The 56,128-nt window shown below is 68.3% G+C and carries 51 protein-coding genes, 1 tRNA gene and 1 riboswitch; of the genes, 23 read left to right on the forward strand and 29 right to left on the reverse strand.

Annotation, left to right across the window (positions count from 1 at the left end; translation table 11 throughout):
• Window positions 1-173: 173 nt before the first annotated feature.
• The 3 genes from Aph01nite_RS15945 to Aph01nite_RS42145 all read left to right on the forward strand — a co-directional run bounded on the left by Aph01nite_RS15945 (window position 174) and on the right by Aph01nite_RS42145 (window position 4,089).
• Window positions 174-932: an SAM-dependent methyltransferase gene (locus tag Aph01nite_RS15945; RefSeq protein WP_204041660.1), complete on the forward strand. Its 759-nt coding sequence runs from the start codon at window positions 174-176 to the stop codon at window positions 930-932.
• A gap of 101 nt (window positions 933-1,033) precedes the next feature.
• Window positions 1,034-2,224 carry a DEAD/DEAH box helicase gene (locus tag Aph01nite_RS42140; protein ID WP_275419238.1) on the forward strand — a complete coding sequence of 397 codons (1,191 nt, stop codon included), beginning with the start codon at window positions 1,034-1,036 and terminating at the stop codon, window positions 2,222-2,224.
• A 29-nt stretch (window positions 2,225-2,253) separates the two neighbouring features.
• Window positions 2,254-4,089: a DUF3427 domain-containing protein gene (locus Aph01nite_RS42145; protein WP_275419239.1), complete on the forward strand. Its 1,836-nt coding sequence runs from the start codon at window positions 2,254-2,256 to the stop codon at window positions 4,087-4,089.
• Between the two features lie 807 nt (window positions 4,090-4,896).
• Here Aph01nite_RS42145 and Aph01nite_RS15955 read toward each other — a convergent pair.
• Window positions 4,897-8,109 carry an NACHT domain-containing protein gene (locus Aph01nite_RS15955; protein WP_204041661.1) on the reverse strand — a complete coding sequence of 1,071 codons (3,213 nt, stop codon included), beginning with the start codon at window positions 8,107-8,109 and terminating at the stop codon, window positions 4,897-4,899.
• Window positions 8,110-9,293: 1,184 nt separating this feature from the next.
• Here Aph01nite_RS15955 and Aph01nite_RS15960 point away from each other — a divergent pair.
• Window positions 9,294-10,097: a PIN domain-containing protein gene (locus Aph01nite_RS15960; RefSeq protein ID WP_204041662.1), complete on the forward strand. Its 804-nt coding sequence runs from the start codon at window positions 9,294-9,296 to the stop codon at window positions 10,095-10,097.
• Between the two features lie 373 nt (window positions 10,098-10,470).
• Here Aph01nite_RS15960 and Aph01nite_RS15965 read toward each other — a convergent pair.
• Both Aph01nite_RS15965 and Aph01nite_RS15970 read right to left on the reverse strand, forming a co-directional pair.
• Window positions 10,471-10,559 (reverse strand) — tRNA-Ser (locus Aph01nite_RS15965).
• Between the two features lie 97 nt (window positions 10,560-10,656).
• The gene (locus tag Aph01nite_RS15970) at window positions 10,657-13,065 is read right to left on the reverse strand and encodes a MinD/ParA family ATP-binding protein (RefSeq protein ID WP_239161729.1); all 2,409 of its coding nucleotides are present in this window, start codon (window positions 13,063-13,065) and stop codon (window positions 10,657-10,659) included.
• Window positions 13,066-13,179: 114 nt separating this feature from the next.
• Here Aph01nite_RS15970 and Aph01nite_RS15975 point away from each other — a divergent pair, with 114 nt between their 5' ends.
• Window positions 13,180-14,127: an NAD(P)H-quinone oxidoreductase gene (locus tag Aph01nite_RS15975; RefSeq protein WP_204041663.1), complete on the forward strand. Its 948-nt coding sequence runs from the start codon at window positions 13,180-13,182 to the stop codon at window positions 14,125-14,127.
• Between the two features lie 5 nt (window positions 14,128-14,132).
• Window positions 14,133-14,660 (forward strand): bacterial proteasome activator family protein, encoded by a 528-nt coding sequence (locus Aph01nite_RS15980; RefSeq protein ID WP_204041664.1) that lies wholly within the window; start codon window positions 14,133-14,135, stop codon window positions 14,658-14,660.
• Window positions 14,661-14,774: 114 nt separating this feature from the next.
• Here the strand turns inward: Aph01nite_RS15980 and Aph01nite_RS15985 are convergent, their stop codons facing one another.
• A complete protein-coding gene (locus Aph01nite_RS15985; RefSeq protein ID WP_204041665.1) occupies window positions 14,775-15,605 on the reverse strand; it encodes a Cof-type HAD-IIB family hydrolase in 831 nt (276 codons plus the stop codon).
• Window positions 15,606-15,845: 240 nt separating this feature from the next.
• On the opposite strand from Aph01nite_RS15985, the gene Aph01nite_RS15990 reads away from it, so the two are divergent.
• Window positions 15,846-16,049, forward strand: coding sequence for a cold-shock protein (locus Aph01nite_RS15990; protein ID WP_204041666.1), 204 nt, complete (start codon window positions 15,846-15,848; stop codon window positions 16,047-16,049).
• Window positions 16,050-16,126: 77 nt separating this feature from the next.
• Here Aph01nite_RS15990 and serS read toward each other — a convergent pair whose 3' ends face one another.
• From serS to Aph01nite_RS16035, 8 genes are all read right to left on the reverse strand, one after another.
• Window positions 16,127-17,389, reverse strand: a complete 1,263-nt coding sequence (serS, locus tag Aph01nite_RS15995; RefSeq protein WP_204041667.1) for a serine--tRNA ligase — start codon at window positions 17,387-17,389, stop codon at window positions 16,127-16,129.
• A 69-nt stretch (window positions 17,390-17,458) separates the two neighbouring features.
• Window positions 17,459-19,063 carry a peroxidase family protein gene (locus Aph01nite_RS16000; protein ID WP_204041668.1) on the reverse strand — a complete coding sequence of 535 codons (1,605 nt, stop codon included), beginning with the start codon at window positions 19,061-19,063 and terminating at the stop codon, window positions 17,459-17,461.
• A gap of 196 nt (window positions 19,064-19,259) precedes the next feature.
• Window positions 19,260-20,180, reverse strand: a complete 921-nt coding sequence (pheA, locus tag Aph01nite_RS16005) for a prephenate dehydratase (RefSeq protein WP_204041669.1) — start codon at window positions 20,178-20,180, stop codon at window positions 19,260-19,262.
• 42 nt (window positions 20,181-20,222) lie between these two features.
• Window positions 20,223-20,720: a DUF4446 family protein gene (locus Aph01nite_RS16010; RefSeq protein ID WP_204041670.1), complete on the reverse strand. Its 498-nt coding sequence runs from the start codon at window positions 20,718-20,720 to the stop codon at window positions 20,223-20,225.
• 22 nt (window positions 20,721-20,742) lie between these two features.
• Window positions 20,743-22,371 (reverse strand): glycosyltransferase 87 family protein, encoded by a 1,629-nt coding sequence (locus tag Aph01nite_RS41445; RefSeq protein WP_239161730.1) that lies wholly within the window; start codon window positions 22,369-22,371, stop codon window positions 20,743-20,745.
• A 2,082-nt stretch (window positions 22,372-24,453) separates the two neighbouring features.
• Complete coding sequence (locus Aph01nite_RS16025; protein WP_239161731.1) at window positions 24,454-25,872, reverse strand: MptA/MptB family glycosyltransferase; 1,419 nt, start codon at window positions 25,870-25,872, stop codon at window positions 24,454-24,456.
• Window positions 25,869-26,630, reverse strand: a complete 762-nt coding sequence (locus Aph01nite_RS16030; protein ID WP_204041671.1) for a glycosyltransferase family 2 protein — start codon at window positions 26,628-26,630, stop codon at window positions 25,869-25,871. Before Aph01nite_RS16030 ends, Aph01nite_RS16025 begins: the two co-directional genes overlap by 4 nt.
• Window positions 26,627-26,974: an STAS domain-containing protein gene (locus Aph01nite_RS16035; RefSeq protein ID WP_204041672.1), complete on the reverse strand. Its 348-nt coding sequence runs from the start codon at window positions 26,972-26,974 to the stop codon at window positions 26,627-26,629. Before Aph01nite_RS16035 ends, Aph01nite_RS16030 begins: the two co-directional genes overlap by 4 nt.
• A 196-nt stretch (window positions 26,975-27,170) precedes the next feature.
• Here Aph01nite_RS16035 and Aph01nite_RS16040 point away from each other — a divergent pair, with 196 nt between their 5' ends.
• A complete protein-coding gene (locus Aph01nite_RS16040) occupies window positions 27,171-27,536 on the forward strand; it encodes a hypothetical protein (RefSeq protein ID WP_204041673.1) in 366 nt (121 codons plus the stop codon).
• A gap of 1 nt (window position 27,537) precedes the next feature.
• Here the strand turns inward: Aph01nite_RS16040 and Aph01nite_RS16045 are convergent, their stop codons facing one another.
• Both Aph01nite_RS16045 and Aph01nite_RS16050 read right to left on the reverse strand, forming a co-directional pair.
• Window positions 27,538-28,626 (reverse strand): sensor histidine kinase, encoded by a 1,089-nt coding sequence (locus tag Aph01nite_RS16045; RefSeq protein ID WP_239161732.1) that lies wholly within the window; start codon window positions 28,624-28,626, stop codon window positions 27,538-27,540.
• Window positions 28,623-29,324 (reverse strand): response regulator transcription factor, encoded by a 702-nt coding sequence (locus tag Aph01nite_RS16050; RefSeq protein ID WP_204041674.1) that lies wholly within the window; start codon window positions 29,322-29,324, stop codon window positions 28,623-28,625. The genes Aph01nite_RS16045 and Aph01nite_RS16050 overlap by 4 nt, the downstream gene beginning before the upstream one ends.
• A gap of 161 nt (window positions 29,325-29,485) precedes the next feature.
• On the opposite strand from Aph01nite_RS16050, the gene Aph01nite_RS16055 reads away from it, so the two are divergent.
• Genes Aph01nite_RS16055 through yidC form a run of 3 tightly spaced genes read left to right on the forward strand, consistent with a single transcriptional unit; the run spans window position 29,486 to window position 30,601 of the window.
• Complete coding sequence (locus tag Aph01nite_RS16055) at window positions 29,486-29,653, forward strand: hypothetical protein (protein WP_204041675.1); 168 nt, start codon at window positions 29,486-29,488, stop codon at window positions 29,651-29,653.
• Window positions 29,650-29,883, forward strand: a complete 234-nt coding sequence (locus Aph01nite_RS16060; RefSeq protein ID WP_204041676.1) for a DUF6412 domain-containing protein — start codon at window positions 29,650-29,652, stop codon at window positions 29,881-29,883. The genes Aph01nite_RS16055 and Aph01nite_RS16060 overlap by 4 nt, the downstream gene beginning before the upstream one ends.
• 58 nt (window positions 29,884-29,941) lie before the next feature.
• Entirely contained in the window at window positions 29,942-30,601 is a 660-nt protein-coding gene (yidC, locus tag Aph01nite_RS16065) for a membrane protein insertase YidC (RefSeq protein WP_204041677.1), read from the forward strand.
• On the opposite strand, the gene Aph01nite_RS16070 is transcribed toward yidC, so the two are convergent.
• Complete coding sequence (locus Aph01nite_RS16070) at window positions 30,598-31,032, reverse strand: ATP-binding protein (RefSeq protein ID WP_239161733.1); 435 nt, start codon at window positions 31,030-31,032, stop codon at window positions 30,598-30,600. The two genes, yidC and Aph01nite_RS16070, sit on opposite strands and share 4 nt — an antisense overlap.
• Window positions 31,033-31,177: 145 nt before the next feature.
• Window positions 31,178-33,088: a PAS domain S-box protein gene (locus Aph01nite_RS16075; protein WP_204041678.1), complete on the reverse strand. Its 1,911-nt coding sequence runs from the start codon at window positions 33,086-33,088 to the stop codon at window positions 31,178-31,180.
• An 88-nt stretch (window positions 33,089-33,176) separates the two neighbouring features.
• Between Aph01nite_RS16075 and Aph01nite_RS16080 the strand changes: the two genes are divergently transcribed.
• The 3 genes from Aph01nite_RS16080 (at window position 33,177) to Aph01nite_RS16090 (ending at window position 35,148) form a co-directional block, all read left to right on the forward strand.
• Complete coding sequence (locus tag Aph01nite_RS16080) at window positions 33,177-33,752, forward strand: methylated-DNA--[protein]-cysteine S-methyltransferase (RefSeq protein WP_239161734.1); 576 nt, start codon at window positions 33,177-33,179, stop codon at window positions 33,750-33,752.
• 87 nt (window positions 33,753-33,839) lie between these two features.
• Window positions 33,840-34,607: a bestrophin-like domain gene (locus Aph01nite_RS16085; RefSeq protein WP_204041679.1), complete on the forward strand. Its 768-nt coding sequence runs from the start codon at window positions 33,840-33,842 to the stop codon at window positions 34,605-34,607.
• A gap of 1 nt (window position 34,608) precedes the next feature.
• Complete coding sequence (locus tag Aph01nite_RS16090; RefSeq protein WP_204041680.1) at window positions 34,609-35,148, forward strand: hypothetical protein; 540 nt, start codon at window positions 34,609-34,611, stop codon at window positions 35,146-35,148.
• A 22-nt stretch (window positions 35,149-35,170) separates the two neighbouring features.
• On the opposite strand, the gene Aph01nite_RS16095 is transcribed toward Aph01nite_RS16090, so the two are convergent.
• Both Aph01nite_RS16095 and Aph01nite_RS16100 read right to left on the reverse strand, forming a co-directional pair.
• The gene (locus Aph01nite_RS16095; protein WP_204041681.1) at window positions 35,171-36,499 is read right to left on the reverse strand and encodes a purine-cytosine permease family protein; all 1,329 of its coding nucleotides are present in this window, start codon (window positions 36,497-36,499) and stop codon (window positions 35,171-35,173) included.
• A riboswitch (TPP riboswitch) is annotated at window positions 36,489-36,600 on the reverse strand. Its footprint overlaps the gene before it by 11 nt.
• 196 nt (window positions 36,601-36,796) lie before the next feature.
• On the reverse strand, window positions 36,797-40,450 hold the full coding sequence (locus Aph01nite_RS16100) for an nSTAND1 domain-containing NTPase (protein WP_204041682.1): 3,654 nt from the start codon (window positions 40,448-40,450) through the stop codon (window positions 36,797-36,799).
• Between the two features lie 270 nt (window positions 40,451-40,720).
• On the opposite strand from Aph01nite_RS16100, the gene Aph01nite_RS16105 reads away from it, so the two are divergent.
• On the forward strand, window positions 40,721-41,206 hold the full coding sequence (locus Aph01nite_RS16105; protein ID WP_204041683.1) for a SigE family RNA polymerase sigma factor: 486 nt from the start codon (window positions 40,721-40,723) through the stop codon (window positions 41,204-41,206).
• Window positions 41,206-42,336, forward strand: coding sequence for a TolB family protein (locus tag Aph01nite_RS16110; protein ID WP_204041684.1), 1,131 nt, complete (start codon window positions 41,206-41,208; stop codon window positions 42,334-42,336). Before Aph01nite_RS16105 ends, Aph01nite_RS16110 begins: the two co-directional genes overlap by 1 nt.
• Window positions 42,337-42,353: 17 nt before the next feature.
• On the opposite strand, the gene Aph01nite_RS16115 is transcribed toward Aph01nite_RS16110, so the two are convergent.
• The 8 genes from Aph01nite_RS16115 to Aph01nite_RS16150 all read right to left on the reverse strand — a co-directional run bounded on the left by Aph01nite_RS16115 (window position 42,354) and on the right by Aph01nite_RS16150 (window position 48,880).
• Complete coding sequence (locus tag Aph01nite_RS16115; protein WP_307836779.1) at window positions 42,354-42,545, reverse strand: CDGSH iron-sulfur domain-containing protein; 192 nt, start codon at window positions 42,543-42,545, stop codon at window positions 42,354-42,356.
• A gap of 19 nt (window positions 42,546-42,564) precedes the next feature.
• Window positions 42,565-43,245 carry a HemK2/MTQ2 family protein methyltransferase gene (locus tag Aph01nite_RS16120; protein WP_204041686.1) on the reverse strand — a complete coding sequence of 227 codons (681 nt, stop codon included), beginning with the start codon at window positions 43,243-43,245 and terminating at the stop codon, window positions 42,565-42,567.
• A 9-nt stretch (window positions 43,246-43,254) separates the two neighbouring features.
• Window positions 43,255-44,226: an iron-containing redox enzyme family protein gene (locus tag Aph01nite_RS16125; RefSeq protein WP_204041687.1), complete on the reverse strand. Its 972-nt coding sequence runs from the start codon at window positions 44,224-44,226 to the stop codon at window positions 43,255-43,257.
• Window positions 44,223-45,329 (reverse strand): carboxylate-amine ligase, encoded by a 1,107-nt coding sequence (locus Aph01nite_RS16130; protein WP_204041688.1) that lies wholly within the window; start codon window positions 45,327-45,329, stop codon window positions 44,223-44,225. The genes Aph01nite_RS16125 and Aph01nite_RS16130 overlap by 4 nt, the downstream gene beginning before the upstream one ends.
• A gap of 161 nt (window positions 45,330-45,490) precedes the next feature.
• Window positions 45,491-46,618 (reverse strand): NAD(P)/FAD-dependent oxidoreductase, encoded by a 1,128-nt coding sequence (locus Aph01nite_RS16135; RefSeq protein ID WP_204041689.1) that lies wholly within the window; start codon window positions 46,616-46,618, stop codon window positions 45,491-45,493.
• Window positions 46,619-46,711: 93 nt separating this feature from the next.
• On the reverse strand, window positions 46,712-47,134 hold the full coding sequence (locus Aph01nite_RS16140; protein ID WP_204041690.1) for a hypothetical protein: 423 nt from the start codon (window positions 47,132-47,134) through the stop codon (window positions 46,712-46,714).
• Window positions 47,135-47,334: 200 nt separating this feature from the next.
• Complete coding sequence (locus Aph01nite_RS16145; RefSeq protein WP_204041691.1) at window positions 47,335-48,321, reverse strand: hypothetical protein; 987 nt, start codon at window positions 48,319-48,321, stop codon at window positions 47,335-47,337.
• Window positions 48,322-48,343: 22 nt separating this feature from the next.
• Window positions 48,344-48,880 carry a hypothetical protein gene (locus tag Aph01nite_RS16150; RefSeq protein ID WP_204041692.1) on the reverse strand — a complete coding sequence of 179 codons (537 nt, stop codon included), beginning with the start codon at window positions 48,878-48,880 and terminating at the stop codon, window positions 48,344-48,346.
• Between the two features lie 212 nt (window positions 48,881-49,092).
• Between Aph01nite_RS16150 and Aph01nite_RS16155 the strand changes: the two genes are divergently transcribed.
• Window positions 49,093-49,416 carry a PadR family transcriptional regulator gene (locus Aph01nite_RS16155; RefSeq protein WP_204041693.1) on the forward strand — a complete coding sequence of 108 codons (324 nt, stop codon included), beginning with the start codon at window positions 49,093-49,095 and terminating at the stop codon, window positions 49,414-49,416.
• 26 nt (window positions 49,417-49,442) lie between these two features.
• Complete coding sequence (locus tag Aph01nite_RS16160; RefSeq protein WP_204041694.1) at window positions 49,443-50,702, forward strand: hypothetical protein; 1,260 nt, start codon at window positions 49,443-49,445, stop codon at window positions 50,700-50,702.
• 15 nt (window positions 50,703-50,717) lie between these two features.
• Here Aph01nite_RS16160 and Aph01nite_RS16165 read toward each other — a convergent pair whose 3' ends face one another.
• Window positions 50,718-51,221, reverse strand: a complete 504-nt coding sequence (locus Aph01nite_RS16165) for a hypothetical protein (protein ID WP_204041695.1) — start codon at window positions 51,219-51,221, stop codon at window positions 50,718-50,720.
• A 157-nt stretch (window positions 51,222-51,378) separates the two neighbouring features.
• Between Aph01nite_RS16165 and Aph01nite_RS16170 the strand changes: the two genes are divergently transcribed.
• The 4 genes from Aph01nite_RS16170 to Aph01nite_RS16185 all read left to right on the forward strand — a co-directional run bounded on the left by Aph01nite_RS16170 (window position 51,379) and on the right by Aph01nite_RS16185 (window position 54,159).
• Window positions 51,379-52,017: a TetR/AcrR family transcriptional regulator gene (locus Aph01nite_RS16170; RefSeq protein WP_204041696.1), complete on the forward strand. Its 639-nt coding sequence runs from the start codon at window positions 51,379-51,381 to the stop codon at window positions 52,015-52,017.
• A gap of 92 nt (window positions 52,018-52,109) precedes the next feature.
• Window positions 52,110-52,655 carry a hypothetical protein gene (locus Aph01nite_RS16175; RefSeq protein WP_204041697.1) on the forward strand — a complete coding sequence of 182 codons (546 nt, stop codon included), beginning with the start codon at window positions 52,110-52,112 and terminating at the stop codon, window positions 52,653-52,655.
• 65 nt (window positions 52,656-52,720) lie between these two features.
• The gene (locus Aph01nite_RS16180) at window positions 52,721-53,893 is read left to right on the forward strand and encodes a sensor histidine kinase (RefSeq protein ID WP_204041698.1); all 1,173 of its coding nucleotides are present in this window, start codon (window positions 52,721-52,723) and stop codon (window positions 53,891-53,893) included.
• 107 nt (window positions 53,894-54,000) lie between these two features.
• Complete coding sequence (locus Aph01nite_RS16185; RefSeq protein ID WP_204041699.1) at window positions 54,001-54,159, forward strand: hypothetical protein; 159 nt, start codon at window positions 54,001-54,003, stop codon at window positions 54,157-54,159.
• Here Aph01nite_RS16185 and Aph01nite_RS16190 read toward each other — a convergent pair.
• A complete protein-coding gene (locus tag Aph01nite_RS16190; protein ID WP_204041700.1) occupies window positions 54,147-54,470 on the reverse strand; it encodes a rhodanese-like domain-containing protein in 324 nt (107 codons plus the stop codon). The two genes, Aph01nite_RS16185 and Aph01nite_RS16190, sit on opposite strands and share 13 nt — an antisense overlap.
• A gap of 59 nt (window positions 54,471-54,529) precedes the next feature.
• Window positions 54,530-55,408, reverse strand: coding sequence for an Fpg/Nei family DNA glycosylase (locus Aph01nite_RS16195; protein WP_204041701.1), 879 nt, complete (start codon window positions 55,406-55,408; stop codon window positions 54,530-54,532).
• 78 nt (window positions 55,409-55,486) lie between these two features.
• Between Aph01nite_RS16195 and Aph01nite_RS16200 the strand changes: the two genes are divergently transcribed.
• Window positions 55,487-56,089, forward strand: coding sequence for a TenA family protein (locus Aph01nite_RS16200; RefSeq protein WP_204041702.1), 603 nt, complete (start codon window positions 55,487-55,489; stop codon window positions 56,087-56,089).
• The last annotated feature ends 39 nt before the right edge of the window (window positions 56,090-56,128 follow it).

Consider the following 56,128-nt stretch of genomic DNA (forward strand, 5'->3'; position numbering starts at 1 on the left):
CGGATAGCGATCATCTTGTGGTGAAGGGGAGTCAGGTGGTGTGCTGGGGGTCAGGTCCATCAGGTGCTGACGGAACTGGCCACCGCGCTTGGTGAACCCGGCACCGCCTGGTCGTACGCGATCCGGGCGGTGACCACACAGCTTTGACCAGCCCTCGCCCCTTGGGAGCCCCCGTGGATCGGTTCGACGACGGAATTCCGCATGCCGCCCGGATCTGGAACTACTGGATGGGCGGCACCGACAACTACGAAGCCGACCGAGCGGCAGGAAAGGCCGTCGCCGACGTTTACCCAGACATCGTCACGATGGCCCTTGAATCCCGCCAGTTCCTCATCCGGGCGGTACGGTTCCTCGCCGCCGAAACCGGAATCCGGCAATTCCTGGACATCGGCACGGGATTACCCACCATGTCCAACACCCACGAAGTGGCCCAGGAGATCGCCCCCGACTCCCGGGTCGTGTACGTCGACAACGACCCCCTGGTCATCGAACAGAGCCGCGCCCTGCTCGGAGACAACACCGGATTGGTCACCTATTTGGAGGCCGACTACCACGACCCCGAGGCCATCATCGGAGCCTCCGGGCTCGACCTCACCCGCCCTGTCGCCGTCATGTTCATGGGCGTACTCGGCTACGTCGCCGACTTCGCCGTCCTGCGCTCCATCGTCTCGCGCACCCTGGCACCCATGCCCTCCGGTAGCCATCTGGTGCTCTGGGACGGCACCAACACCAGCGCCGCGGTCAACGAGGGCGGCACCGCCCTCATCGAGGCCGGCGCGGCCCCCTACCACCTGCGCAGCCCCGCACAACTGACCCGCTGCTTCGAGGGCCTGGACCTCGTCCCACCCGGCCTCACCGAAATCACCCGCTGGGGCACCGACTCCTCGGCTCCTTCCCTCGACACCCATGGCGGCGTGGGCCGGAAACCCTAGAACGTCCCAGCGAAATGACAGGCGCGCTCCCGCAGTGCTCCGAACGGTATCTCAGGACATTTGTCCACCGGATATAGGAATCCTTCGGTACGGTGCCGGCCATGAGCGAGCTTGCGCCAGGGCTGTACGAGCGACTCGTTACCGAAGGGCTGGCTCGGGAGTTGGTCGGGCACGGGGAGTGGGCGCAGATGCGGGCGCTTGAGCAGGTCGAGGCGGCGGATGTGCTCACCGCGCATCTGGCGGCGCTCACGCGTCGGGCGTTACGGGCGTTTCGGGGTACTGACGCCGAACGACTGGCGGGGCAGGTGGAGTTGGCCAATCGACTGGCGGCCGTACTGGGGGAAGATACGCAGGACGATCTTGTGGCGGGGTCGCGGGAGTTGTTGCTGGCAGTGACGCGGAGTCGTACGCCGGAAGGAAGGCCGGTTTTTCCGCGGCGGCCGGAGACGCCGTTGAGCGCCAGTGCGCTGCTGGTCAACGGGCATGGGCAGCCGAGTGTCGGACACGAGCTCAAGCGGGAGCTGGCTTCGGCGGATCGGGTGGATCTCCTGTGTGCGTTCGTGCGCTGGTATGGGGTGCGGATTCTTGAGGATGAGCTGGCCGAGTTCGTACGTGGGGGCGGACAGCTGAGGGTGATCACGACCACGTATCGGGGGGCGACGGAGCGGCGGGCGTTGGATCGGCTGGTTGAGCTGGGGGCCGAAGTCAAGATCTCGTACGAGACCAGGACAACGCGGTTACATGCCAAAGCGTGGCTGTTTCGCAGGGAGACGGGATTCTCGACGGCCTATGTGGGTTCGTCGAATCTGTCCAAGTCAGCGTTGATCGATGGCCTGGAGTGGAATGTCCGGCTGTCGGCTGTGGAGCAGCCGCATCTGCTGGACACGTTCGCGGCCACGTTCGAGGAGTACTGGGGCGATCCGGCCTTCGAGGACTACGACCCGACTGCCGATCGGGGGCGTCTGGATGAGGCGCTGGCGCTGGAGGGCGCGGGGGCGCGCGAGTTGCCGTGGACGGTCGCCGCGGTGGATGTGCGGCCGTTCGGCTATCAGGGGGAGGTACTCGCCGAGCTGGCCGCCGAGCGGCAGGTCCATGATCGGTGGCGCAACCTGGTGGTAATGGCGACGGGGACCGGCAAGACGGTGGTGTCCGCGATGGACTATCGGGGGCTGCGCGCGGCAGGTGAGGTCGAATCGGTGTTGTTCATCGCGCATCGGGAGGAGATTCTCACCCAGAGCCAAGGCACTTTCCGGCAGGTGTGCGGGATGGCGCGTTTGGCGAGTTGTACGTAGGTGGGCGGAAGCCTGAGCAGTGGCGGCACGTGTTCGCGTCCATCCAGTCGTTGCATCGTCTGGACCTGGAGCTGCTCAATCCGGAAGCGTTCGACATGGTGATCGTGGACGAGTTTCACCACGCCGAGGCGGGCACCTACACCCGGCTGCTCAATCACCTCAAGCCGCGTGTGCTGCTCGGGCTGACAGCTACCCCGGAGCGTACCGACGGGCAGGACGTCAAACACTGGTTCGGTGGGCGAATCGCGGTTGAGCTGCGGCTGTGGGAGGCCATTGAGCGGCAGTTGCTGGTGCCGTTCCAGTATTTCGGCGTACACGACGGGGTGGATCTGTCAGCGGTGCCGTGGAAGCGAGGGCAGGGGTACTTCACGGCCGAGCTGAGCAAGGTTTTCACGGGTAACGACGCCCGGGTACGACTGGTGCTGGAGACCTTGCGGCGTAAGGTCGGCGACGTCGGTCGAATGCGGGCGCTGGGGTTCTGCGTCGATGTGGAGCACGCCGAATTCATGGCGCGACGTTTCAGCGATGCGGGCATTCCCGCTTTAGCCATCACCTCGCGTACGGCTCGCGCTGACCGGGAGGCGGGGTTGCGAAAACTGCGGTCGCGTGAAGTCAATGTCGTTTTCGCCGTCGACCTGTTCAACGAGGGCGTCGACATTCCGAGCATCGACACGGTGCTGTTCCTGCGGCCGACCGACAGCGCCACCGTCTTCCTGCAGCAGCTCGGGCGTGGGCTGCGCCTGGATGACGGCAAAGCGTGCCTGACGGTACTGGATTTCATCGGGAACCAGCATCGCCGGTTTCGGTTCGATCGCCGGTACCGGGCTTTGACCGGGGCCAGCCGGACAGGGGTGGCGCGAGAGGTCGAGGCGGGGTTTCCCACGTTGCCGGCCGGGTGTCACATTGATCTGGACCGTGAGGTTTCGCGGCTGGTGTTGGGCAACATCCGGCAGGCGTTGAACCTCCGCTGGCCGGATTTGACGGCGGAACTCGCCTCGTTGCCCGAGCAGACCACGTTGGGCGGCTTTCTGGAGGAGACAGGGCTGGAGCTGGAGGACCTTTATCGTCGTCGTCTCGGCTGGGCGGCGTTGCGGCGGGCTGTCGGACGGGGGCAGGTTGCCGGGGCGCTTGACGAAAGGATCGGTAAAGCGTTCGGGCGGATGTTGCATATTGACGATCCGGACCGGCTGGAGTTTCTGCGGCGGCCACGTGGCGGAAGGTCGATACGTGAGCAGCGGCTGCTCGCGATGCTGGACGCCGCGCTCTGGGGTGGTACGCAGGCCGCCTCCGCCGCCGAGGAGCGTTTGGCCGACCTGCTTACGCACTCGGACAGGGTGAGCGAACTAATCGAGATGACCGGGCTGCTCGCGGAGCGCCGTCACCGGGTGACGTACGCCCTGCCCGGTGATGTTCCGCTGCACGTTCACGCGACCTACAGCAAGAACGAGGCTCTCGCCGCCTTCGGCGTGGACAAACCCGCGAACATGCGGGAAGGCGTGAAGTGGGTGCCCGAGGCGAACGCCGATCTGTTCTTCGTCACCATCGACAAATCCGAGAGCCTGTTCTCGCCGACGACCATGTACCACGACCGTGCCGTCACGCCGGTGCTCTTCCAGTGGGAGTCCCAGTCTCCGTTGCGACGTACGAATCCCACGGCGGTGCGGTACCAATCCGGGCGTTCTGACGTGCATCTGTTCATCAGGGAGCACAAGCGGGAGGAAGGGTTGGGGGCGCCGCCGTACCTGTACGCGGGGCCGATGGCGCACGAGTCCTGCGAAGGGGATCGGCCGGTACGGTTCCGGTGGCGCCTGGAGTATGCGCTTCCGCTGGATGTGTTCCACTTCGCCAAGGTCACAGCGGGCTGAGCATGCTTCCGCTGGAACCGCAGGTCAGGTGGCGTTTCGGGAGGTTGGGCGGAGAGCGTGGTGTCCTGGTTCAGGACATAGGAAACGGGTGTCTCAAGACATGGGAAACCCCGGTGGAGAGCGTGGGATTTCGAACCCACGAGACCGGTCACCCGGCCTAGCGCTTTTCAAGACCACTAAGACCCATGAGGACGTCTGCCCATGACCTGGGCTTACTGTCGTGCGATCAGTTTCTGAGGGAAGATCATCACGTAGATAACACGCTGCCCCGACCAGCAAGCATGCCCGCGCCTGGGCGGGCGTTAACATCTCGATCACTCATACTCCAGATCCCGTCAGCAGTAGTTATTGAACTGCGTGTGGGTCGCTGTGCCGTAGGGGATCGCGGCAGCTGGACGGGGACTGGGAGATGCGTGCCGGTGGGTGGCGCCCCCTGCGGCCGTTCCTCGATCCCGTGTGCCCTCGTTGTGCCCTTGCGGCGATCAACTCGACTGATCCAGTGGCGAGCCGACCCGGAGCGCGGGGCCACCAGGCCCGAGCATCGAAAGCGGCGCAGCAGTCATTTCTCCAACCCACATCCATGATGCTGCTAAAAGCTCACCCCGGCCACCTCTTGCCGCCGGACTGGAATCTCGTCCACGTGAACGGCGAGACGTGGTGAAGGAGGAAATCGCGTGCGCGAGCGCTCCGGATTCTCTGGGGGCGGGGAAGCCCCCGCTTCGAGCTCACAGGGCCTACAGGCAGCTCATGCGCGGCTTAAATAGGCATAACGATTACCTGCATTCGCAGACCACAGCTCCGAAAAATTCAGCGTTCGCGCTTCTTTTTTTCTTCGACTGCCTGGGCGATCGGATCACCCAAGGGCCCAAGAGCCGCAGCGACCTCCTTCCACGCATCGATATGAAATATCCACCGCTCTCCTATTCTCGGAACAGCGGCATCCACAATCTCTTGAGCGGATAAGCTTCCGGTGTAATAACCCACGAACAAGGCCCCCCAGTTACGGAAAGAATTTCCATAGCCCCCGTTACCTAGCTCTGATTCTATTAGATCTCTGAGTCCATCAAAGGGAACAGCAATATCGCCAAGCGCGCCTTTGGGGCTAACCTCCAAGAACCAGGAGATCTGCCTTCTTAAATATTCCGAATCGTTCGTGTACCAGATCTCAATGAGACGCCGCTGGAGAGCAGACAAAAGAGACGGGTCTATTTTGGCTTGTCTCACACCCCAACAGAGAGACCAGACATACATATAGGTTACAGGCAGCCCGAGTTGAGAAGAAAGCAGTTCATTGATAATGAGATGCAGACCTTCGGCATGAACGAATGGCTGCCGAGCTGCACGAAACCCTCCAGATACGGGTTTACGGAACGACCTATGCTCCCCCGAATAGGACACGATCATCATAAAGGCCGCCGCTTCAAGCTTCTCTCTTTCCGATGACTCGGAACGAAGCTTCTCTTTAAGCCATTCCCTTGTGACGGCCGTAGTGTCTTCGTTCTCGTCGAGCCGGTAAGAACAGAGAACCCCGAGTACACTCCCTGCTACGGAAACGGAAGGGCTGAAAGCCTGCATCTCATCGAGACAAGCCGAGCGCAAATCTTCTTCATACTTTCCGTTGAAGAGCGCATCTGGAAAGCGTTCCTGTCCTACCATGTCTATATGGGCAAGACAACAATCGATCGCGGTCCTCACAAGAGCAGGGGTCAGAGAAACTTCGTCTTCGAGGCACGAAATTAAGCTGCCTATGTACACGGATTCCGGGAGATCCCGCTGATCATCACCCGATATGCGCGGAATAGATGACTCAATGAGCTCTACGAGCCTATTTATAATCGTAGGACCATTCCTGCGTCCAAGTACAGCAGTGAGTGAAATAACCTCCCTCCAGCTGTCAGATCCGAAGCGGTCGCCAATAATATCGACAACGGACTGATCGGCGATATCGGCCGGCAAGTAGCCAAAGGCAATCGCCGTTGCTGCAAGGTATTCCTGAAATGTAAGGTGCTTAAACTCATACATCTCGCGAATAACGCCGTCTTCGAGACTATGTCCGCTCAAGACGAGTAGGCTGCTTCTTTCCTCTACTCGTTGTATAAACTCTCCGACAGATAGGGTCGCATACGAGAGCTCTTCCGGGAGATCTCTTCTGGCTTCTTTGAAGTATACAGAGAGTTCATGCGACGAAACGCTGGTCTTTCCGGCGTCCATCATTCGGTACGCCGCATAAGCAAGTTGGGGGATAGCTTCCTCTCGTTCGATTGGCTCATGGCCCTCAACGTTCCAAGTCATGAGCAATACGTCGATTGCCTTGTCATACAAAACACTTCGCCTTCTAGGCAGGTGCCCTACCCAACGGCGAACTAGGAGTAGAGTTGTGAGCAAGAGCGGGTTTACAGCTAACCGATAAACTCTGTCAGTCGATATAATTGCCTCGGCAAGCGCGCGTGCTTCTTTCTCCACTCCTGGCATGTCTCGAAGCACTTGGCGGTGCCACAAAACAGTCAGCTGAGAGATGGAATTTGGAGAAAGATGAGCGACAGTGTAGATTTTACAAATCGAGAGGACCGAGGAGGCGACTATTCTGTACCCTGTTTCGCGAGACGTCAGCACTAGTTTGACATTTGGATATGTGGCAAGAAACGTCCTCAACTGACTTACAAATATCTGGCGTTTTGAGCTATCACGAATCTCATCTAAGCCATCCACGAGAAGTAGCAACTTGCCATCTCGAAGGGTTTTCCTTACAGCTTCAATGAAAACTGGAGCGAGCTCTGGCATCTCCGCTTTTGCGGCGAGAGCGCTGATAACTTCAATGATTGGCAGTTCCGCAGCCGCTCCTAGCTGTCGGCATTTAACCACCACCGGAAACCAGTCTTCAGTGGGAAGATCCCAGCTAGGGTCCCGACGCTCTACAGGACGCGCGTAATGGATCGCGAGTCGTTTAAGTAAAGTAGTCTTACCTGATCCCGGCGATCCTAAAATAGCGACACGGGGATGACTATCAAGGATTTGGCGAATAAACTCGTTTGTATCATTTGGGTCCGCCAATTCAAATGAGAGCCTAGGCACTTCGTTTATTTCATCATCAGGATCGATCTCAACTTCATCTTCGCTTCGAGCCCACCTCTGGGCTCTTATCCGCTCTACTCCCCGGTGACTCTTCTCTGGATCCGACAGCGAAAGATCAACATATAGATCTTCCAAATTGAAGGTCCGTGCACCCACCTCGTGGTCAGCCGGCAGGCCTTCAAGTGTGATGTATCCGTACTCCCTTAAGAGGTAGTCGCGATATCTCTGCATTGACTCTTCGCTTGTGAATGCGGCGTCGAAAGCTATCAGCTCATTCACCAAAGGAAGATTGAACCCTTCAATCTTCTGCGCGCTCGCAATCTCATATATTTCACGGCAACTACTTACGGGAAGCGGTCGACCGTCAGCATGCAGAAGGCAAGCATATGTCCGCTGGTGGTTGATTTCAGAATAGGCAAGCCATGCCCATCCTCCCGGATGACCGATAAGTTTGATGCTTACATCAATTCTGTGAGAAATCCCCGCCTTTTCGAGCATTCTGGTAACAGACTCAGTAACCCTTTCTACGGGCACAACCACCCCGCCATTCATTAGCTCTTTGGCGACCTTTTCTCCATCGATAAGCATCACTCGCTTTTCTCTCATATCGCCTTCTTGGGCGATTGCCGATCCCGTAAACCCATTTAAAGCAATAAAATATCCGACTATATTCTTTCCCGACTGCCTGCGTTCAGCATCCAACGCTCCATAGAACTTGTTAATTTCATCTCCACCCGAGGGCGACTTTTTGGCTTTGCATTCAGCAATCAAGAAGACATCTTCATGGCGATGCGTGCCGACAATGTCAATTTCCCTCCCGGACCTAGGTATGTCGTAAGTGAACTCGTCATATCCAAGGCAGTGGAAAAAGTCGCCCGCTAGCCCGGTTAGCACCGTGCCCTTTTCGTTATTGTCTCTCGCAACAAGAGTTATTTGGACCGGCTTCAACTCGGACTCCTAAAGAGTGGTGACCCGTACATTCTGCGACGCGCTTGAGTCGAGCATGCAAAAGTTACTTAGTCGATACTTTCGAAGTTTTGGGCGCGGCCAAATCATCAAATCTGACACGTCTGAAAGCATGGTCTACCGGCAGCTAAGTAACCGCTCGCCCTCCGACCATAAGCGCACCTCTGAATCATGTTGCGCGTGGGCGGTGCGGGCCGCGACCGGCCGAAGAGCCGTAGCGCGGCCCGTGACCGCCCGACGCGCCGGACCGCCGCAGGCGGTCTGGCCTTGATGCTGTAGAGAGAAGTTTCTTCGGATCATGTTCCGGGCTCTTGTTCCGGGCTCTGTCCTGCTTCGGTTGATGCTTGACGTTGCAGCCTCGGTTGATGGTTGACATGATCAATCAGTAGGCGTGCCGGGTGTGCGACTAGCCCCGTTTTCCGCACGTCACCCCGCTCGATCAGCCTTGATGACCGTCGGTGGTGAATCGCCTATAGCGGCTGACCTGCAACGAAGCGCCAAGTGCGGAAACCGGGACTAGCGGCAGAGACTGCGCCTGTCAGCAGGCTCATGCCAAGAAGCCGAGCAACCGTCTGTCGGCAGACGGACCGGCGACAGCTCAGCGTCCTCGATTGGGTGCCCGGCGGAGGCGACGGCCTTCGACGCCAGCGGGGTGGTGACGGAGGCGACCTCCGGTGGGACTGACGGGATCTGGATTCTCGATTTGAACGCCGGGATCATGGGTCTGTACGGCTCGCCGCAGATCCGCCCTGGGAGTCGATCACTTTCAAGGACGGCTTCAGCGTTGCGAGCGTTGAGGACGTTACGTACACGATCAGGCCCGCCGGGATGGCTGGCGAAACGCTGCACTTCCAGAAGTAGCGGAGTAGCCGTGGCGCTTGTTTCAGTCGCCGCCCCAGCGTCGGCAACACCCCCAACTGAGAAGAGCCCGAAACCTACTCGTCCAGACGGTGCCGCATGGCTGCGAGCCGTGGGTGCGGCTCTGGGTGGTTGGCGAACCACCGTCGCTCGAGCCGTGCCCACGGCGCGGCCTATACCACCGTCTGGCGCTTAGCCCAGATCCGCCCCGATGGGCAGAGGACAGTCATCGACCGATCTTCTCCCCATTTCGCCTCGGCGCCGAAAACCTTGGGACTATCCGACTCATACATGCCAAACTCTCCCGCATGGAGATACGAGACGGGCAAGTGGCGGCCGAAGTCGTTAAGTCATTGGATTACCTGATCCAGGAGGCTGGCAACATCCAGGTCACGGGGGGTAAGACCGGCAAGACGCGCTATCTCAACTGGATCGACGCCACCGAGAGTCGACTTCGGCAGCACTTCGCAGAAACTCGCATAGCCGACGACCTACTCACACCGCGGTTTGAGCGAATCGACCGTGACTACAGCTACCCGCCTCCTCTCGGGTTCAACATCGCGCTCCGCGGCGAGGTTGAAAAGCAGAAGAGCCGACTCATCCAGCTAAGAGATGAACTCCAACAACTGATGAAGTGGTCAACCCGTGCGGGAGTGATCGCGATCCTGGACTGCAACGTCTACATGCACTGCATCATGTTTAACGAAATCGATTGGCGCAAGGAATTCGATGAGGATGCTGTTCGGGTTGTGCTGCCAATCGCCGTGATTGACGAGCTCGATAAGATCAAGTATATGGAGCGAGGTAATCGCGGAGATCGTGCGCGAACGGTACTCAAGGTCCTTGACGGATATCTCGACGATCTCCAAACGGATGGCTTTGCACCACTCGGAGCAAAGACGACTCTCGAAATTTTCATGGATGAGCGAAGCCATCAGAGAACTCAAGACGCGGATATCGAGATCGTCAGCAGAGGCGTTCTCTTGCAACAGATCACGGGTGCGCCGGTTCTCGTCGTAAGTAGCGACCGTGGCATGCGGCTCAAGGCCCACGCCCGAGGGTTGAAGCCTTGGGCGGTTCCAGAGCGTCTATTGCTGCCGTCTGCTAAGTAGACTTATCCAGGCGGAAGGCCGGGCAGCATACTAGTACCGTAGGCGCTGAGAACCCCGCCCAAGGCACCGCTGACCACTGGGGAGTTAACAAGCGCGAGGGCGCTCGCACTCCACCTTTGAATCCTGCTCAGGTCAGGATCTTCGCTCGCGGCTTCGTCCTCGATGCGGTCAGCGGTCTCCACCAACTCCTCAGCGTCCCGATCTGTGAGTCCAAGCACTGACCTGGAGAAACACCGCCAAGATCATCCCGTGAATATCCCGTGATCAACGACATGGAGCCGCTCACGACGGCCCACAGCTACATATCCGGGAAATGATCACCAGCCCACCCGACACTCATCCGGCCAGGTCAGACCACGTTTTCCAAGCTAGGCGGAGAGCGTGGGATTCGAACCCACGAGACCGGTCACCCGGCCTAGCGGTTTTCAAGACCGCCGCCATCGTCCACTAGGCGAGCTCTCCTGGTGTGTCTGGAGTGCACTTTAGTGGGTCGGCGGGCAGGGACGCGACCGAGTAGACGATCTCTCCCGCTTCCCAGGAGGAAGCGGGAGAGTGGGAGTCACAGCTGGTCGGGGATTTCGGAGTAGCGGCGTTCGGTGAAGGCCTGGGGGCCGGCGAAGCCGTCGCCGACGGAGGCGGCGAGTTTGAGGAATGCCTGCTGGGTGGCTTCCTGCATGCGGTCGAGGTCGATCTCGGCGCCTTCTTCGAGGTGCGGGTCGTACGGCACGCGGATGACAGCCCGGCAGCGGGCCGCGAAGTGGGCTTCGAGGCGGTTGAGGTCGACGGTGGACTTGGAGCGCGGGCGGACGCTGCACAGGACGACTGAGGCCGCTTTGACCAGGTCTGCGTAGTGGTGGGCTTCGAGCCAGTCGAGGGTGGCGGAGGCGGCGCGGGCACCGTCCACGGACGGGGAGCTGACCAGGACGAGCTGGTCGGCCAGGCCGAGGACGCCGGACATGGCGGAGTGGAGGAGGCCGGTGCCGCAGTCGGTGATGCAGATGGAGTAGAAGTTCTCCAGGACCTGGGAGACCGCCTGGTAGTCGGCGGCCGAGAAGGCCTCGGAGACGGAGGGGTCGCGGTCGGAGCCGAGGATCTCCAGGCGGGACTGGGTCTGCGAGGTGAAGGCGCGGATGTCCACGTAGCGGCGGATCTGGGCGCGTTCGTTGAGCAGGTCCCGGATGGTGGCGGAGGTCTCGAGTTCGACCTTGTCGGAGAGCGTTCCACGGTCGGGGTTGGCGTCGACGGCGATCACGCGGTCGCCGCGTACCTGGGCGAGGGTGGCGCCGAGGCCGACGGTGGTGGTGGTCTTGCCGACTCCGCCCTTGAGGCTGAGTACGGCCACGCGGTGATGGCCGGCGGCGACCGGCGTACGGGCGCGGGCGATGAGGTCGCGGCGGCGCCGGACTTCGGAGGATTCGCCGGGCCTGATGATGCCGGCGGAGGCCTTGTAGATCAGGCGGCGCCAGCCGTTCTCGGGGGCGTTGCGGCGGCCCTTGAGCAGGCTGAGCGGGTCGAGGCTGTCCGCCGTGGGCTTTCCGCCCGAGCGGGACGAGGTACGGGACGGCGTGGCGAACGCGGCGTTCGGCGGCGTGGCGGCCTGGCGGCGCCGGGCCTGGTACGGCTCGCGCTCCCTCTCGGCCGTGTCGCGGTCGTAGCCCGGCCGTTCTGCGAGGTCGTCGCGGAGGGAACCGCTGAAGCGGTCGCCGAACCGGTTCTCCTCGCCGGCGGGGAGGGCGAACGGGCCGCCGGTGTCGCGTAATTCGCGAGATTCCCGGATCTCGCCGGTGTCGCGGCTCTCGTAGCCGTCGTTGCGGTCGCGAGCGTCGCGCTTGTCACGGCCGTCGCGGATATCGCGTACTTCGCCTAGATCGCGGCCCTCACGAAGGTCGCGGGCGTCGCGAAGATCGCGCGGGTCGGGGAAGTTGCCCGTGTTGCCGGAGTCGCGGCCTTCGCGAGATCCGAAAGCATCGTCCCGCGCGCCGAAGGATCCGAAGGGTCCATCCGTGGCACCGGTGTCCTTCGCTCCGAAGGCACCCTCTTTCGGCCCGAAGCCCCCGTCCTGGCCGAAGGCGCTGTCCTGACCAAACGGGCTTTCCTGGCCGAACGGGCTTTCCTGGCCGAACGATCCGCCCTTGGTCCCGAGAGCGCCCTCAGTGGTGCGGAAAGGCCCGGACGAGGTGTCACGCCCCCCGAACGGGTTGTCCTTCACGCCGAAGGGATCGTCCTTGGTGTCGAACGGCCCCTCTTGCGGCCCACCCGACGTGTCCTTCGTCCCGAAAGCGGTCTCCGAGCCGCCGAACCCCCCGGAGCCGAACGCCGAATCGGCGGTCCCATCCTTCCGGAACGGCCCATCCTCCGCCCCGAACGGATTGTCCTTGCCGAACGGCCGGTCCTGGCCGCCGTCGCGCGTGCCGAAGTGGCCGCCGAAACGCTCGGTGGTGTGTTCGTCCCGACCGGTGCCGCCGAGCCGCTCGACCGGGATCGGTCCAGTGAATCGTTCGGATTCGCCGGACTCGGGCTCGGTCACCGGCCGCGCCGGCTCCAGCCATCCGCGGACCGGCTCGTCGCTGGTCTCCTGCTCCTGAGCTCCGCCGAAAGCCCCGACGTTGTACGAATCCGTATCCACCGGCGACTCACCGAACGCCCCGCGGCCCTTGCCGAACGGCTCACCCGGCGGGTTGGTGGGGGCGTCGTCGTCCGCGGGGCTGTCGCCGCCGTACCCGGAATCGGACGAGGTGCGGAAAAGCTGCCCGGGTTCGGACGGGACCGACAGCCACGGGTCCTTCGGATAGGGCGAAGCCTCTTCCGGTGGCGCGGCCGGTGGGCCTACGGGACCTGCGGACGCCAAAGAGGACGCGGTGACCGCGCTTACCGCGATGTCCACCTCGTCCGGCATTTCTTTGATCGCGTCGAGCCAGGCCAGCTGGTCTTCGAGAGAATGGGGATCCTCACGATCGTGTCTTGCCACCGTGTTCCCCCTCGGGATGGGCTAAAGGGGCAGCAACCACATTGAAGGTTAGCGCCCCGTAACACAACCAACGTGACCAACCGTCTAGTTCGCCGCTCCGTTACTTTAGGTGACATGCGAGCCATCATGATTTCGGAGCCCGGCGGGCCGGACGTACTCACCTGGCAGGAAGTCCCCGATCCGGTGCCCGGGCGGGGCGAAGTGGTCGTTGACGTGGTCGCTTCCGCCGTGAACCGGGCCGACCTGTTGCAGCGGCAGGGCTTCTACCCGCCGCCGAAGGGCGCCTCCGAAATCCCCGGGCTGGAATGTTCCGGCGTCATCTCCGAAATCGGGCCGGGCGTGGACGGCCTGAAAGTAGGTGACGAAGTGACCGCGCTGCTGAGCGGCGGCGGGTACGCGCAGCGGGTGGCCGTCCCGTGGCAGCAGATCATGCCCGCCCCGACCGAACTGGCCGACTCGGCGTCGCTGCCGGAGGTCGCCTGCACGGTCTGGTCCAACGTCTTCATGACCGCGCGGCTGCGCAAGGGCGAGACCCTGCTCGTCCACGGCGGCGCGAGCGGCATCGGCACGCTCGCCATCCAGCTGGCGAAGGCGTACGGCTCGCGCGTGATCGTGACCGCGGGGTCGGCCGAGAAGATCGAACGCTGCCTGGCGCTCGGAGCGGATGAAGGAATCAACTACCGAGAAGAGGACTTTTCTACCAGGCGGGCAGACGTGATTCTCGACATCATCGGTGCGAAATACCTCAAACAGAACGTGGACGCGCTGGCTGTCGGGGGGCGCCTCGTGGTGATCGGGTTGCAGGGCGGGACGGTCGGAGAGCTCGATCTCGGCAAGCTGCTCGGCAAGCGGGCGTCGGTGAGCGCGGCGGGGCTGCGGGGGCGGCCGGTGGACGAGAAGGGTGTGATCTGCCGGGGGGTGGCGGAGAACGTGTGGCCGCTGGTGAGCGCCGGTGCGATCAAGCCCGTGATCCACGCCAAGATCCCGATGGAGCACGCGGCGGAGGCGCATCGCATGCTCGAAGACGGGGAGCACGTCGGGAAGATCCTGCTAGTAAGTTGAGAGCTATGAACGCTGAGGAAAGCACCCCGCACGTGGTGGTCGTGGGTCCTGAGGGACTTTCGCTCGGTGGGGACAAGGGGGAACCCGAGGAGCGCTCCATCGCCGACCTGGTCGAACAGCCGGCCAAGGTGATGCGCATCGGCAGCATGATCCGGCAGCTGCTGGAAGAGGTCCGTGCGGCTCCCCTGGACGTGCCGAGCCGCAAACGGCTCAAGGAGATCCATTCCAGCTCGATCAAGGAGCTTGAGGACGGGCTCGCGCCGGAACTCGTGGACGAGCTGGAGCGGTTGTCGCTGCCGTTCACCGAGGACGGGGGCGAGCCGCCGAGCGACGCCGAGCTGCGGGTCGCGCATGCGCAGCTGGTGGGATGGCTGGAAGGTCTGTTCCACGGCATTCAGACCACGCTGTTCGCGCAGCAGATGGCTGCTCGTGCGCAGCTTGAGCAGATGCGGCGGGCGCTGCCCGGTGGCGGCGGCCTGAGCCAGGGCCAGAACGACGAGCACGGCGGCCGCGCCTCCGGCCCTTACCTCTAGAAACCCCATCGGAGCGGACCGGACGTCGGGTTCTCGCCGCACCGGCGCCGGAACCCGGCCGGTCCGCTCTGTCCTTCGGCATGCCCAAGGCATTTGGCATGCCCAAACGCCTGCTCAGGCCCGGTACAGGCGTTCCAGGACCTCCGCTACCCCGTCGTGGTTATTGGTGGCGGTGATGTGGTCCACGGCGGCCAGGACGTCGGGGTGGGCGTTGGCCACGGCGTACGAGGTGCCTGCCCAGGTCAGCATGGGGAGGTCGTTGGGCATGTCGCCGAATGCCACCACCTCCTCGGCTTTGATCTGGTTGCGTACGGCCAGCGCCGCCAATGCCGTGGCCTTTGTCACCCCATGGGCGCTCATCTCCATCAACGCCCGCCCGCTCGAATGCGTCGCAGTTACCAAATCCCCCACAACCGCCTGAACATGTCGATAAAGCTCGTCCGGCCCCATCGTTGGATGGAGGGCGAGCAATTTCGCGCAGGGCTGAGAGATCAGGGTGGCGGGCTCCACCCGTATGCCACCGGCGGCGTCCCGGTCCCAGCCGCCCAATGGAAAGGTGGATTCGTGCGCGAATCCGCCCTCGTACTCCACTGCGTACGTTAATTCGGGTATCTCATATCGGAGGCGTTGTACCGTTTCCGCCAGCGTGGGCTGGTCGATCAGGTGGGACTCGACGATCGCCTCGGTGTGCAGGTCGTAGACCAGGGCGCCGTTCGCGCAGATGGCCAGGCCACGGTGCTGGAGCACGTTCGCGACGGTGTGCATCCAGCGGGGCGGGCGCCCCGTGACGAAGACCAGAGTGGCGCCGGATTGTTCGACAGCCGCGAAGGCGGCGGCGGTACGGGGGGAGATGGTGCCGTCGGAGCGCAGCGCGGTGCCGTCGAGGTCTGTGGCGACCAGACGGGGCGGCCGGGAAGGGCGGTGGTGGAGATGCGGACTGGCCATAACACGTTCCAGTTTGCACTGTGATGCGTCCGCGCCGGACAAGGGGATGTCGGGAGAAGAATTCTCCCCCGGACATGGAACACCCCGGGTCCGCCATAGTGTTAGATGGCATGGCGTTGTATTAGCTGTTCCCGCAAGCGCGAAACCAGTTCGACTGATATGAGCCACCCGGGGAGCTGTGCGACACACCGGGGTGCGCGAGGTGTGTACCCCAAGATTCACTTCCTAGGGAGAGCGTTAATGGCTCAGGGAACCGTCAAGTGGTTCAACGCTGAAAAGGGCTTCGGCTTCATCGCCCCGGACGGCGGCGCGCCGGACGTGTTCGTCCACTTCTCCGCGATTTCGGGTAGCGGATACCGGAACTTGGAAGACGGTCAGCGCGTGGAGTTCGAGGTCACCGAGGGCCCCAAGGGCCCGCAGGCGTCGCAGGTGCGCGCCCTCTAGACCACTCGACAACCACTGGACACACCGAAGGCGGGTCCCCACCGGGGGCCCGCCTTCGGCGTATGTCGCGACAAGTCCTACTTGAGCGGCTCCAGGACGTCGAGGCCCACAAACGGCCGTAGCGCCTTCGGCACCACGACCGAACCGTCCGCCTGCTGGTGGTTCTCCAGGATCGCCACGATCCAGCGTGTGGTCGCCAGGGTGCCGTTCAGGGTCGCCACGTGCTGGGGGCGGCCCTCATCGTCCCGGTAACGCACCTTCAGGCGGCGCGACTGGAACTGTGTGCAGTTGGAGGTCGAGGTCAGCTCCCGGTAGCGGCCCTGGCTCGGGATCCACGCCTCGCAGTCGAACTTCCTGGCCGCGGACATGCCCAGGTCGCCGGCCGCGGTGTCGATCACCCGGTACGGCAGCTCGACCTTGTCCAGCATCTCCTTCTCCCAGGCCAGCAGCCGGCGGTGCTCCTCGGCCGACTCCTCGGGGTGGCAGAAGGAGAACATCTCCACCTTGTCGAACTGGTGCACGCGGATGATGCCGCGGGTGTCCTTCCCGTACGACCCCGCTTCGCGGCGGAAGCAGGAGGACCAGCCGGCGTAGCGGGACGGCAGCGAGCTCTGGTCCAGGATCTCGTCGGCGTGGTAGGCGGCGAGCGGGACCTCGGAGGTGCCGACCAGGTAGAGGTCGTCCTCCGGGAGCTGGTAGATCTCGCTGTCGTGGGCGATCGTGAAGCCGGTACCCTGCATCGACTCCGGCTTCACCAGCACAGGCGTGATCATCGGCGTGAAGCCCGCCTCGATGGCCTGCTGCATGGCCATGTTGAGCAGGCCGAGCTGGAGCCGGGCGCCGACGCCGCGCAGGAAGAAGAAGCGCGAGCCGGAGACCTTCGCGCCGCGCTCCATGTCGATGGCGCCCAGCCGCTCGCCGAGTTCCAGGTGGTCGCGGGGGGTGAAGTCGAACGCGCGGGGCGTGCCGACCTCCTCCAGCACCACGTAGTCGTCCTCACCGCCGTGCGGGGCGCCCTCTTCGACGATGTTGGGCACCGTCATGATCAGCTCGTCGAGTTCGCCGCCGAGCTGCTCGGAGGCCGCCTCGGCGGCCTTCACCTGCGCCGCGAGGTCCTTGGCCCGATCGAGCAGCGCCTGCCGCTCGTCTCCGGACGCGCGCGACACCGACTTGCCGATGCTCTTCTGCTCGGCGCGCAGCGACTCGAACGAGGTCAGCGCGGCGCGTCGGCGTTCGTCGAGCGAGAGCAGCGCGTCGACGATGGAGTCATCCTCGCCACGGGCGCGCTGCGACGCCCGGAGCCGGTCCGGGTCATCACGGAGGGTTCGCAGGTCAATCACAAATCAAAGGCTACAGAGGTACGGCCACCGCCCGCGCACGATATCCACAGGCGCGGGCGATCTTCCGTACTACCCGATGCGGCGGCGCCGGCGCAGGGAGGCGACGGGTTCGGCGTCCACGGGGTTGAGCAGGTCGACGTCACCCTCGAAGGCGTACAGGAGGAGGTCGACCATGCGGAAGGTGTGCCGGTCAGGGCCGAGGATGGGCCGCCAGGACTGGTCGCGGACGATGGAGTGGCGGCTGCCCTCGATGCAGCGGTGGAAGACCTCGGCGACGATGCGCGCGCCCACGCCGTCGAGCAGGCCGTTGTTGAACTCGGCTTCGCGCAGGATGTAGAACCACAGCGGCGTCGCGGCGATCAGCGAAGCGCGTTCGTCGTCGGTGAGGTCGGCCAGGACGACGCCGCCGTTCCCGTCGACGATCTGGTCCGGGGTGAGCGCCCGGAAGCCGAAGAATTCGGCCATCTGCTGGCCGGAGGCCAGTTTGAGCATGTTGGCGCGGATCAGGTTGCGGAACGCCAGGTTGTGGTGGATCTCGGGGACCTGGGCGTTCGGGTCGCCGAAGGAGCCCGCCGGGAGGGCGGCCAGCGGGTCGGCCAGCAGCGTGTCAATGCGTCTGGCCAGGTTGAAGTCCCGCGGCGGGACGACCAGGTCGTCACGGCCGGCTTCGCCGAAGTCGAACAGGCGGCGGAAGTCGGCCACCCAGTTGGTGGGCAGGGGATTCTCCGCGGTCACGAAGCCGCTCGTGCCGGAGAAGGAGAACAGCAGATCGAGGGTGGCGTCGGTGATGCGGCGCGGGTCGGTGCCGTTGCTGTTGAAGACGCTGTTCCACTCGTAGCCGCTCCGGATCATGCTGTGCCCGACCCGGTAGGCGGCCACCGAGAACTCGATCGGCATCGTCGGCGAGTCCCCCGGCAGCAGCCCCTGGTACTGCCCCTCGAAGTAACGCCGCCCGTTGATGAACACCTCGTCCACCACGTCCGGGTTGACGATTCTGGGCAGATGGTCGGTGACGAGCATCCACTGGTAGTGCTTGACCACCATCTCCCGCGTCTTCTCCAGCAGGTACGCCCCCGGCACCCCCGCGTCCGCCAGGTGTTCGGCCACCCGGTTGTGGAACCGGATGAAGGCCAGGTGCAGTTGCGCGACCGCCAGGTTCTCGTCGTTGCGGTGGTCGGGGATGAGGGCGTTGCCCGGCTCGTCCGGCGACGCGGCCCGGCGCGGGAGGTCGAAGCCGTCCAGGCCGTCCAAGCCGGGTGCGGGGGCGGTCCTGCCCATCCGGAGGCGTACGCCGTCGGGTTCGAAGAAGCGGGGGCCGCGGCCGTACAGGGAGTCGAGGTCGAGAGCCGGGGAGCGGCCCTGGATGAGTTCGGGGAGCGTCACGTCGTCGCCGAGGGCGGTCGCGGTGCGGTCCATGGTGAGGTCGTGGTCGACGAACTGCCCGAGGTAGGTGAATCCCGCCCCGAACCTCGCATCCTGCTGTACGGCCTCCGGCGCGGTCATCGCCCGGGCCAGCTTGGCGCACAGGTCGGGATCGAGGACGGTGCCCACCGGGCCGAGCCGGGTGAACCGGAACCGGCGGATCTCCTCGGTGGTGGAGGGCCGCCGCAGCGCCGAGCCCTCGTGCACGCCCTCGCCGACCACGTAGAAATCATCGCGTTTGTGCCTGTGCATCGAGCCGCTCCCCAATCGCACCGATGACCAAGCGGCGAATCAGGCAATGGCCGGGTTTCCCGGGATAACCAGTGGAATCCGTGGAAATCCCAGGAAATCGAACACGCCTTATCGTCGCCTTACAGGGTGACGATAAGGATGTTCAACGGCATGTCAAGCGAGAGCACGTCCCGCGTAATTCCGAATATCGATAAATTCAGATTTGTCCGGCGCGCATCCGGGTCAGCCAGTCGGCGGCCTCGGCGAATTCGGCGTCGCTCGTGCCGGTCCTGATCTGGGTGGGGACCTGGTCGGCCCGCGGGTAGCTGCCCAGGAATCGCAGGTCTCCGCAAATGCGGTGAAGCCCGGAGAGAGCCTCGCCGACGCGGGCGTCCGCGACATGTCCTTCACAGTCGAAATGGAAGAAATATCGGCCGATGCCGTCACCGGTGGGCCGGGATTCGATCCGGCTCAGGTTGATTCCGCGCACCGAGAACTCGCTCAGCATTTCGAGCAGGGCACCGGCGTGGTCGTCCTTCAGGAAAGCCACCATGGAAGTGCGATCCGCGCCGGTCGGCTCCGGCAGCGGGCCGTGCGCGGAGACCTGCACGAACCGGGTGACCGTGTCCGTACGGTCGCCGATGCCCGAGGCGACCTCGGTCAGTCCGTAGAGTTCGCCGGCGATGGCGGGGCTGATGGCCGCGTCGTACGGAGATTCGGGGTTGGAGACCTCCTGGGCCGCGGCGGCGGTGGAGGAGGCGTGGATGACCACGGCCCCCGGGAGTTCCCGCTCGATGAAGTTGCGGCACTGGGTGTGCGCGGCCGGATGGGTGATCAGGCGCTTGATCTGCCGCATCTCGGTGTCCGGCCGGACCAGCAGCGAGAACTCCACCGGCAGCAGCAGTTCGGCGACGATCAGCAGCGGTTCGCCCCAGGCGAACTCGTCGAGGGTCTGGGTGATCGCGCCTTCCAGCGAGTTCTCCAGCGGCACGACCGCGCCGTCGGCCTCGCCACGGCGGACGGCGTCAAGTGCGGCGCCGACGTTGGCGCACGGCAGGCGCTCGGCGTCGGGCGCCAGGATGCGCAGGGCTGCCTCACAGAAGGTGCCCTCTGGGCCCAGGTACGCGAGCTTTGACATACGACCAGGTTAGCGACTCGCGCGAGTGGCGTATGTGAATACTTACCGAGTCCGGCTCGGAAAGCGCAAAGTCGGCTTCGGGAATCCCGACTGCTGGTTGCCGGGGCGTAACCAGGAGCCGCCGGACGCGAGGCTGGCTTCGATCTCCGGGCCCAGGCCCAGGCGGGCGGCCCGCACGGCCTGCTCCTCCTCGGGCGAGAGTTGCTGCTGCTGGCCTTTGCCGCCGCGCACGGGACGGACGTAGGTGCGCGTTTCGGTCCGGCCGTTGATGGAGGTCAGCACGATGCCGTCGCCGAGGCCGTTGATCAGGGCGACCGAGAACGACAGGCGGCCGGTCATCTCCTCCAGGGCGTCGTAGCGGTATACGGCCACGTCGCGGATGGCCTTCGTGTCGACGACCCCTTCGACCGCGGCTCGCCGCGCCAGCACGTCGAGGCACTCCTCGACGGCGCCGCGCGCGTTCCGCAGCGCCAGCAGGCCGATCGCCACTCCGGTGACCCCGGCGAGAAACCCGACAATGACGAGCACGGTAACCAGCACACCACTGAGAGTAACCGCATCGTCAAGACTTCGCCAAATCCCCTGAACCCGAATCCTCCGAACCCGAGGCCGCCGTTGCCGAGGTGCCCGGAGCCGAATCCTCCGGTGCCGAGGTGCCCGAGATGGAGTCCCCCGTTGCCGATCTTCCCGGGGTCGAATTCCTCGGAACCGAATCCCCTGACGCTGAATCCTCCGCAGCGGGTTTACCCGCCACCGCGCTCCCCGGTCGCCGCGCGAGCACCCAGACGAGCGCGATCGCCCCCAGGCCGAACGCGTTCTGCACGATCTTCCCCAGGGTGGGGCTGAGGACGGGGATCTCCCACAGCTTGATGTACGCCCCCCACCACGGGATCGGCAGGACGTAATACACCCAGACCCCCGCGGCCAGCAGCGGCCTGCGGACGGCCAGCGCGGCGATCACGACGACGATCCAGGCCAGGTGGTGGATCCAGGCCACCGGGGAGAGCAGCACCGCCATCAGGCCGGTCAGCGCCACCGCGGTCAGGGTGTCTCCGTCGCGATGAGCCCGGTACGCGGCGCGGAAGCCGTACCAGCCGATGAGGGCGACGGCGGCGAGCCAGAGGGCGGTGGTGAGGGCGTCCGGCCAGTACAGGCGGAGCAGCATGCCGCGGATGGACTGATTGGTGGTGGCGGTGTTGGCGCCGAGGCGTTCGGAGTCGAGCAGGGCGGAGAACCAGAAGTCGGCGGCGTCGGCGGGAATGACGGCGAACGGCAACAACGTGAGAGCGGCTGCGGTGCCGGTCGCCGTGTAGAGGGGTTTGCGCTGGGCCGGGTCACGCCAGGCGGTGACCGCGAGATAGATCAGGAAGACGCCGGGAGTGAGCTTCACCGCCGTCGCGATGCCGATCAGGAGGCCCCTGGGCCACCAGGGCCGGCGAACCACGCAGTCCAGCAGGCACAGAGCCACCAGGAAGAGATCCACCTGCCCGAACCTGATCTGATCCCGGATCGGCATCAGATAGAGGCAGGCAACGGTGACGACCCCGAACATGATCGGCACAGCCACAGCAGGCAAGGGCTTGGCGGCTCGGGCAGCCCCGAAGACCCGCGCGAAGAGCAATGCCCGCGCCTTTCCGCCACTCCCGGAAGGCAGCCCCCCAGTCGCTTCGGCATCCTTTGAAGTCCCCTCGGAAGACACTGTGGCCCGGGTATCGCCGGAACGCCTGGGAGGCGATGTCCGCTCGGCAACCGCGCTACCGAGAAGTGTCCGGCCGGTCGTCCGGACACCGCCGAGAATGTGCAGCGACCGTCCTGGCAGGCGGGTGAGGTAATCGCGGAAGGCGTACCAGACTGTGGCAGTGAGGGTGAGGATGATCGCGGCGGTCCAGGTCCACTGGGCGGTTTCCCAGGAGATCAGCGCCAGCGGGACCGCCATCATGGCCGCGATCGGCGGATAGGTGAACGGCAGCAGTTGCGGCGCCGGCGTGATCACGTCGTAGACCGGGAGGCCCTGAAGCAGCGCCCAGCCCCCGGTTCGGTACACGTCGAGGTCGACCAGGCGCTGATCGTCGGGATTGCCCAGCCAGTAGCCCACCAGGGGCCACGCGGCGACCAGAATGATCAGCAGTGTCAGCGCCCAGCCCCACCAGGGCCGCCGCCCGCTCAGCGCTACCGGTTCGCCAGTGCTCACGACCAGGCAGGTTACCGTGGACGCTGTCCGTCCGGCCCCGCCCACCAGAGGAGGACCCGGCCACCGTGCCATCGTCCCAGCTCAGACGCGTGCTCGCCCAGCTCGTCCTGGCCCTCCTCCTGCTGGGTACGGCTCCCGCCACCGCCTCGGCCACGACCGTCCCCACCGGCCGGGTGGTCCTGATCGGCGTCCCCGGGCTGCAGTGGAGCGACCTGGACCCGCAGCGCACACCACGCCTGTGGGACCTCGTGGAACGCGGCGCGTCGGCGTCCTTGTCCACCCGGACGATCCCCCCGGAAGGCCGCGGAATCACCTGCCCTGTCGCCGGATGGCTGACGATCTCCGCAGGTCAGCGCGCCGGATCGAACAATTGCGCAATGCCGGAAATTCCGGTCGCGGCGGCCGACGGCACCGCGACCATCCCGGGCTGGGCCGACCTGGTGGCCTTCCAGCAGGCCGGTTCCTTCAAAGCCGACATCGGCCTCCTCGCCCAGACGATCGTGGACGCCGGGGGAAAGGTCGCCGCGATCGGCCCCGGAGCCGCCCTCGCCGCCGCCGACAAATCCGGAAATATCCAGAAATACGCGCCGACGCCTGCCGAGCTCCCCGACCTCAAGCCCTACTCCCTCGTCACCGCCGAAGCCAACGAACTAGCCCAAGCCTGGCTGCGATCCTCAACCGCCTCCAGCCCAGAAACGTCAGGCGACCTGGCCCCCGAAGCCCGGCAAGAAGCCGCAAGAGCCGCCGACAACACCGTCGGCGCCATCCTCGACCAGGTCCCCCCGGACTCCACCGTCCTCCTCGTCGGCCAGGCGGATACGAGCACCGCCGCCCACCTCCACACCGCCATCGCCCAAGGCCCGACATTTCCCCACAACTTCCTGACCGCCACCTCCACCCGCCAGAACTCCCTCGTCACGATCACCGACACGACCGCCACCGTCCTCACCGGACTCGCGCTCCCCATCCCGGAATCCGTGGTCGGCCGCACCTGGGCCACCGGCGGCGAAACACCCGCCACCACCGCCGACACCGTGACCCAGCTCGCCGACGCCGACCTGGCCAGCCAGGTCCTCAGGGACGTCCGCGAGCCCTTCTTCCTCACCCTGGTCGCCCTCCAGCTGATCTTCTACGCCCTCGCGGCCATCGCCCTTCGCCGCCAGTCCACCTCGCACCGCCGCAGAACCCTGACCGCCACCCAGGTCGTGGCCGTCGTCAGCGGCGCCATCCCCATCTCCACCTTCCTGGCCCAGCTGGTCCCCTGGTGGAGCGTGTCCCGCCCGATGCCCGCGCTGATCGCCACGATCCTCGGCCTGGCCGGCCTGATCGCCGCCGCCGCCTTCGCGGGCCCGTGGCGCCGCTCGGTGCTCGGCCCGCTCACGACCGTGGCCGCCGTCTCCTCGCTGGCCCTGCTCATCGACGTCATGACGGGCTCGCGACTCCAGGTCAACGCCGTCACCGGCTACGAGCCCGTGACCGGCGGCCGGTTCTACGGCTTCGGCAACATGGCCTTCGCCATCTACTCCACCGGCACCATCCTGGCCCTGGCCGGCCTGGCCCACGCCCTGCGCCGCCGCCCGCGTCTGGCCTTCGCCCTCTGCCTCGGCTACGGCCTGCTGGCGATCTTCGCCGACGGCTGGCCGCGCTGGGGCGCCGACTTCGGCGGCGTGCCGTCGTTCGTGCTCGGCTTCGCGGTCTTCATGCTGATGCTCGCCGGCCGCCGCGTCTCGGTCGGCCGGCTGGCGGTCGTCGGAGCCGCCGGCGCGGCCTTGATCACCGTCATCGCGATCGTCGACTGGCGCCGCCCCGCCGACCAGCGCACCCACCTGGGCTCCTTCGTCCAGCAGGTGATCGACGGCGAGGGCGGCTCGGTGGTCGGCCGCAAGCTGGGCGCGATGCTGAGCACCCTGGGCAACCTGCCGCTGACGCTGCTCTCCCTGGTCGCGCTGGCGTTCCTGTTCCTGGTCCTGTCCCGCCCGTCCAGGCTCGGCGCGGCGGCCCTCAGCCTCGCGTACGGCCATGCCCCCGCCCTGCGCGCGGGCCTGTTCGGCGCCCTCACCGCCGCCCTGGTGGGCTTCCTGATCAACGACTCGGGGATCGCGATTCCGGCGATGGCGCTGACGGTAGCGGTGCCGCTGACCCTGGCGGCGTCGGTACGCGCCCTGCTCCTCGCCACGCCCACACCCCCAGCGCCACCGTCAGCGCCAGCAGCGTCCAGGGCACCAGCCGCGCCCTGACCACGTCCACCAGCCAGTCCAGGTCCGCCGGCTGCTGCGCCTGACGCGCCGGCAGGTACGCGAACGAGAACACCGCCAGCCGTACCGCCAGGAACCCGTCCAGGGCGGTGGCCGGAACCAGGGCCAGCAGCGCGAAGGCCAGCCCGTCGTACCACGGCAGCGCGTACGGCGTCGCGAACAGCCAGGCCGCCACGCAGGCCAGCGAGACCGCCGCCGCGTCCTGGCCGAGCCGGCGCACCAGCCCCCAGGCCAGCCCCACCAGCAGGAGCAGCGACGCGATCTGGATCCAGATCCGGTACGCGCCGGGCCCGAACAGCCCCTGCAGGCCGTACTGGACGAGCTTCCAGGGGGTGGCCCAGGAGATCGACTTGCTGGCGTTGAGGATCTGGTCGAACGCGTGCGGCCCGGCCAGCGCGTACGCGAGACCGGCGGTCGCGGTGGCCACGCCGGCGAGCAGGGCCAGTCTGGGCAGGTTGCGACGGGACTCCCAGGCGGGGCCGAGGGCGACCAGGCCGACGGTGACCTTGACCGCGACGCCGAGGCCGAGCAGGATGCCGCGCCGCACGGGCGGGGTGACGGCCAGGGCGGCGATCATGAAGACGATGGCGAGGGTGTCGACGTGCATGCCGGCCGACAGGTGGTAGACGACCAGCGGGTTGACCGTCCAGAGCAGGGCGGCGCGGCGTTGCCGTACCGGATCGTGCCGGGTGGCGCGGTGGAGCAGGCAGGCGGTGGCGATGAAGGCGGCGGCGTTGAGCAGGGCGAGCAGGAAGACCGTCATGCGGACGGAGCCGCCGAGCCAGGTGGCGAGAGCCTGGGCGGCCGTGGCGACGGGACCGTAGACGCTGGGGGTGTTCGTCCACTCTTCGACCCAGGAGAGGGGGATGTCCGCGGGGACGGTCACGTAGGGGTCGAAGCCGTGGGTGGCCAGCCAGCCGTACGCGGCGTAGTTGAGGTGGTCGGCGGAGCCGAAGGGCGGGAGGAAGGCCAGGACGGCGGCGACCGTACCGCCGGTGATCAGGAGACGGCGGGGTTCCGGGGCGGCGGCGGCCCGGGAGAGGCCGGTCAGGAGGCCGATCGCGCCGAGCGCGAGCGCGGCGGCGGCCAGGGCGATGACCAGGTGGCCGTCGGGCTGGACCCCCAGCGAGTACGGCGGCTGCCAGGACGGGCCGGGCAGCCCGGGGACCATGGCCGACGGGCCGAGCAGAGCGATGGTGATCGTCAGCAGCAGCGAGCCGGCGACGCACCACAGGGACAGTCTCACTTCGGTCTGAGGGTATCCCGTGCCCTGGTGACTGTGGGCTCCCTGGCGGCCAGGGCCCGTGAGACGTCGCGGAGCTGTTTCGCGCGGTGTAACTGGGCGCGCCAGTCGGTGCCGGTGGCCCGGTGCGCCATGTCGACCTCGACCTCGCGCACGCGAAAGCCCCGGCGCAGCAGGTCGATGGTCAGGCCGGTCTCGACCCCGAACCCGTGCGCGAGCGGCCTGGCCGCCTCGAACGCGGTCCGGGTCAGGCACCGCTGGCCGTTGATCGGCTGGGTGGCGTCCCAGCCGGTCGCCCGTTTGATGCCCTCTTTCGCGACCTTGACCACGATGCCGTGCCCGCCGAGCTTCACCCGGGTACGGAAGATCGCGATGGTCATGTCCGCCTCGCCCTCGCGCACGGGCGTGATCAGCGGGGCCGCGGCCAGCGCGGTCTCGCCGAGGTCGGCGTCCAGGAACAGCAGGTGCCGGTGGGAGGCTCTGCCCTCCGCGTCGGCCCGCCCTTCCTCCAGCAGCCGTACGGCTTCCGCGCCGGTCTCCATCGCGGCCGCCTTGCCCCGGTTGCGGCTGTGCCGGACCACGGTGGCCCCCGCCTGCCTGGCCAGCCGCCCGGTCTGGTCGGCCGAGCCGTCGTCGACGACGACGACCAGGTCCACGCCGGGCAGCTCGCGGGCGGCGGTCACCGTGGCGGCGATCCGGTCGCCCTCGTCCCGCGCTGAGATGATCACCGCGGTATCCGGACTGGGGACCACCTCGGTCATGCCGTCTTTTCCGCCAGGTCCGCCGGCACGGTCTCGTGCACGGTGAAGACCGAGTCGAGACCGGTCACCTGAAGGATCTTGCGGACCGCCGGGCGCGGCGCGGCGACTTCGAGCACGCCACCCCGCTCCTTGAGCCGTTTGAGCGCGGAGAGCAGCACGTTCATGCCGGTGGAGTCGCAGAACTCGACTCCGGACATGTCGATGACCACCCGGTCGGGATCGGTCTCCTCCAGCAGGCGGGTGAACTCCGACTGCAGGCGAGGCGCGGTATATAGGTCGATTTCACCAGCGATAGCCATGACGGCGTGGCCGGCGTGGGATCGCGTCGAGACTTTCAGCTCCACAGCGCGCACACTACTGCCGTCCCCGCCCTGGGTCACGTTTCCCGCGGATTACCGAAGAGTCGTCAGCCCTTTGTCCCCGATTTCGGCCCCGCGTAAACGCAGAGTGCGCGAAGCTTGACGCTATGACACCGGCCTGGCCGGAAGGGGGGAGGGGCCCTCGCTGTCCGGATCTTCCGACGCCGAGGCCCGTGCGCGCATGAACACTGAACTTCCGGAGGATCCACAGCGCCGCCGGCTGCGGGAACGACTGGAGCTCATCCAGGTCAGGACCGACAAGGCGACGTCGTGGCGGGAGTCCACGGCGACGCTGCGGCGCCTGGTCAACCGTGAGGGCTTCGTCCCGGTCAAGGCGAAGCTCTCGGTCGAGGACCTGGACTTCCTGGCCGGGGCGCGGGAGGACGTGCTGGGTTTCGCCGAACTCGGGCTGCGGCTGCTGGATCTGCACCAGCCACGGGACGCGGGCGGCATCACCAGCGACACCGCCCACCCGATCCTGCGCTGCCGCAGCTGCATGTGGCGCTGGCCCTGCCCGACATTTCGCGCCTTGTCGGACGCGTTCTGATCTAGCGTCTGGGGAGGCGGATCTCGAAACGGCAGCCAGGGCCCTCGTTGGCCACGCCCACCGTGCCGCCGTGCGCCTCCACCAGGCCCTTGGTGATCGCCAGGCCGAGCCCGCCGCCGTCGGGCCCCGGCGTACGCGCCTGCTCGCCGCGGAAGGCGACGTCGAACACCCGCGCCATGTCCCCCGCCGGGATGCCCCCGCAGGCGTCCAGGACCGACAGCACGATCGTCTCCCCCGCGGCCTCCGCCCGGACCGCCACCGTGCCGTCCGCCGGAGTGTGCCGGATCGCGTTGACCAGCAGATTGCGCAGCGCCCTGCCGATCGCGCCGGGATCGGCCTGCACCGGCAGCACCGGCTCCACCTCGGCCGTCAGCCGTACGCCCCGGGCCAGCGGCTCGACGCCCGCCAGCACGTCGGCGACCACGTCCCCCAGGCCCACCCGCGTCATGGCCAGCCGGAGCGAGCCGGCGTGGATGCGGGACAGCTCGAACAGGTCGTCCACCATGCCGGAGAGCCGGTCCACCTCCAGCCGGATCTGGGCGTGGTACCGCCGGACCGTGGCCGGGTCGTCGACCACGCCGTCCTCCAGGGCCTCGGCCATCGCGCGCATGCCCGCCAGGGGCGTACGCAGGTCGTGGCTGACCCAGGAGATCAGTTCCCGCTCCCGTTCCCGGCCGGCGCGGATGCGCGCGTACGCCTGGCCGAGCGCCCGGCTGACCTTCTCCAACTCGGCGGGGAGCGCGATGCGGTCGGGGGCCACGTACTCGCCGGTGTCGGTTACCGCCTCGACGGCGGCGACCAGGGCCTTGCTGGCCGCCACCAGGCGGCGCGCGGTGACCAGGGCGACGCCGACGCCGACGATCGCGCCGATGGCGACGATGGTGAGCACGATGTCGCGCGGGCGGCCGTCGATGACCATCGCCATGGTGATCGCCACGATGCCGGCCAGGGTGGCCAGCACGGTGATCACCGCGACCACGCTCAGCATCACGCCGATCGAGCGCCGCCGCAGCATGCGCAGCACGGCCACGCCGAGCAGTGCGATGACCAGCCCGAGGCCGGCGCTGACGGCGAGGATCTGGACGATCACGACAACGGCTCGTACCGGTAGCCGACGCCCCAGACGGTGACGATGCGGCGCGGGTCGGTGGGGTCGGCCTCGATCTTCTCGCGCAGCCGCCGCACGTGCACGGTCACCGTGGAGGAGTCGCCGAAGGACCAGCCCCAGACCTGGTCCAGCAGGGCGGTCCTGCTGAACGCCTGGCGGGGGTTGCGCAGCAGGTAGGCGAGCAGGTCGAACTCGCGGGCGGTGAGGGTGATCTCGGCGCCGCCGAGCCGTACCTCGTGGGCGCCCACGTCCACGACCAGGTCGCCGTCCTTGAGCACGCCGGTGCCGGTCGGGACCAGCGCGCCGCGCGCCCGCCGTAACACCGACTGGACCCGCAGGGCCAGCTCGCGAGGGCTGAACGGCTTGGTCACGTAGTCGTCGGCGCCGGTCTCCAGGCCGATCACGCGGTCGATCTCCTCGCCCAGCGCGGTCAGCATGATCACCGGGACGGGCCAGCGTTCGCGGAGTTTGCGGCAGACCTGGAGGCCGTCCATCTTCGGCAGCATCAGGTCGAGGACGAGGAGGTCGGGCGGGTTGGCCAGGGCCCGCCGGAGCGCCTCCGCGCCGTCGCCCACACACTCGACCTCGTGGCCGTCGCGCTCCAGGTACCGGGCGACCACCTCGGCCACGGTGGGGTCGTCGTCCACAACGAGGATGCGCGCGGCGGGATTAGCGGTCACTCACCCAGACTAGGCTGTGCTTATGGCCGATCCTTCGGATCGGCGGGCTTGGCCGCTCCGGCGCCAAGCCACTCCCCAGGGCCGTTAGAACCCCGTAATTGATTCACGTGAAACGTTCGATCTTCTCGCGACTGTCGGTGGCAACGCGTAGTTTGTAGGTCATGGCCCGTACCGCGCTGACTGTCGTCGGCATCATCCTCGCTATCTGGCTGGTGGTCAGCTTCCTGATCCCCGCCCTGTTCGCGACGCTGAAATTCCTGCTGATCTTCGCGCTCATCGCGCTCGCCGTGGTCGTGACCATCACGATCGTGGGCAAGAGCTCGCGATGATCCTCCAGGCCCTGCTCGGACTGCTCGCCCTGCCGGTCGGCGTGGGCGTGCTGACCGCGCTGGGCCTGCTGCTGCTCACTTGGGCGCTCGGCCGGCTGGCCGTCGCGCCCAGGGTCCCCTCCGCGCTGGCCGGTGTGGGCGTCGAAGCCACGCTGGTCCGGCTCCGCCACCCCGACACCGCAGGACGCCCCCGCCCCAGAGCTCCATCGGGAACCCCGGCGCTCGTCTGACGTCCGAGACGCAGACGTGCGCCTTCGTCATGTTCAAACTCTGACGAAAGGTTCCCCCATGTTCGACTTAGTGCTCTCCCCCGCGTACGACCTGGTCGCCGCCCTCACCGGCCTGACCGGCGGCCTGCTCGCCATCGTGCTCTTCACGGTCGGCGTACGGCTGCTGCTGCTTCCCCTGGGGCTGCGCCAGGCCCGCGCCCAGCGGATCAAGGTCCGGCTCGCTCCGGACGTGGCCGAACTCCGCAAACGGTTCGCCCGTAACCCGGAGCGTTTCCAGCGCGAACTCAGCTCGCTCTACGCCCGCGAGGGCACCTCGCTGTTCGCCGGCTTCGGCTCCGCGCTCGCGCAGCTGCCGTTCTTCCTGGTCATGTACCGTCTGTTCGTCTCCGCCACGATCGCGGGGCAGCCGAACCTGCTGCTGGCGCAGAGCGCGATCGGCGTGCCGCTCGGGGATCACTTCGGCGCGGTGCTCGCGCATTCGGGGCTGTTCGGCGCGCCCGCGCTGGTCTTCCTCGGGCTGTTCGCCCTGCTGGCCCTGGTGGCCTGGCAGGCGTCCCGGCTGACTCCGGAAACCCCGGGCATGCCGATGTCGAAACTGTTTCGCCTGTTGCCATTTGGAACGGTAATCGCCGCCGGATTCCTCCCGCTCGCTGCGGGTATCTACCTCTTGGTCAGCACGGCCTGGACGACCGCCGAACGTTCACTACGGACGGTTTAGACGACCTCGCGCAACGCGCATATTCCGGTCGTCCGGGTCTGCGTGTTTCGGGCAGGCTGCGGAGCGTGCAGGACGGCCCAGACGGTGGTCGCCTCCCCGTCGTGCCGTACGCCCCAGCGCTCGGCCAGGTACTCCACGATGCCGAGCCCCCGCCCGCCGAGGGAGGACAGCGTCGGGCGGCCCGCGCGGGGTTCCGTGGTGGCCCCGCCGTCGCTCACGGAGATCTCGACGTGGCCGTCGGCGCAGGCCCACGCGACTCTGAGCTGCCCGGATGCCAGCGGGTGCGCGTGCCGGAGCGCGTTGCTGAGCAGTTCGCTCATGACCAGGACCGTGTCGTCCACCGCCCCGGCGTACACACCGGATTCCAGGAGATCGGCGCTGAGGCGTTGTCGCGCGACGGCGACACTCGCCAGTGCATACGGCAACATCATGACGCTCGACGCACTCACCTCCCCGTATTCCCGTGCCCCCTGAGGACTGCACACCCCAGTACGACCGAAATGCCCGCTTAGTTGAGAGCGGAAACCGAACGACCATTACAGCTTGTGAACATTGGACGATAGGACACACGTCCTGTTACTCGTCCGTTACCGCGCCGGTGAGTCTCGTCCTGTAAAGGGATTCTCCGCCGTCCACCCGGAGCTCGAAGCGCATCCGGGTGCCGCCGCCGGGGCGGGCCAGCGCGGTCACCTCACCGCCCTGGGCCCTGGCCAGGCTGCGCACGATGTAAAGGCCGAGGCCGACCCCGCCGAACCGGCGGCGGTCTCCGCTGTCGCCCTGGACGAACCGTTCGAACACCCGCTCCCGGTCGGCCGGGCGGATGCCGATGCCCTCGTCGTCCACGACCAGCACCACGCTACCGCCCTCCGGCCAGGCCTCGACCCTGATCAGGCCGCCGTCCGGGGAGTACTTGAAGGCGTTCTCCAACAGCTGGCCGAGCAAAATGTCGGTGGCCAGGGCGTCGCCGTGCACGGCCGGCAGGTCCTCGGGGATGGAGACCTCGACCCGGTGCCGGTCCGACAGCACCGGCAGGCCGAGCGTGGCCGCGTGCACCCGTTCGGCCAGGTCGAAGGGCTCCGAGCGGACCGCAGGCTCGGCCGCGCCGGCCCGGGAGCCCAGCAGCAGATGATCGATGAGCTGGCCCAGCGACTTGGCGCGTTCCGCGATCGTGTGCACGGCCGAGCGGCGCTCGGTGTCGGACATCTTGTCCCAGCGGGCGTCCAGGGTGCTGGCGAAGCCGCGCACCACCGTGATCGGCGTGCGCAGCTCGTGGCTGGTGGTGGCCAGGAACAGATCCTTGGCCTCCTCCAGCTCCTTGGCCCTGGTGATGTCGCGGAAGTCGACCACGATCTGGCCGGTCTCGTCGATCTCGGCGCAGAGCACGTCCAGCCAGCGCCCCGACGGCAGCTGGATGGTCAGCTTCTCGCCGGGCAGCGGCAGCGCGAACGGCGGCGGCCCGCCGATCACCTCGTGCGCGGGGAACCCGGTGAGCTCGGCCGCGGCCGGGTTCCACTGGATCACCCCACCCGTTCCGTCCAGTACGGCGATGCCGTCCGCGCTGGCGTCGAAGACGGCGCGTTCGTGGGCGCGTTGCCGTACGGCGTCCTGGTAGGCGGTGGCGTTGGCCACGGCGATCCCGGCGTGGCCGGCCAGGAGTTCCAGCAGTTCGAGTTCGACGTGGCCGGCCTTGCGCTTGGCGAACAGGGCGTAGAGCGCTCCATAGGGCCGGCCGCCGACGGCCGCGATGCCGACCGCGATGGTGTGCAGGCCAGGCAGTTTGGCCCAGATGAGGTCCTGCAAACCCTCGTGCCCGGTCTCCAGCATGACCGGTTTGCCGGTCCGCAGGAGCTTGCCGACCAGGCTGGATCCCAGGTCGGCGGTGGCCCCGCGGATCGACTCCGGCAGTTGGTGGGAGCCGACCAGGCGGAGCCGGTCCCCCTCGATCAGCACGAAGCCGCCCGCGTCGGCGCCGGTCAGCTCGGTGAGGCTGGCGGCGATGCGGTCCAGCACGACCGGCAGGTCCAGTTCGGCGTTGATGTCGCCCACCACGTCGGTGAGGCGGCGGACGAGGCGCGCCCGGCGGACCACCCGGCTGCGCGCGGCCTCATCCTCCTCGGTCAGGTGATAAACGCTGACATATCCCAGGAGGGTGCCCGACTCGGTGCGGAGCGCGCTCGTGTCCACCTGGACGTCGATCAGCTGGCCGTCGCGGCGGAATCGTTTGGTCCTGAGCGAGACGTGGCCGCCGTTCCTGACGCGTTCCAGAACGGCGTTGTGCTCGGCCATCAGCTCGCTCGGGACCAGCGGCGCGCGCCGGCCGAGCAGCTCCGCGGCGGGCCAGCCGAACAGGCGCTCCGCGGCCGGATTCCAGCTGAGCACGGAGAGGTCGCGGTCCAGGGCGACGATGGCATTGGCCGCGGCGGCCACGACGGCCTTGGCCAGGCCGTCCTCCTCGTTGTCCCATTCGTCCCTGTGATCACTCTCCATCCCTCCATCGTGCCCGTTTTCCGCTCGTGATCTTGGTGTTTTTCCTGGCTCCGCTACGCTGCTCCGGAGAGCGAGAGGGAGTGGGGCCATGTCGCAAGGGGTGTCCACCGGGGACCTCGAAGCCCTGCTTCGCGTGACCGCGCCCAACTACGTCGGCGAAACGCCGCCGGACATCGCGTTCGGCACGGCGGAGACGCCGGTGGGGGCGGTGGTCCTGGCGGTCACGGCGCGTGGGGTCGTGGCGTGCAGCTTCGAATCAGAGCACGCGGTCTTCGCCCGGATTTATCGGGATGTCGGGAGGTTCATCGGCCCGGACCCCCGGCGCCTCGATCCGGTACGGCGGGAGCTCGACGCGTACTTCGCCGGGCGGCTGCGCGCCTTCACCGTGCCGGTGGACCTCCGCCTGGCGACGCCGTTCGCGCGTACGGTGCTGCCGATGATGGTGGGCGTGGGTTATGGGAGTGTCACCACATACCAGGAGATCGCCGTACGGATCGGGCGGCCGCAGGCGCTGCGCGCGGTGGCCAACGCGATCACCGGCAATCCGGTCTGTCTGGTCGTGCCCTGCCATCGCGCCATCGACTCGTCGGGCCCCCTCGGGTCGTACGCGGGGGGCGCCGCCGCGAAGGAGCAGCTCCTTCGTATGGAGGGGGCGCTGAAGTAGGCCGCCTTCCGGTTATGCGATCGTCACTTAATGTGATAGCTATGTCACAGCATGCAGTCAGCAAAGTGACGACGTTCGGGAGTGGCCATGATGGCCTGCGTTTTCGCGATCGCCATGGCGGTCGGCGTGGTGGCCTTGGCCGCCTTCCTGTTCCGCAAGCTGGACCGCGGCGCGGACGACCGCGACCCCGGCGGCCCCACCGTGGGTCACGCCGGGGCGATGCTGTCGGCCCTGTTCCTGCTGGTGTTCGCCATCGCGATCATCGTGCCGTGGACGACGGCCGACGCGGCGCGGCAGAACACCTACACCGAGAGCCAGGCCGCCGTGGAAGCCTACTGGGCGGCGAGCGCGCTGCCGTTCCCGACCGCCGGTCTGGTCCAGACCGAGCTGCGGGACTACGTCGGGTTCGTGATCGACGAGGAGTGGCGGGTGATGGCCCAGGGCCGGCTCAGCCCGGAGGGCGCCACCCGGCTCAACACGCTCCGCGCCCAGGTCGCGAGCCTGGACACCACCCCGGGTGACACCGAGGACGCCAAGATGGCCGTGCTGGAGCAGGTGCAGAACCTGTCGTCGGCGCGGCGGCAGCGGGCCGCCGACGCGCAGGCGACCCCGCCGACCGGGATCCTGGTGCTGACCGTGGTGACCGGTCTGCTGGTCCTGCTGTTCCCGTTCATGGCGGGGGCCCGGCCGCGCGGCGCGACGCTGGTGCCGATGATGGCGATGGCGGCGCTGCTCGGGGTCGGGGTGTTCCTGACCTTCGACATCATCCACGTCTTCGCCGGTGGCCTCGCGGTCACGCCGGACGCGTTCTCGGCCGCCCTGCAGGAGTTCCAGCGGATTTCCGGGATGGGCTGAGATGCGGCTTCCTGTGGTGCTGGCGGGAGTGCTCGTCGGGTTGAGCGTCGGGGCCGGGCCCGCGTCGGCCTCGTCCGTGGTCGACGGGGACGATCACGGGCTGGTCGAGGTGGGGGTCTGCCTCGACGTCGATCTCCTGGTCAGCGTCCGGGTGGGCATCGGGATCGGGACCTATCCGTGCCCGGCCGAGCCGTACCATCCGCCGCAGCCCGAGCCGGAACCTGAGCCGACGCCCACGCCGGAGCCGGAACCCTATCCGTCGGCGGAGCCGGAGCCCACCCCGACGCCGGAGCCGCCCCGGCCGGTTCCGACGCCGACGCGGACCGTCAAGCCGCCGCGGGTGGTGCCGGTGGTCCGGCCGACGACGGCCTCGCCCAGTCCTTCGCCGTCTCCGTCGAAGACTCCGGCGCCCCGGGTCCGGCGGCATTTCGCGGAGCCGCCGCCCAAGCGGCCCAACCCGTTGAAGTCGCCGCTGGTCCTGGTGGTGCTGGCGACGGTCATCGCGTCGGCGGCCGGGGTGGCGTTCGCGTCGATCCGGTGACGCCGTGCCGCCGCCGTACCGCTCAGCGGGTGCGGCGGCGGCCTGTCAGCAGCGTGACCAGCGCCGCGACCAGGAAGGAGCCGAGCGCGGCGCTCATCCACGGCGCGGGAGTGAAACCGAGCCACTCCCGGACGGCCAGCCACGCCGACTCCCACCAGGCGACCGGCGGCAACGCGCCCAGCAGCCACCAGGCGCAGAAGCCCAGCGCCCACGGCACGACCATCGGCCACCGCGACGGCGCCCGCTCCGAGACGTCCCACCGGGCGGCCCCGCCGAGCAGGAAGTAGTCGACCACCAGCACGGCGAACATGGGCACGAACACCGCCCCGATGATCCCCAGGAACGCCGCGTACGTGTCCGCGTTCACGAAGATCGCCAGCAGGGTGACGAAGACCCCCACCGCTCCGGAGATGATCCGCCGGTCCACCCGGGGCATCAGGTTCTGCAGCGACATCGTCGTCGAGTACACGTTGACGAACGACTGGTCGCTCTCCCGCAGCACCAGGATCCCGAAGAAAAGCGCCCCCAGCGTGGCCGTCACGAACGGGTCCCACACCTTCTCCGGGTCGTTGCCGACCAGCGCCATCGCCGCGATGCCGAGGATCAGGCAGGCCACCTGCGCGACCGTGTAGCCGCCCACGACCCCGCCGAACGCGGCCCGGCTCGACCGCGAGAACCGGGAGAAGTCCGCGGCCAGCGGCACCCACGACACCGACAGCGCGATCACGTAGTCCACCGAGGGCGCGAACGCCTCCCACGAGCCGCCGCCCAGCTCCGGCCCGCGCTGCCAGAACACGTACGCGAAGTAGACCATCGAGACGATCACCCCAACGGTGACATACCGCCGCAACAGCCGTACGGCTCCCAGCGGCCGGATCGTCAACGCCGTCGTGACCAGACCCCCGATGATCACCCACACCGGGTACGGCACGGTGACACCCATGGTGCCCGCGATGGCCTGCGCGCCCTGTGCGATCACCCAGAGCTCGAACGCCCCCCAGCCGAGCATCTGCACGATGTTCAGCACCGTGGGCAGGTACGAGAGCCTCGCCCCGAACAACCCTCGCAGCAGGACCATCGCGGGCGCCCCCGTCTGGGTGCCCGGAATCGCCGCCAGCCCCACCATCGCGGTCCCGATCAGGCTGCCGACCACGGCCGCGGTCAACGCCGCGGCGAAACTCAGCGGCCGGTCGCCCAGCGGATCGACCAGCGCCACCGCGCCCGAGAACCCCAGCAGGCTGACCCCGAGATTCGCCCACAGCGCCCCCTGGTCGAGCAGCCCCAGCGCCTTCGGCGGAGCCTCGTCCAGGGTGAGCGGAGCCTCGGCCGACTCCACGACGACACGCGTCATCACACACTCCCTACGCCGGCATTACCCGGACAGGTTCATGCGGTCGGCAACGCTGGTTGCCCTCTCAGCCTGGTTACGCCCAAGCTCCCGCGGTCTGAAATTGAGTACACGCCCGGGATCACCCCGGCGTGCGCCCCCATGATGCCCCATAACCGGACAAAGATCCACCCCGGGGTTGAGCGAACAGGCCGTGGCCGGGCCGCCGTCGAGGCGTTTGGCGGTTTGGCCTGGCCGGTGGCCACATCGATGCCGGGCGGGGCGCCTCGCTCACCCCGCCTGGGCAGAACGCCGCAGCGATCATGGATTTCGCTGGTCCAGTCCGAAGAGTCTGGTCTCGTCCGGGGTCAGCGTGCGGGAGGTCTTCGCGGTGGCCAGCGCGAGCACCTCGGCCAGCGGGCCGCACACCACGCATTGCTGTACGCGTACGGTCCCGTCGTCGTGGCTCGTCAGCAGCTTCGTGCCGTCGGGGCTGAAGGAGACGGTCTCGACGGAGGCCTGGTAGCCGGTGAACACGACCGGGTATCCGCCGCCGGTGACGTCCCACACGCGCAGGGTGCCGTCGCTGCTGCTGGTGGCCACCCGCCGGCCGTCGGGGCTGAAGGCCAGATTCCAGACGACTCCCTGGTGTCCGCGCAGAATGACGGGATCGCCGGGCCGCCCCACCGGCCAGACACGCAGCGTTCCGTCGTGCCCGCCGCTGGCGAGCCATCGCCCGTCCCGGGAGAACCCGATGCTGGAGACCGGACCCTGATGGCCCCGCAACGCGGTTACCTGGCCGGGCCCGTCCACGGCCTGGAGGCGTACGACGCCGTCGGTTCCCGCGCTGGCCACGTGGCGGCCGTCCGGGCTGATGTCCAGCTGACTCAGATTCGCCTGGTATCCCGGCAGGACGAGAGGGCGGGCGGAACCGTCGACGGACCACACGCGGATGGTGCCGCCGGAGCCGGTGGCGGCCAGGCGGCGGCCGTCGAGGCTGAAGGCCAGGCTCCAGATCGCGCCGTCACCGGTGGCCAGGTCGCGGGACGTGCCGTCGGCGAGGTTCCACAATCGCAGGAGACCGCTGTCGTCGGCGCTGGCCAGGTGCCGGCCGTCGGAGCTGAATTCGACGTCCAGGATCTCGTCACGGTGCCCGCGCAGCACCTGATCCACTCGGCCGCCGACCCGCCATATCCGTACGGTGGCGTCGGCTCCGCCGCTGGCGATGCGTGAGCCGTCCTCGGTGAACGCGGCCGTCCACACCGCGCCGTCGTGTCCGCTCAGCACGGTGGGGTCGCCGGGGAGGGTGGCCGACCACAGGCGCAGCGTGTCGTCGGTGCCCACGCTGGCCAGCTGGCGGCCGTCGGGGCTGAAGGCGACCGACCAGGCTTCACCCCGGTGCCCGCGCAGGACGGTGGAGTTGGCCGCAGTGGCGGAGTCGATGATTCGGATGGTGCCGTCCTGGCCGCTGCTGGCGATCATCTGCCCGTCGGGCCGGAAGGCCAGCCCGAGCACGATGCCTTCGTGGACGTGGAGGACGACGGGGTCGCGCTTTCCGGTGGGGTCCCAGAGCCGGATACTGCCGTCCGCGCCGGTGCTGGCCAGGCGGTTGCCGTCGGGGCTGAAGACGAGGTGTCCCTGGGTGCCGGGTGCGTCGCGGAGCACCAGGGGCTTGTGCGGAGACGACAGGTCGCGGATCCGCAGGGTGCCGTCGCTGTGGCCGCTGGTGGCCAGGAGGCGGCCGTCGGGGCTGAAGGCGACGCCGTACGCGGGCCCGTCGTGGTCCGCGAGCAGGGTCGAGGAGCGTTCCGTGGCCAGGTCCCAGATCCGCGCTCCGTCGTCGGCGGTGCTGGCCAGGCGGCGGCCGTCGGGGCTGAAGGCCACGTTGAAGACGTAGCCGCGATGGCCGCGGAGGACGACGGGCGATCTGCCGCCGGTCAGGTCCCAGATCCGTACCGTGCTGTCGTTGCCGCCGCTGGCCACGCGCAGCCCGTCGGGGCTGAACACGGGGTTCCAGGACGGCTTGTCGTGCTTGCCCAGCGTGGTTGGGCCGGTCCAGGACTGGCCGGATCGCTGCCACATCCGGATCGTGCCGTCGTCGCCGCTGGTGACGAGCCTGCGCCCGTCCGGGCTGAAGGCCACGCCGAGACTCCGCCCCTGGCCCGCGGGGAGCGTGACCATGGCGCGCGAATCGACCACGGCCTGGCGCAGTACCGCCTCGGCCTCGGTGGTCCGCCGGATCCCCACCGCCCTGATGGCCAGCAGCAACGCCAGTTCGGGGTCCGCCTGCAGTTGCCCGCGCGCGCTGGCGGCGGCTTGGCGCGAGCGGGCCAGGTCACGTGCCTCGGCCGCCTGGACGGTCTGCACGACCGCCAGCGCGGCGAGCAGACTCATCACGACCAGCGCCGAACCCAACCCCGCGAGGGTCAGTTTCCGCCGCCGCCGTCCCTGCCGCTGTTCGCGGTCCCGCTTGTCCACGCTGGCGGCCAGAAAAGCGCGTTCGAGGGTGTTCAGCCCGTCCAGTTCCCGGTCCTGCCAGGCGGCCAGGGGCGACCCCCGATACAGCAGCGCCTCGTCCTGTCCGTGGTCGTGCCAGTCGGCGACCGCCTGGGTCAGCCGGCGGTGCGCGTGCAGCTTCTCGCGATCTGCGGCCAGCCAGTCGCGCAGCGTGGGCCAGCCGTCGATGAGGGCCTCGTGCGCGATCTCGGCGGTGTCGTCGCCGAGCGTGATGAGCCGGGCGGCGGCCAGCCGGTGCAGCACCGGGACCGTGTGCCCGTCGGTGCCGAGTTCGGCCCGCCCGACACGTCGCCGGGTGTCCTCCGTGCCCTCGCCCAGGGCGGTCAGCCGCAGCAGGATCGCGCGGGCGGTCCGGCGCTGCTCCTCGTCCAAGCCCCCGTACACGCGATCGGCCGACTGGGCGAGCGCGCCGTCCAGGCCACCCGCCGCCTCGTAGGCGGCCATGGTCAGCTCCGTCCCGCGCCGCCGTCGCCAGGTCTCCCACAGTACGTGCGAGACGAACGGCAGCGCCCCCGGCCGGGTGCCCGCCTCGGTCAGGACCGTGGCCACCAGGGCGTCGTCCACCACGAGCCCGGCGCGGACGGCCGGTTGGGTGACGGCCTCGCGCAGCTCGTCGCTGTTCATGGGCCCCACCAGCACCTGCGCGTCCTGTAACGCCTCCGCGAGCAGGGGCTGGCGGGCGCACTGGGCGTAGAAGTCGGCCCGCAGCCCGAGCACGACCCGTAAGCCGTTCTCCGCGTCGTTCGCCGCCGTGACCAGCGCGGCGATGAACTGCTCACGTTCGCGCGCGTCCGCGCACAACGTGAACACCTCCTCGAACTGGTCCACGACCAGGACCGCCTCCCCGTCGGGCGTCCCGGTGAGCCGGAGCCGGCGCATCGCCAGGCCGAGATTGCGCGGGTGGTCGCCGAAGTCGGTGACCAGCTGACCGGACGCCACCCTCAACTCGGCGCCGAGCCGGATCGCGCACTCCTGCAGCGGACGGGCGCCGGGCGTGATGAGGAGCGCGAGCCGGTCCTTCGCCGTGAGGGCGGGCAGCAGCCCCGCGCGCAGCAGGGACGACTTGCCCGACCCCGACGCGCCGACCACCACCACGAACCGCTTCCAGTCCAGCCGCTCGATCAGCACGGCGAGCATGCGCTGCCGGCCGAAGAAACGGTCGGTGTCCTCCGGGCCGTAGACCGCCAGCCCGAGATAGGGCGGACGCCCGTCCCCGGCGACCGCCCGCGTGCCGAACTCCTCCGCCGCGGCGGTCCAGCGCGCCTGCCAGTCCTGGACATTCCCGCCGCACGCCCGTACATAAGCCAGCGTCACCTGCAGCGACGGCAGCCTGCCGCCTCCCGCGGCCTCCGCCAGCGTGGTAGCCGAATAGTGCGCCCGCCGCGCCAGCTCCCGGTAACCGGGATTGCCCGCAGCGCGGCGCAGCTCACGCAGTTCGACGGCGAACCGCTGAGCCACCCCATCCGCTGGATCGATTTTCCGTTCCGGACGTGGCATCCCCCATCACCCCGTAGACGAAATCAGCCGACATTCTTCGGCGCCCCCATGCGCGTCTGTTTTTCTACGCCATAGACCGCGTGCCCCTTTGTCAAGTTGTTCTGCGTTGTTCACCACCGGCCACCGCGATACCGAACAACTCCGCCCGACCTGTCCTGTCCTCTCGATCGCGGGCTCCGGCACGTACTGAGGTCGTGCAACGGATGGAGGGCTGGCATGCTCTAGGAGGGCATGCGGGATGAGGACCAGTTCGAGAAGTTCGTGGCCGGACGCGCTGACGCGCTGCTGCGCTTCGGGTACGTGCTGTCCGGTGACCCGCACGATGCCGCCGACCTCGTGCAGGAGGCGCTGGCCCGATTACGTGGGTCATGGGCGCGGGTCCAGCGCAAGGACGATCCGGAGAGTTACGTCCGGACCACGATGACGCGCCTGCATGTGCGTGCCTGGCGGATGCGTACCCGGGAACGGCCGACGGCCGAGCCTCCTGATCACGGCGGGCCGGACGTCTATGACGAGACCTCCGATCTGAGTGACGCGCTGGCCCGGCTGCCGCGCCGCCAGCGCGCGGTGATCGTGCTGCGCTACTACACCGGCCTGCCGGACGAGGAGATCGCCGCCACGCTGGGCGTCTCGCAGGGCACCGTGCGCAGCCAGGCGTTCCGCGGGTTGGCGCGGCTGCGGGGGGAACTGCAGGCCGACGGGGTCAGGAGACGTTGATGCGCGACGAATTCGAGCGGAACCTGGAGTCGGGCCTGCGGCTCATCGCCGAGCGTGCCCCGGTGGCCCCTCCCGACCTGACGACCCGGATCCGGGCCCGGCGTACCCGGGCGTGGTGGTGGCGTCTGCTCGCCGCCGCCCTCACGACGGGGGCCGTCGCCGGGACCGGCTCGATCGTCACGGCGGGCGGCTCCGTCGAACGTGACGTGCCGCCCCCGGCGACGTACCGTCCCATCGAGCAGGTTCACCCGGACGCGCTGCACGAGATTCCCGCCACGATGCCGGACGGCCGGCCGTACTACGTGGTGGGGATGATCGACCGGGGGCACGCGCTGCTGCAGTCGTTCCCCGACAAACGCGCCCACCAGCCCGACGGGCTGTGGTCGCTCGACGTGGCGACGGGCCTGCCGACCCGGCTGGTGAAGGTGAGCGTGCCCAAGGGCACCGTCGTGAACTCCTGGACCGCCGTGATCGGTGGAGGGCGCCTGGCCTGGTGGACGGCCCGCCGGGTCAAGGGGAAGATGACCACCACCTTCTTCACGGCCCCCGTCACCGGAGGGGAACAGCGCGCCATCGCCGAGGCCCCCGGCTACCCACTGGACCTGGTGATCGACGACGGGCGTCTGATCTGGACCCGGTCGGGCACCGGCGGCGCGTACGAGATGCCGCTCACCGGTGGCACGCCAAGGCCGATCGAGAACACGGAAGGGCTGCACATGCTGCACTGGCCGTGGCTCGGCCGGCCCGCGTTCCGCCCCAACGGCCCGTCGATCGTCGAGTTCGCCGAGATCGTCAACGTGCTGACCGGCGAACGGCGTACCGCGCCGGCGTGGGAGCCGGCCACCTCCTGCTCCATCACCTGGTGCGTCCGCGGCGATCATGTCGGGCACCGGGACGGCACCGCGACGCGTGTCTCGCCGAACTGGGCGATCCGCCCGCCGGCCCTGGACCGCTTCCTGCTGCTCACGACCCCCTGGTCGAACCGTTTTCACCTGCTGGAGGACCTGACCACGGGCGTGATCACCGAACTGAACCCCGATGACAACCCCTCGATCCACCTCCGCGCGACCACGCTGACCTACCGCAGGGGCGACCACATGGTGCTCGTCGACCTCACGGCGATCGACTGACCGCGAGTGCCCGGCGGTCAGTCGGCGTCCGCTTCGGCGTCGGTGGGCGGTGGGCGAGTGCGGCGGCGGTGGCTGGTGTCGCAGAACGGGTAGCTGCGGCTGCGGCGGCAGGCGCACAGGGCGACCAGGAACCGGTCGGATCTGGCGGTCGAGCCGTCGTCGAGGGTGATCTCGACCGGTCCTTCGACCAGGACCGGACCGCCGGGCACGATCGTGACCCGGCGAGCCTCAGACGGCCTGCCGTCTCGTGGCGGTGTCGGATTTGTCGGCACGGATGACCACCAGTTCCTCGTCGTCGTGTCCGGGGCCCAGGAGGCCCTGGAGTTGAAGGGTTCGCCTTCGGGCGCGCATGACCGGTCCGAAGTGCTCGCGCCGCCGGGCGACCACGAACGCGGTGAGTCCCGCCTCGCGCAGCCGGCGCAGTGAGGCGTCGACGCCGTTGAGAGCCGAATGCACCATCAGCAGCGACCCGCCGTCGGCCAGGTGCGCGGGCGCGAGGGAGCAGACCCGGTCGAGGATGCCGCGCCCGTCCAGCCCCGCGTCCCAGGCCCGGGCCCTGCTGTGGGCGGACGGCGCGGCGGCGTTGCCCGGCACGTACGGCGGGTTGGCCACGATGAGGTCGAACACCTGCCCGTTCAGCGGGGTGAACAGGTCGCCGTGGACCACCCGTACGCCGAGCCCTCGGATCAGGGTGTTGAACCGGGCGGCCAGCACCGCGCGCATTGACCGGTCGACGGCGGTCACGCGTACACCGGCCCGCTGGGCAGCGACCACGGCCATCGCGCCGGTGCCCGTACCCACGTCGAGCACCTCGGCCCCCGGCCGGAGCTCGATCAGCCCGAACACGGCCGCCAGCAGCGCCGTGTCGCCCTGCGGCCGGTACACCCCCGGCGGTCTCAGCAGGAACATCCCGCCCCCCTATCGCGAATCGGACATCGGCACCAGCAGTGAACTGCGGCCGGAACGCCAGCGGCCGAGCACGAGGTCGGCGAAGCGTCCTTCCAGCCAATCCGTCGCCTGCACGCCGAGGACGACGTCGGCCGCCAGGCCGGGCTCCCGCCGCAGCAGATCGCCGATGACATCCCGCCGGAGCACCTGCTCGTGTACGGCATCCGCCTCCACGTGCTCGGTGTAGAACAGCGGATCGACGCCGAGCCGGGTCAGTCCCTGGGCCATCCGCCTGGCGCTGGGCGCGGTGGTGATCTCGGCCGCGGCGAAATGCCCGACCAGGGCTCCGCGCAGACGGCGATGCAGGCCGAACAGCGACATCATGTTCACGACCGCGAGCATCTCGGCGGGTGCCACCTCCAGGTAGGCGCCGTAGGAGGTGTCGAGCGCGAGTTCGTCCATCAGGTCGGCGAAGAGCTGGGAGTGCATGCGTTCGGCCCGGCCGCCGCCGAATTCGTCGAACTCCACGGCCACCAGCGCGGCCTTGGCCCTGCCCTGCAGCCGGGGGATGACCCAGGCGTGCGGCTCCGCCTCCTTGAGGTGGTAGATCGACCGGTGCACGACGTACTCGCGCAGTTGCCACAGTTCGCCGTCGTCACGGAGATGGTGGGAGATTCCCACCGCTTCGATCGGCTCGGCGAGGAGTTCCTCGAGCACGCCGGTCACGTCGTCGCCGCCGGGCACGCCGCCCCGCAGCGCCGCCAGGAACAGCCGTTCCAGGTCGCGCCGGGTCCGCAGCAGCCCGGGATCCCATTCCCATTCGTCGCTGACGCCGTCGAATCCGCGATAGTGCAGCTCGTAGCAGAGGTACAGGGCGAGTTGCAGGTCCTCGCCGAGGGGATCTGCCCCGGCCACCTGCGGCGGCGGCGGTCCGGACGTCAGCGCCGAGATCACCCCGGCCGACAGCGGTCCGCGCGCCGGCGGCAGTTTCGGTCCGTTCATGCGCTCTTCTCCCGCACGGTCTGGTCACGCAGCAGGTCCAGTACGGCCTCCGGCCCTGCCGTGGCGGCGCGGCGCTGCCTTTCGGCGCCCGTGCCCGCGCGTCGTACCCAGGCCAGCAGTTCCTCGACTTCGGCCATGTCGCCGTTGTCCGCCAGGGCATCTCGCACGTGAGCCAGGAGCTGGTCGAGAAGCTTTACGGCGGGGACGGCGCGCGCCTCGATCACGTCGACGCCGGGGCCGTCGAGCCCGTGGCGGGCCGCGTTCCAGACCGCCGCCGCGCAGGTCTGGCCGTCTGCTCTGGGTGCCTCGCGTCCTCTGGCCAGCGCGGCTTCGGCCGTACAGACGAGGGCTCTGGTCAGTGCCGCTTGCAGGACGGCCTCGTCGGCGGTGCCGGCGGCGTCGGCGGCGCGCACCTCCACGGTCGGGACCCCGACGCCCGGTCTGGCCATCCAGAACGACATCGCCTCGTCCACCAGGACGCCGCAGTCGATCAGCCGGTCCACCTGCCGCTCGTAGGCGGCCGCCGAGTCGAACCACGGCGGCACGCCCGAGCCGGGGAAGCGTGACTGCTGGACCATGCGCCAGCTCGCGTAGCCCGAGTCGTGGCCGCGATCGAACGGCGAGTTGGCGGACAGCGCCAGCAGCGTGGGCAGCCAGGGACGCAGGTGGTTCATCACGGCCACCGCCGTGTCGCGGTCGCGGACGCCGACGTGCACGTGGCACCCGCAGCTCTGATAGTCGGCGATCACCCCTCGGTACAGGTCGCCGATGCGCGCGAACCGCTCACCATCCGACAGATCGGGTACGGCCTCGGCCAGCACCGGAGTGCCCACCGACACCAGATCCAGCCCCTCGGCCCGAGCGGCGTCCGCCAGCAGGATCCGGGCCTCCAGCAACTGGGCGCGCAGGTCGGCGAGCGTCGCGCACACCCCGGTGGCCGCCTCGGCCTGCGTCTGGAACAACTCCTGGTGGAGGCTGCCGCCGCTGTCCCGGCCGGGATGCCCGCCGGCCGCCGCGAGGATCTTGCCCGCCAGCGCGGCCGGCTCTCCCGAAGCGGCCCGCAACAGCAGGAATTCCTCTTCCACTCCGACGGTTATCGCCATTTTTCCCCTTTCCGGGCGGCGCTACAGGAAGCCCCTGAGCTGCGGCGCAGCGGGTTAAGCCCTACCCAGTTGGCGGCTTTCATGCCTGAAGCGAGCGTCTTACCCGGAAAGATTCGGTTTTATCTCCGTATTAATTTATTTCTTGGCTTATATAGCTGTTGCTATAGCTTCGAGAGGCGCTTGAGCTGCGGGTTGACGTCGGGGAACGAGCCGTCACCGAACAGGATCCGCGTCGCCAGGGCACGACCGGCCGGGCCGCGCAGCAAGGTCACCGCCGCCTCCACCGCCGCGGGGGATCGCATGCCCGCGAACAGGCGGCGCAGCAGCAGCCGGCCGCGGAACCGGGTCCGCAGTGCGCTCCCGTCGTACTGGCGCAGCATGCTCTGGTCGCCGGTGCGCAGGTATCCGGTCGTGACGGCCGCGGCCAGCTCGGACATGCGCAGGCAGGGGTCCAATCCCCCGGCCGTCAGCGGCGAGACCGCGCCCGCCGCGTCCCCGACCAGCAGCCCGCCAGGGCAGGCCAGCCGCCGCAGCACACCGCCGACCGGGATCGGGCCGCCCCGGCGCTCGATCGGACCGGCCGGCGCCGCCCGGCCGGGCGCGTCCGCGGCGAAGGCGTCCAGCAGGTGCCGGATGCCGGTACGCATCGCGTCCGGATAGCCCGCGACGCCGACATGCGCGTGATGGCCGTCGTCGATCACCCATCCCAGGTACCCCGGAGCGACCCGGGGATCCAGCACGCAGTGGAACGCCGGGTCTGTCGTGCCCGACGCGATCGGGTGGACGATCTCGGCGCCGACGAGGAAACGCCGGTTGACGTCGAGGCCGAGGTCGCGGGCCACCCGGGAGCGGGCGCCGTCCGCGCCGACGATGAACCTGGCCGTCACCGGTTCCGCGCCCGCCAGCCGTACGAAACCCATCGACACGTCGACGTACCGTACGCCCAGCAGGACGCGGGCCCCGGCAGACTCCGCCGCGCGCTGGGCGTGGTCGTAGACGGCCGCCATGTCGGCGACGCGGTACTCGTCCCGGCCGCTGGTGAGCCGGATCGGCGCCCGCCGCGACGGCGGATACAGCAGGACGTCCCGGACGCCGGGGCCGAGCAGGTGGTCCGGCAGGTCGAAGTCGTCGAGGGTGCGCCGTACGAAGATCCCCGTCGTACGGATGCCCGCCGACAGCGACCTGCGGCGGTCGACCACCAGCACGTTCAGGTCCTGTTGTGCCAGCAGGCGGGCGGTGTGCAGGCCGGCCAGACCCGCACCCACGACCAGTACGTCCACTGTCTGCATACTCTGCGACGGTAAGGGCGATACCCCGCCCGGACGACGGTCTGCACGCTACCCGCACGGTACTTCGACACCGCCGCCACACCCGCGGGTGGGTCAAGCCACGGAATGCGTGATTCTGCCGGTGTATGTGCCGGCGACTGCCGCGGCCGGCAGGCTGACCACGATATGCGGATTCCAGGTGGCACTGGTGTCGCCCACGCCGAGCGTGAGCGTGTACGCGGTGGCGTTGCCGCTCAGCGGGACGGCCAGCAGCGCGGTGGCCTGCCCGGGAGTGAAGACGCCGGTTCCCGCCGTCGCCGAGGCGATGCCCGACCAGTAGGAGACCCTGGCCCTGCCGATCGTCTCCGCGGCGGAGCCTCCGCCGGTGGTGAAGTCGGTCGCGGCGGCCCTGGCCGTCCAGGCGGTCGCGAGTCCGCCGCGGGTGTCGGCGACGGACACCGAGCCGAGTTGCGCGGTCAGGCTCTGACCGGAGCCGCCGCTCCCCAGATTTCTGCTGCTCGGAGCGTTGATGGCCAACGTTCCCGCCCGTTTCAGCCGCATGGTGCGGGGCGAAGGGAAGGCGGTGGCGTCTTCCCGGCGCGGAGGAGGCGAGCCGGACGCGACCGGCGATGGCGAGGGGGACGGGCTCGGGGATGGTGACGGCGAGGGGGTGGGGCTTTCCGGGGCTGTCGGAAACGCGGTTCCCAGAAGGACTAAGGCCAGCGCCAATGTGGTCTTCATGAAGTTCCCGGGTGATCGTTCGCGGATCTGCGGATGCGTCGGAACACGGCTAAACCGGACGCCAGGATCACCAGGACACCGCCGGCGGCGAGCGCGCCGTTGCCCGGGGTCAAGGACACCGATGTGCCGAAGATGCCCGTCAGCCGGACCATCGGAGGTTCGCCCGGCTTGGGGAAGGTGATCGTCGTTTCGGCGGTGCGCCGCGTCTGGCCGCTGGCCAGGGAGAGGGTGGCGTGCCAGGGCCCGTCGGGGAGACGTCTGTCCAGAGGAACCGTGATCTGGCCGCGCCCGCCGGGTGGGAGCGAGATGCCCTGACTGACCTGGAACGGCCCCGCGCTCAGCGCGCCGGGACCCTCGTCCAGGGTGAGCGTGCCGGACATGTCCACCGCACGCTGCCCGCTGTTGTGCACCACCGCCTGTAACTCCGGTCGCCCGTCCGGCGTACGGAGGGCCACCAGCCGCTCGATGGTGAAGTCGGTCGGCGGCTCCCCACCACGCCCGATGTCCAGATATATCCGTACTCCGACGCGGTTGACCACGTGGACGTTGCCGGATCCGGTCCTGGGCTCCGCCTCGGCCCAGAGCACGCCGTAACGTTCGCCCCGCCAGGCCGTACGGGGGACTTTGATGGTGGCTCTGACCACGGCGCTCCCGTGGGGCGGCAGCGTGACCTCGGGCTTGTCGAAGCTCGTCCAGGTGGTGAGCTCGTTCGGCTTCCGGTCGGCCTCGAAGACGAAGCGATCCTTCTGGACGGCGGCCGCACCCGCGTACAGGTGGAGGCGCTGCGGGCGGGGTGAGGTGCTGGTGAGCTGGAGCCGGCGGCGGATCGTGGTGCCGGGCTCCAGATGGTCGACGATGTAGATGCGGGCGCGCGGGTCGTGGCGACGGACCTCCGGCGCGTCCATCAGGCGGATGCCGATCATTCCGGCGTCGGAGCCCGTCTCGCCCCAGGCGGGCCCGGCGGTCAGGGCTCCGACGGCCATCAGCAGAGCCGGTAGGAGGCGGCTAAGCGACGGAATGGGTCACCGTCCCGGTGTACTCACCCGCCACCGAGGAGCTCGGCGGGCTCACCACGAGCGTCGGGTTCCAGATGACCGTGTTGTTGCCGACCAGCGCGGTCCCGGCGTACGCGGTGCGCGGCGTGCTCAGGGACTGGGCCAGCAGGACGGTCAGCTGGCCTGGCGTGAACACTCCCACGCCGGTGGAGCTCGTCGCGGCGAGGGAGGCGTACGAGACGTTGGCCTTCGCGATCGTCTCGTTGGTGGTGGCGCCGCCGGTGGTGAAGTCGGTCGCGGCGACCGTCGCGGTCCACTGGCCGAGCAGCGTGCTGCGCGCGTCGGTGACCGTCACGCTGCCGAGGCTCCCGCTGATCGAGCCGCCGGATGCGCCGGAGCCCAGGCTCGCGTTCGCCGGCGCGGCAATGGTCAGCGCGCCACCCGCGATGGTGAAGGTCGTCGTGGTGTCGACCGCGTACGCCGGGGTGGTGACCGTGGCGATCGTCGTGGCCGCGCACAAGACGGCCAGATGTCTGATGATTCGCAATTCCCGTCCTTAAGCCGATGTGGGCATGTCTGGACGAGCGTAGGAATCCGCAGGCAGGACGCTTGCGAAGCGCTTCGGTGCTTGATCGGCAAATGGGCTATCCCCAGGGCGAGCTTTGTCGATCATGGTCCGGAGAGGCCGAATTCATACCGGATGCGTCCACATCTTTGGAGGGCTTGCGCGATAACTCTATCTAGGTAGATATTAGAGCCATGGTTCGTGCGCGACGTCCGTCCCCGCAGACCGTGGCCGTGCTCACCGCCCTCGCCGAGACCGGCGCGGACTGGTGTCACGGTTACGACCTGTGCCGTGCCCTCGGCCTGAAGGCGGGCACGGTCTACCCGATTCTCATCCGGCTCGCCGAACGCGGGCAGGTGGAGACCGCCTGGGAGACCGACCCGCCGCGTGGGCGGCCGGCCCGTCATCTGTACCGGCTCAGCAACGCGGGCGCCGAGCTCGCGCGTACCCTCGCCGCGTCAGCGCACGACGGCGCACCCTCCCCGGGCGCGAACCGGTTCGCGCCCGGGACCGCCTGACCCGTCCTTCCGTACGGAGGCCCTCGATGCTCGCCTTGCTCATCTTCCTGGCGGTGTTCGCACCGGCGCCCCTGCTCGCGATCGTGCTGCTCGCGGGCCGGCTGCGCGACGCCGTACGCCGGGGCGGTGCCGGGGCGCTCGCCGCGCGTACCGGTGCCGCGTGGCGGAACGGCTTCAGGCGGCCCCTGTGGCTGGGGCTGATCGCTGTCGCCGTCACCGCCGGATTGGCCACGTTCGGCCTGGAGCGCTGGTATCTCACCATCGCCGCCGACGGTCCGGAGCTGGGCTTCGACCCGGTGCTGCTGAGCTTGGTGCTGGGGCTGCTCGCGGCGTTCGTGTGCGCCGTGCTCGTCGGTGCCGCCTCGGCCGCCGTGGCCAGGGCCCGCGGGTTCGGCGCCGGGACCGTCGCGGGACTGCTCGCCCTGGTCGCCCTCGCCGCCGGCACCGCGGCCGCGCATCTGCCGCTGCGCGCGGCCTACCTGGCCGAACCCGGCGCGTTCCCCACAGTGGGGAACCTCGGCGCCGGTGACCTGCTGATACCGTTCGACATCTTCTTCGGCGCGTTGATCTGGGCGCTGCCGTGGCCCGTCCTGGGAGCGGCCCTCGGTTCCCGTATCGAAACCCCGGGCCGTCCGCGCAGGGTGCGCGACGTCTGGCAGCTCCTGCTCGACCTGGCCATCACCGACCTGCCGGAAAGCCGGGCCGCGTGGGGTTCGGCGCTCCAGTCCGAGCTCGCGGCGATCGACCCGCCGGCCGAGCGCCGCAGGTTCGCGCTCGGCGGGGTGTGGGCCGCCGTGCGGTCGGGACGGCCGCACGGCGCGTGGGTTCAAGCCGCCGCGGTGGCGCTGGTCGTGGCGGCTGGATGCTACGCGGCCTCGCGCTGGTCGCTGTCGCACGGCCGGAGCGGCATCCTCGCTTACTGGACGGGGTTCCCGAGCGTGCTGCTGTTCGCCGTCACGCTCGCTTCGGCGTGGCGTAACCGATCTTTCGGTTCCGGGCTGCGCGTCGGGGTGCTGGGCGGGATCTCCGCCATGGTGGCGGTGCTCGCCGTCAGCATTCCGGAGGCCGTGGTCTGGGCGAACGAGCGGGCCGGTTACCTGAGCACGGGCGACGCCGTGCCGCCGACGTGGCAGGCGGCGGTCCTGGACGTGGTGCGTCCGGAGTTCCTCGTCGCCATGCTCGTGTTCTGGATTCCGGGCGTGGTCGGCGGCGCCGCCATCGGCACGGCCCTCGGACGCCGGCCCGCCGAGAACGTCACCGTGACGCCTCCCGTGAACACCGCCTGATAATTCAACGGCTATTCAGCGTACGGCCGCGTGACGCCTGCGATATTTGCGCGCGATGTCGGCGGCGAAATTGGGGGTTTCTTCCGCGGTGTGACGGCGGATGAACCAGCTCAACGCCATCATGCGGCCCAGGAAATCCAGCACCGGAGGCAGGATCACCTCGACGGTGCAGGCGAAGTCCGTCGACGTCGAGGTGCGCGGCCTGGTCTCCAGCGTCCAGCGCACCCCGGCGCGTACGGGGATGAGATGGAACAGGTAGACGCGGCTGGCGGCCGAGTACAGCTCGACGGAGGAATCCTCCACCCGGACGATCCGGTAGTGCTGGACGATCAGGCTTCCGCCCACCGACTCGACGTTCACCGTGCCCCGGCCACGCTCGTCGCGGTACGACCCCGCGCCGTGATGCCCCCGGGCGCAAGCCTGGTAATCCTCGTCCGACAAACCGAGAACCCAGCTCTCCAGGTCGATTTCCTCATGGGGTACGTCCAGCGTCGAATAAGCGGTGTGTTTGATGCTCACGATGCCCTCCCAGCGTAAGTAGATTGCCGATCGCCCGTCTTGGGTACTATCAAGCTAACCCATCGATAAACACTTGTAAAGCGATGGGTGCGATTCACGGGGACCGGCCGGCCCGAGTAGGGTGCCGGAGGCCGTACGACGGAAGGGGAGGGAGCCGATGGGCAACGACGCTCGTCGCCCGCAGAACAAGCGCGGTTCGGGTGGGCAGCTGCGGGAGGACATCGTGCGCGCCGCCGCCCGCCTCGTCGAACAGGGCGACGGGACCCCGACCCTCCGGGCCGTCGCCCGCGAAGCCGGCATCACGGCCCCGGCCATCTACGCCCACTTCGACAACCTCGACGAGGTCCTCCAGGCGGTCGTCCTCAGCACCTTCCAGGCCCTGACCGCCCACCTGCGCGGCAGCGTCGCCGGCCTCACCGACCCCGTCGAACGCCTGCGCGCCGCCTGCCGCGGCTACGTCCGCTTCGCCGTCGACCGACCCCAGCAGTACGGCCTCCTCTTCACCTCCCCCCTCCCCGAGCCGCCCCCCGACCCCGGCAAACTCCTGGAGACCATGGAAGGCGCCGAGGCCTTCGCCTTCCTCCTCGACGCCATCCGGGAATGCGCCATCGCGGGCCGCTCCCACAGCGACGACCTCCCCCGCGACGCCATCGCCCTCTGGGTCGGCCTCCACGGCTACATCTCCCTGCACCTCTCCCGCCCGCACTTCCCCTGGCCCCCGGCCCACGGCATCGTCGACACCCTCATCGACGCCCATGCCCACCTGAACAACCACCGTCCATCAGGAGCCGGTTGAGGGGCGACGCCCTTCGGTGACGACGCCAACTGGAGTCAGTCATTCACGGAGGATTCGTAGCGCGCCGAGCCAGTGACTCGTACCGTGAAATGGTGGAGAGTGTCCGGAGGGTTCCCTTCCTGACGGTGATGACGCTCTGGGGTGGCGTGGGTGCGGCGCTGTGGGGCGTCGCCTATGTCGTGAATGGCGTCACGCAGGCGGGGGCCGAAGTGGTTGTTCCCGTGGTGCCCGCAGCTGGGGTGGCCCTGCCGGAGTCGGTGCGGTTGGAGGGGACGAATCTGTTCGCCTGGGATTCGACTGTGCTGGAACAGGTGCTCGCGCGCGGGAATGTCGCGATTCTGGGGCTTTGCGCCGGGATCGCAGGCGTGCTGCTGTACCAGCTGATGGTGTCGATCCTGGATGGGGAGCCGTTCCGCCGGGGTAACTGGGCCCGGATCGCGGGGCTGGCGGGGGCGGTCGCCGTGGCGGGGATCGTCGGCAGCGCGCTTCCCGGGTTCGCCGCGGCGATGGTGCTGGATCGGCTTGATCTCGGGCTGCGGCCGGGTGGGGCTTTCTCGTGGTGGCCGGGGGTGGTGGCGCTGGTGCTGCTGGGGGTCGCCCAGACGTTCCGCCGCGCAGGAGTGCCCGCCGGACGGTGACCCGATCCACGGTCCACGCAAGATCGACCAGATGACAAACGGCCGTGGGCAACTACGCTCTGCTCATGCGGTGGCGTGACTCCCTCTCCCGCCTCAATGCGGTTGACTACCTCGTGGCGATCGGCGTCGGCGTGTTCGCGGTGACCGAGGAGCTCAGCGGCGGAACCGACCTGCCGGCGCGGCCCAATCTCGCGTTGTGGGTGGCCGCGGGGGTGGTGACGGCGCTGCTGGCGCTGGTCCGGCGGCTGTTCCCGTTCGCGGTGATGGTGGTCTACACGGGGGTTTCTGTCGCGGTCTTCGTGCTCACGGGCAACGACGCGGGCGCCTGGCAGTGGTTCATCCAACTGCTCTTCCTGTTCACCCTGCTCAGCGAGGTGCCGCTGAACAGCCTGAAGGGGCTGTTCGGGCCGGTGGCCACGACCCTGTTCATGGCGGGCATGTCCATCGCGTACGCGAAGGAGAACGAGTTCGCCGAGTACGCGATCGGGATCGCGATGGCCGCCATCGCCGGAGGCGCCGGGTTCGGCCTGCGGCGGCACCGCCTGCGCGCCCTGTCGGCGGACGAGCGCAGCGAGACGCTGGCCGCGCAGAGCGAGATGCGGATCAAGGAGGCGGTCGCGGAGGAGCAGGCCCGGCTGGCCAGGGAGTTGCACGACATCGTCGCCCACAGCGTGAGCCTGATGGTCATGCAGGCGGGCGGGGTGCGGCGCATGCTCCGCGCCGATCAGGCCAAGGAGCGGGAGGCCATGGCGCTGATCGAGGAGACCGGGCGCGGCGCGGTGGAGGAACTGCGCCGCATGCTCCACCTGCTGCGCGGTCCCGGCCTCGACGCGCTGACCCCGCAGCCGGGGCTGGGCCGGCTGGACGATCTGGTCGAGCAGTCGCGCTCGGCGGGACTAGACGTCCAGGTCGATGTGGAGGGCGAGCCGGTGCCGCTGCCGGCCGGTCTGGACCTGTCGGCGTACCGGATCGTGCAGGAGGCGCTGACCAACACGCTGAAGCACGCCGGGCCCACGGCGGTGACGGTCACCATCGGGTACCGGTCACACGAGTTGTCCCTGGACATCACCGATGTCGGTCCTCGGGACGGGACGCCGAGCGCCCCCGCGGTGCCGGGTGGCCATGGGCTGATCGGCATGCGTGAGCGGGTCGCCCTGTTCCGGGGTGATCTGACCGCCGGTCCGCTGCCCGGGAACGGGTTCGCGGTGCGGGCCGCGCTCCCTCTCGCAGTCAGATGAACCGCGACCGGTGATCTAGAACGGATCTCGCCAACGCCCTCAAACGAGGGACTTTCGCCGCGCATGCTGTCGCGTGATGGATCGACGTCTACGAGAGGTCCTCTGTCATGACGCTCGGTCTTATCTTCAGCCTGCTCGCCGTCGCCGGCGTCTGCCGCGCGCCGTACGCCGGCCGACGAGAAGCCCGGTACGCCGGCGGAATCCTCTACGCCGCCATCGCCGTGGCCCTCGCCTGGCAGTTCTTCCCGGTGGACTACGCCACGTAAGGCGGATGCCCCGTCTCGCTGATCATCGGCTTGCCCGCGGCGGCCCAGGACTGCATGCCGCCCTCGACGTTGACGGCCTCCCAGCCGACGTGGTTGAGCCACACGGTCGCCTGCGCGGAACGCCCGCCGACGCGGCAGATGACGTAGACCGGCTGGCCCTGCGGCACCTCGCCGACCCGGTTCTGCAGCTCCATCAGCGGGATGTGCTGGGCGTCCGGAGCGTGCCCGGCCCGCCATTCGTCGAGTTCGCGCACGTCGAGCAGGTGCGCGTTCTCGGGTACGGCCCGAGCGCCGATCTCTTGGAGCGTCATGCGCCCATCCTAGGCCCGTATTCCGCTGGTCAAGCTGCCCCTCCGTGGGCCCGGTGACGTTATTTCAGCAGTTTGGAGAGGCGGCGGTCGGCCAGCGGCTTGCCACCGGTCTGGCAGGTCGGGCAGTACTGCAAGGAGGAGTCCGCGAACGACACTTCCCTGATCGTGTCCCCACAGACCTCGCATTTCTCGCCCGTACGGCCATGCACGCGCAAGCCCGACTTCTTCTCCGCCTTGAGGTCCTTGGCGGCCAGGCCGCGCGCCCGCTCGACGGCGTCCCGGAGGGTGCCCACGATGGCCTCGTGCAGGTCGGCCACCTGCGCGTCGGTGAGGGTCGCCGAGATCTTGAACGGGGACATCTTGGCGACGTGGAGCACTTCGTCCGAGTACGCGTTGCCGATGCCGGCGATCACCTTCTGATCCCGCAACAGCCCTTTGATCTGGGTACGGCTGGCGCGCAGGATCTCCCCGAGGGCCTCCGGCGTGAACCCCTCCCCCAGCGGATCGGGCCCGAGACTCGCGACCCCGGGCACCTCATCCGGATTTTTCACGATATAGACGGCTAGGCGTTTCTGGGTGCCCGCCTCGGTGAGGTCGAAGCCGGGGGCCACGCCGAGTTCGTCGGGCGCGAGCCGTACGCGGACGGCCAGGGGGCCTTTGCCGGGGCGTACCGGCTTGGCGACGGAGAGGTCGTCGCGCCAGCGGAGCCAGCCGGCCCGGGACAGGTGGGTGACGAAGTGCAGGCCGTCGCAGTCGAGGTCGAGGAACTTGCCGTGCCGGGACACCGAGGTCACGGTCAGCCCTCCGAGCGCGCTGGCCGGCGGATCGAAGGTCTTCAGGGCGTGGAAGGCCACGACTTCGACGCCCGCCACGGCACGGCCGACCGCGCGCTCGCGGAGAAACTCGGCGAGCGATTCCACCTCGGGAAGTTCCGGCATAGCACCACAGTACCGATCCTTTATCCACAGGCTGGGGATAACTTGGCGGGGTTCGGTCGGATGGCAGGATGACGGGTCATGGGGATTTCTCGTGATCTGGAGACGATCGGGCTTCCGCTGCTGGAAGCGCAGGTGATCCATCCGACGGTGGCCGGGATCGGGCGCGGCGACCTGCCGGAGGAGGTGTTCCGGCGGTGGCTGGAACAGGACTACCTGTTCCTGCTGGATTATGTGCGGGTGTTCTCGCGGCTGGCCTGGCAGGCTCCCGACGGGCATCTGGGCGATCTGGTGGATCTGGCGCACGCCACGTTCCACGAGGAGCTGCGGTTGCATCGGTCGTTGTCGGCGGAGTTCGGGGCCGATCTGGAGGGGGCGAGGAAGGGGAAGGCGTGCACGGCGTACACGGCCTTCCTGCTGGACGCGGCGGCGGACTACGGGAGCGGACTGGCGGCGCTGTACCCCTGCATGTGGGGATATTCGATGCTTGGGCGGCGCCTGGCCGCCACGCCGCCGGATGAGCCGAGATATCGGGCTTGGGTGGAGACCTATGCGGATCCCGGGTTCGCGGCCCTGGCCGCGCGCATCGCCGTCATGATCGACGAGGCTGCGCCGGACCCCGAGCGGGCGGCCGAGATGTTCACCCGGGGCATGGCGCACGAGCTGGCCTTCTGGGACGTCTGATCAGACTTTCAGGCCGGTCACACGTCAGGCCGGTCACAC

The sequence above is a fragment of the Acrocarpospora phusangensis genome (genome assembly GCF_016862995.1).
Lineage (GTDB): Bacteria > Actinomycetota > Actinomycetes > Streptosporangiales > Streptosporangiaceae > Acrocarpospora > Acrocarpospora phusangensis.

Coding starts and splice junctions, on each gene's coding strand:
- Aph01nite_RS42140 (WP_275419238.1), top strand. CDS start 1,034: ATGAGCGAGCTTGCGCCAGGGCTGTACGAGCGACTCGTTACCGAAGGG.
- Aph01nite_RS15960 (WP_204041662.1), top strand. CDS start 9,294: ATGGAGATACGAGACGGGCAAGTGGCGGCCGAAGTCGTTAAGTCATTG.
- Aph01nite_RS15975 (WP_204041663.1), top strand. CDS start 13,180: ATGCGAGCCATCATGATTTCGGAGCCCGGCGGGCCGGACGTACTCACC.
- Aph01nite_RS15980 (WP_204041664.1), top strand. CDS start 14,133: ATGAACGCTGAGGAAAGCACCCCGCACGTGGTGGTCGTGGGTCCTGAG.
- Aph01nite_RS15985 (WP_204041665.1), bottom strand. CDS start 15,605: ATGGCCAGTCCGCATCTCCACCACCGCCCTTCCCGGCCGCCCCGTCTG.
- Aph01nite_RS15990 (WP_204041666.1), top strand. CDS start 15,846: ATGGCTCAGGGAACCGTCAAGTGGTTCAACGCTGAAAAGGGCTTCGGC.
- Aph01nite_RS16000 (WP_204041668.1), bottom strand. CDS start 19,063: ATGCACAGGCACAAACGCGATGATTTCTACGTGGTCGGCGAGGGCGTG.
- pheA (WP_204041669.1), bottom strand. CDS start 20,180: ATGTCAAAGCTCGCGTACCTGGGCCCAGAGGGCACCTTCTGTGAGGCA.
- Aph01nite_RS16030 (WP_204041671.1), bottom strand. CDS start 26,630: ATGACCGAGGTGGTCCCCAGTCCGGATACCGCGGTGATCATCTCAGCG.
- Aph01nite_RS16040 (WP_204041673.1), top strand. CDS start 27,171: ATGAACACTGAACTTCCGGAGGATCCACAGCGCCGCCGGCTGCGGGAA.
- Aph01nite_RS16055 (WP_204041675.1), top strand. CDS start 29,486: ATGGCCCGTACCGCGCTGACTGTCGTCGGCATCATCCTCGCTATCTGG.
- Aph01nite_RS16060 (WP_204041676.1), top strand. CDS start 29,650: ATGATCCTCCAGGCCCTGCTCGGACTGCTCGCCCTGCCGGTCGGCGTG.
- yidC (WP_204041677.1), top strand. CDS start 29,942: ATGTTCGACTTAGTGCTCTCCCCCGCGTACGACCTGGTCGCCGCCCTC.
- Aph01nite_RS16070 (WP_239161733.1), bottom strand. CDS start 31,032: ATGATGTTGCCGTATGCACTGGCGAGTGTCGCCGTCGCGCGACAACGC.
- Aph01nite_RS16075 (WP_204041678.1), bottom strand. CDS start 33,088: ATGGAGAGTGATCACAGGGACGAATGGGACAACGAGGAGGACGGCCTG.
- Aph01nite_RS16080 (WP_239161734.1), top strand. CDS start 33,177: ATGTCGCAAGGGGTGTCCACCGGGGACCTCGAAGCCCTGCTTCGCGTG.
- Aph01nite_RS16085 (WP_204041679.1), top strand. CDS start 33,840: ATGATGGCCTGCGTTTTCGCGATCGCCATGGCGGTCGGCGTGGTGGCC.
- Aph01nite_RS16090 (WP_204041680.1), top strand. CDS start 34,609: ATGCGGCTTCCTGTGGTGCTGGCGGGAGTGCTCGTCGGGTTGAGCGTC.
- Aph01nite_RS16095 (WP_204041681.1), bottom strand. CDS start 36,499: ATGACGCGTGTCGTCGTGGAGTCGGCCGAGGCTCCGCTCACCCTGGAC.
- Aph01nite_RS16105 (WP_204041683.1), top strand. CDS start 40,721: ATGCGGGATGAGGACCAGTTCGAGAAGTTCGTGGCCGGACGCGCTGAC.
- Aph01nite_RS16110 (WP_204041684.1), top strand. CDS start 41,206: ATGCGCGACGAATTCGAGCGGAACCTGGAGTCGGGCCTGCGGCTCATC.
- Aph01nite_RS16120 (WP_204041686.1), bottom strand. CDS start 43,245: ATGTTCCTGCTGAGACCGCCGGGGGTGTACCGGCCGCAGGGCGACACG.
- Aph01nite_RS16125 (WP_204041687.1), bottom strand. CDS start 44,226: ATGAACGGACCGAAACTGCCGCCGGCGCGCGGACCGCTGTCGGCCGGG.
- Aph01nite_RS16130 (WP_204041688.1), bottom strand. CDS start 45,329: ATGGCGATAACCGTCGGAGTGGAAGAGGAATTCCTGCTGTTGCGGGCC.
- Aph01nite_RS16135 (WP_204041689.1), bottom strand. CDS start 46,618: ATGCAGACAGTGGACGTACTGGTCGTGGGTGCGGGTCTGGCCGGCCTG.
- Aph01nite_RS16145 (WP_204041691.1), bottom strand. CDS start 48,321: ATGGCCGTCGGAGCCCTGACCGCCGGGCCCGCCTGGGGCGAGACGGGC.
- Aph01nite_RS16155 (WP_204041693.1), top strand. CDS start 49,093: ATGGTTCGTGCGCGACGTCCGTCCCCGCAGACCGTGGCCGTGCTCACC.
- Aph01nite_RS16160 (WP_204041694.1), top strand. CDS start 49,443: ATGCTCGCCTTGCTCATCTTCCTGGCGGTGTTCGCACCGGCGCCCCTG.
- Aph01nite_RS16170 (WP_204041696.1), top strand. CDS start 51,379: ATGGGCAACGACGCTCGTCGCCCGCAGAACAAGCGCGGTTCGGGTGGG.
- Aph01nite_RS16180 (WP_204041698.1), top strand. CDS start 52,721: ATGCGGTGGCGTGACTCCCTCTCCCGCCTCAATGCGGTTGACTACCTC.
- Aph01nite_RS16185 (WP_204041699.1), top strand. CDS start 54,001: ATGACGCTCGGTCTTATCTTCAGCCTGCTCGCCGTCGCCGGCGTCTGC.
- Aph01nite_RS16190 (WP_204041700.1), bottom strand. CDS start 54,470: ATGACGCTCCAAGAGATCGGCGCTCGGGCCGTACCCGAGAACGCGCAC.
- Aph01nite_RS16195 (WP_204041701.1), bottom strand. CDS start 55,408: ATGCCGGAACTTCCCGAGGTGGAATCGCTCGCCGAGTTTCTCCGCGAG.
- Aph01nite_RS16200 (WP_204041702.1), top strand. CDS start 55,487: ATGGGGATTTCTCGTGATCTGGAGACGATCGGGCTTCCGCTGCTGGAA.